Genomic DNA, 57,671 nt, shown 5'->3' with positions numbered 1-57,671 from the left:
ATCAACTCCTGGCATCGCCCCGCTACGGCGAACGCTGGGCCCGCCATTGGCTTGACATCGTGCATTACGGCGACACACATGGCTACGATAAAGACAAGCTTCGTGAAAACGCCTGGCCGTATCGAGACTATGTCATTCGTGCCCTGAACGAGGATAAACCTTACTCGGAATTTATTCAGGAACAGCTCGCCGGCGATGTCATCAAACCCTATTCGACCGACGGCATCCCCGCGACCGGCTTTGTTGTCGCCGGCCCGTTTGACTGGGTGGGACAAATTGAAATCAACGAAAAGCTGATTGAGAAAAAAATCACTCGCAATCTTGATCGCGACGACATGGTCGCAACGGTGATGAATACCACCGTCAGCCTGACAGTCCAATGCGCCCGCTGTCACAACCACAAATTCGATCCGATCGCCCAAGAAGACTATTATAGCTTACAAGCTGTTTTTGCCGGCATCGACCGAGCCGAACGGGAATACGACCCGGATCCCCAGACAGCAGACAGACGCAAGCAACTCCTGGCGGCGCAAACCACAACCCAACGCGAGTATCAAAAACTCGTCGATTTGATCAAGACACGCGGTGGAAAAACACTGACGACACTAGACACAAAGATCGCACAGGCTCTCAAAGTCAAACAGGGCCAAGGCGACAAATATGGCTATCACAGCCGAATTGAAAAAACGGACAAAACCCCGAAATGGGTGCAACTCAACTTCAAGCAGCCAGTCACCGCAGATCAGATCACGCTCTACGCCGCCTATGATGATTTTAATAACATCGGCGCGGGCTTTGGTTTTCCCAGGCGGTTCAAACTGGAAATTTCGGACACAGCAAATTTCAAAACATCCAAAACTCTCATCGCCGATCAGACACAAGCAAATTTTCCCAATCCGCTAACCCGGCTCGTCAAATTTGATCTGAAAGGCCAGAGCTTTCAATACCTGAGAATGACGGCCACAAAACTCACTCCCCGCTCGAACGATTTCATGTTTGCACTGGGCGAAATCAAAGTCCTCAATTCAGAAGGTAAGAACCTCGCTACACAAGCAACGGTTACCACCCTCGATTCCATCGAAGCACCGCCCCGATGGTCCCGTAAAAATGTCATTGACGGCGACTATTATCAAAGTCCTGATTCCAACACAGACCTCGCACAATTGCAATCGAAACGCAATCAACTGATCGCCAGCCTAACGACACCTGAAGAAAAAAACACGCTGTTGCAGCGCAGTCTCAAGTTAAAGCAGATCAAAAAGAATCTGAACCAACTTCCCGCGCGTCATAAGGTGTTCGCTGCAGCCACGCATTTTTCCCGACAGGGAAATTTCAAACCGACCGAAGGGGAACCACGGCCCGTGTTTCTGCTCAGTCGTGGCAGTGAAAAAGCCCCCATGAAAGAAGTTCAACCGGCAACCTTAAACCTGATCAAAGGGCTTCCAGGTAAATTCCAACTTGAAGACGCAAATAACGAAGGTGCCCGCAGGCTTGCATTAGCACAATGGATCACCCGCCGCGAGAATCCGCTTACCTGGCGTTCGATTGTGAACCGGGTCTGGCAATATCATTTCGGGAAAGCCATCGTTGATACACCCAACGACTTTGGGAAAATGGGCTCGCTCCCTACACATCCTGAACTGCTCGACTATCTCGCCAGCCGATTTCGTGACGAAGGACAATCGCTCAAAAAATTACACCGTATGCTGGTCTTGAGTACTGCGTATCAGCAATCATCACGCTCCCATGAACAAGGTAATCTAATCGACGGCGATAACCGCCTGCTCTGGCGAATGAACCGCCGCAAACTGGAAGCCGAGGCGATTCGCGATGCGGCCCTGCAAGTTAGCGGAAAACTGGACCTCACCATGTACGGCCCGGGAGACCGGTTGTTTGTATTGGAAAAACCACAACACTCGCCGCACTATTTATACGAAAAGTTTGATCCTGCGAAAGCCAAATCACTACGACGCTCGATCTACCGCTTTGTGGTCCGCTCGGTCCCCGACCCGTTCATGGAGTCGCTGGATTGTGCCGATCCTTCACAGATCACCCCCAAGCGTATCCCGACTCTCACTGCGCTGCAGGCACTCTCCCTGTTGAATGATCAATTCATGGTGAGCATGTCTGAGTTCTACGCGCAAAAAGTCCAGACCGAAGCAGCAGACCTGCCGGCGCAGATCAAGCTGGCTTTCGAAACCGCATTAGGCCGGACGCCGAATGCAGCAGAACTACAGATATTGCAGAGCATTGGTAAACAGCATGGCATGAAAAATGTCTGTCGCCTGATCTTCAACAGTAATGAATTTATCTTTATCGATTAATCAATACAGAAAGTGATCTCATGGATCGTCGTGAGTTTTTAATGTCGGCAGGAGGAGGACTGGGGGGGATCGCTCTGGCGTCTCTACTGGAGAACGATCAACTCCTGGCCGCTGCGCCAACCACAACACAGACACTACATCACCCGCCGCGTGCCAAACGAGTCATTCAACTTTATATGTCGGGCGCCGCCAGTCAATGTGACACATTCGACTATAAACCCGAACTGATTAAAGAGAATGGCAACGCCTGGGATCCCGGCGAACAGGTGCAGTTGTTTCAATCGTCTCCGGGTAAAACTATGCAGGCTCCCTGGAAATGGAAGCAATATGGCGAATCGGGAAAATGGCTCAACGAATGTGTCGCACCGCTGGGTGACTGCGTCGACGATATGGCATTCGTTCACAATATGGTCAGCAAGTCAAACGTGCACGGGCCCGCCACCTTTATGCAGGCCACCGGGTTCATTCTGCCCGGTTTCCCTGGCATGGGTGCCTGGATCAGCTACGGGCTCGGCAGTCTCACCGATAACTTGCCCACGTTTGTTGTGCTACCAGACCCGCGCGGCTTCGCTCCCAATGGTGCTGCCAACTGGTCGGCCGGTTTTTTACCTGCCAGCAATCAGGGAACCATGATCCGCCCGAATTCAGAGACACCCATTTCCAATTTATTCCCTCCCAAAAACGATTTCATCACCCGCCAAAGCGATCGTGACGTCCTGGCTGCCTTAAAACAGTTAAATCAACGCCACGAACAGGAACGCGCAGGAGATTCACGACTCAACGCGCGAATTCAGTCCTACGAACTGGCTGCCAAAATGCAGTTGCAGGCGCCCCAAGTACTCGACCTTTCGAATGAAACCAAAAGCACGCTGAACATGTACGGGTTGAACTCAACCGACTTTGAAGTGCAGGAAGGCATCAGTGAAGCCGCCGAAATCGCGTACTTTGGTAGAAACTGCCTGGTCGCCCGGCGTCTACTGGAACAGGGTGTGCGGTTTGTACAAATCTGGTCGGGAGCAGACAACGGCCATCCCCGCCGCAATTGGGATTCGCATGAAGATATCAAACGCGATCACTGGCCATTAGGTCGCGGCATGTCTATCGGAGCGTCTGCCTTGATTAAAGATCTCAAGCAGCGTGGCATGCTGGATGATACGATTATTTTATGGACCACGGAATTTGGCAGAATGCCCTGTAGCCAGGGCAGCAAAGGCCGCGATCATAATCCGTTTGTGTTTACCAACTGGCTGTCGGGCGGTGGTATTAAAGGGGGTACAACTTATGGCGAATCAGATCAATGGTCCTTCAAACCCGCCGATCCCGCTAATCCGACGATGTGCTATGACGTGCATGCCACGATCCTGCACCAGTTGGGAATCGATCATGAAAAACTGACCTTCCGACACAACGGCATTGATCGCCGTCTGACCGATGTGCACGGGCATGTCATCAAAGACATCATTTCATAACCAATGGCTGTTGAATGTAAACGAAAAAACGAGTGGCCGGTTTAACACCAGCCACTCGCCATTTACTTGTCTTTCAGTAGAAGTTAGACTTGGATTATTCGAAGTTGCCTTTGGTCAACTGAGCATCAAGCCAGGGGCCGGAGAAGACTTCGGAAGGACGCAGTTCCACAGTCGCATCTGTGTGACCTGATCCACCTGAAGCGGAACCTGTGAAACCTGGGTTCAGGAAGCCGTCACCATTCAGGTCAACGACAGCCTTCACGCTACCGTCAGCCATCAGGATGTTGCAAATCTTGTTACGGCCACGACCGTGCCATGCATACCAGTCGCGAGAATCCTGCAGCCACAGAATACCATCAGTTCCAGGAGTTCCAGCACGATTCGGATCTGGCAGCTCAACAGGGATCGCACCAACAACGTTGGTACCGGCAGGCATCAGATCGATGGCACCACCTGATCCAGCAGATGGATTCCAGAAAGCAGGTCCATCGTTGAAGGACTCAGCCAATCGTTCGCCAGAATCTAGAAATCCTGGAATGGAGTGAGACAAAACAGCTTCGCCCACATCACCAGGAGCACCACACCCCATGAAGGGAATAGCTGAAGAAGAAACCCGAGAAGAATCCAGACGACGAATTGTCAGAGGACCTAAGCTACCGCCAAAACCTTTTAAGCCAGATGCAGTAACACCAGCACTGGTTTTTGCACCAGAGCGAACCAGGAACCAGCTGGACGCATAGTTTGTTCCATAACCGTCTTCCAGCAGTTTCGCAACTTGTAGAATACGAGGATCTGTACCTTCTGTTCCTGAAGTCCATGTAGCACAGACACCTTCCAACAGACGAGCTGGTGGGGCATTGTCTTTATTACTGGTATTTGCCACACCGATCATGTCGTTCAGTTTTTCAGAACCCAACAGTGTGGAAGAAGGGCACAGCATCTTCTGAGGAAGACCAGCACCACTGTTCACCATGTCGGCAACCCAACCCCAAGTGTCAGGACATCCGTCACGACGGAAGTCATAAGCACCCGTGCAGTACCGTCCGCTAGGATCGGTCGCAGCGAAGGCATGCATGGAGAGACCGAACTGACGCAAGTTACTTTTGCACTGTGAAGAACGTGCTGATTCACGAGCTGCGAAGACTGCGGGAATCAATAGAGCTGCTAACAAGGCGATGATCGAAATCACTACCAAAAGTTCGATCAGCGTAAAACCTGATCGTTTGACATTACGAGAACGCGACTTTTTCATTTTGTTTCCTGTTGTTTTAAAAGAGTTTGACGGATACGCGAACAATGAAGGCTAAAAACAAATTACTTGTGTAAGAAAACAGGTCATCCCCATCAGCTTGACTTTTGATGTATGATTCTGATCTGTCCCCCCCTGAAACTCACTTCTTCTTTTCACCTCTGGATTGAATTCAATCTGTTACGTTGTCTTGAAGTTTTCGTTGCCGGCTGAAATCTTCAATTGGGAGTACGATATCGTGTGAATGTGAAGTTATTTCCGCCCGATCCATTAAGAACACATGAATAATGCGTAGCAATATTGATCAAACAGGGGCTTTTGTTATGGTTTAATAAACATACGGCAAAGATTTCGCGCAAATCTTCACAATTATGTCGCGTTATTTATTGAGCCCACGAAAGACAAAACTTGAATTTCCCATGTCGCCGCCCCTATAATAAACAAGAGACAATGCCAGGCAGCCTACCCACCTTTGCCTGGCTTAAGTCACCTGCTCAATTAGACTTACAATATGATTGAGCTACCCCACTTTGGGTAAAGTGGCGGACCGGTATTCACTCGTGTTTGGTTTTGAGATTCGTAAATCATTCCGATTAACAGAAAATCCGGGTTTGCAGTTGCTTTGATAAGACTCAATAGTCCGTCAATCACCGCCTCGTTTCTTTCTTCATCACGGTATTGATTTCCCGATCTCAGCGGTTGACCGAAAGAAGAATTATGGTCGTTCGAACGTGCTCATTTTTGTTACTCTGCCTGATCGCTTCCGCTGCGTTCCTGTTTCAAAATGCGTCTGCAGAAACAGAAAAAACAACGCAGATTGATTTTGATTTTGCAACTGATATTCGCCCACTGTTATCTGATGCCTGCTTCTCCTGTCATGGCCCCGATGAAGAACACCGCGAAGCAGAGCTGCGATTAGATTTAAAAGAAAGTGTCTTCGGTGCGCACGACGGACACGCACTGATTGTGCCGGGGAAACCAGACGAAAGTTTGATCTACCAGCGGATGATTACTGCTGATGAAGACGAGCGAATGCCCCCCGTGGATTCCGGCAAAAAACTCTCCACGTCAGACATAGAAAAAATTCGGAAGTGGATTGCCGCCGGTGCCCCCTGGGCTTCTCACTGGGCCTTTCAACCTCCCGAGAAACCAGCACTGCCTAACGTCAAACAAAAGCAGCTCGTTCAAAATCCAATCGACGCATTTGTGCTCGAAAAACTGGAACAGCAGCAGCTGACATTCTCTAAACCCGCAGATCGAATTACTCTCCTGAGGCGACTGAGTCTGGACCTGACAGGCTTGCCGCCAAGTATTCAGGAAGTCGATCAATTCCTCAACGACAAAGCGCCCAACGCTTATGAAAAGCAGGTCAAACGGCTGCTCGCTTCCCCCCATTACGGCGAACGCTGGGGACGCATCTGGCTGGACGCCGCCCGCTATGCCGATTCCAACGGCTATGAAAAAGACGCACCACGCGAAGTCTGGCTCTATCGCGATTGGGTCATTGACGCGTTCAATCAGAACATGCCTTATGACCAGTTTATACTCGAACAAATCGCCGGCGACCTGTTGCCGAACGCGACTCAAGACCAGCAAATTGCCACCGGCTTCATGCGGAATTCGATGTTGAATGAAGAAGGGGGCATCGACCCCGAAGAGTTTCGCATGACAGCCATGTTCGACCGGATGGATACCATCGGCAAAAGCGTGCTGGGGCTCACACTACAATGCGGTCAATGCCACACACACAAGTACGACCCCCTGACTCAGGAGAACTATTATCAGATCTTTGCCTGTATCAATAATTCGTATGAAGCCAGCATTCGCGGCTATACCGATGAAGAACAACACAAACGCCAGGCACTCTTGAAGAAAATCAACGCCATCGAACAGGCACTCAAAGCCAAGCTGCCCGACTGGTCTGCAAAAATGGCCGCCTGGGAACAGACAGTCCAGCACAACCAACCTGAGTGGACCGTATTGAAGCTTACGAATACCGACAGTAACTCACAGCGTTATTTCGAACAGCCCGATCATTCGATGCTGGCACAAGGTTATGCACCATCTAAATTCACGTCCAATTTTGAAGCCACCGTGGATGCTTCTGAACTCAAAGCCCTCCGCCTCGAACTTTTGAATCACCCCAACCTGCCCGCGGGCGGCCCTGGTCGATCGATTGAAGGCTTGTGTGCTTTGACCGATATCAAACTCACAGTCATCAATCCAAAAGATCCCAAGCAAACGACCAGCGTGAAATTCTCTAAAGCCACCGCTGACTTCAGCAATGAACGACAGCAGCTGCCACCAAAATACGCTGATCAAAAGGGAGTCCGCGGGTTTACGGGCCCCGTCGCTTATGCCATCGACGGCGATAATACTACTGCCTGGGGCATTGATGTCGGCCCCGGACGATTCAATCAGCCACGCGAAGCCGTCTTCCGCGCCGACAAACCTTTCGGCTATCCGGAAGGCACGAAATTAAAAATCAGTCTGGTGCAAATGCACGGCGGCTGGAACAGCGACGATAATCAGACCATGAATCTGGGACGCTTCCGAATTTCCTGCAGCAGTGCGGATAATGCCAAGGTTGATCCGGTTCCCGATCCGATCAGACAGATCCTGCAGATTCCCCACACCAAACGTACGCCAGAACAACAGAACCAACTCTTCAGCTATTGGCGAACCACAGTCCCCGAATGGAGCGCAGAAAACAACGAAATCGAAGCTCTCTGGAAACAGCACCCACAAGGGGCAACCCAGCTGGTGTACCAGGAACGTCCTGATCCACGGTCGACACATCTACTCGATCGCGGCGACTTTCTTAAAAAGAAACAAGTTGTCCAGCCGGGAGTCCCCGACTTTTTGAATCGCTTGCCCCAGGATGCTCCTGTGAACCGCCTGACGTTTGCCCGCTGGCTCGTCGATCGCAAATCACCCACCACCGCTCGCGCCATCGTAAACCGTGTCTGGCAGGCGTATTTCGGCAAAGGCATCGTCAGCACCAGCGAAGACCTCGGTTCACAAGGCGCTGCTCCTACTCACCGAAAACTGCTGGACTGGATGTCCGTCTGGTTTATGGATCAGGGTTGGGATTTGAAAAAACTACACACTCTGATCGTGACCTCGCGCACCTATCAGCAATCTTCAAAAGTCAGCCCGGAACTGTATGCGAAAGATCCGTACAACCGGTTCTTCGCACGCGGCCCCCGTTATCGTGTCGATGCAGAACTCGTCCGCGATATCGCACTGAGAGCCAGTGGCCTGCTCAATCCCAAAGTAGGAGGCCCATCCGTGTATCCGCCATCACCCGCGTTTCTATACCAGAAACCGGCCAGCTACGGGCCCAAAACCTGGATCGAAGCTGAGGATGACAATCGTTACCGCCGCGCCATTTATACGTTCCGCTTCCGCTCGGTTCCCTATCCGATGCTGCAAGCATTTGATGCCCCCAACGGCGATATTTCTACCGTCAAACGGACCCGTTCCAACACGCCCTTGCAGGCTTTGACAACACTCAATGAAACGCTGTTTATGGAATGTGCCACCGGCCTGGCGGAAACCACACTGACTCAACAGGTCGCTACAGACGAACAACGCATTGAAACCGCCTTTCGAAATTGTGTTTCCCGTTTTCCCTCCGCGTCTGAAAAACAGTTGTTGAGCCAGTTCCTGACAAAACAACGCACCTATTTTGCAGACCATCCGGAAGAAGCCAAACAGCTTGCCGCTCATAATAAAACGAAAACGAATACTACCGATTTCGCAGCCTGGGTCGCTTTGTCTCGCGTCCTACTCAATATGGATGAAACGATTACCAAAGAATAACCGCAGAAAAATCACCGGCAGAAAAAGAGAGACTGCCCTCTCAATAGCAGCCTTCTTTTTACGTCTTCGATAAAGCAGGTAAAATATCATGAATCAAGATCAACACCCGGCCCATCCCATCGCACGCCGCTGGTTTCTGCAACAATGCGGCGTTGGAGCGGGAGCGATCGCCCTACAGCAGATGTTACAGGAATCCGGATACGCGGCCCCCACAAAAACCGGCGATATCCAAGATCCCTTAGCGCCTAGAAAGCCTCACCATCCGCCCAAAGCGAAAAATATTATCTTCCTGTTTATGGGCGGGGGCCCCAGCCATCTGGAACTATTCGATAACAAACCGGTCTTAGGGAAATTTGATGGTAAATTGCCCCCCGAAGAACTTCTCAAAGGCTATCGTGCCGCGTTTATTGATCCCAACTCCAAATTCCTCGGCCCCAAATTCAAATTTGCCAAACATGGACAATGTGGTGCGGAACTCTCGGAAATCCTGCCGCATCTGTCCGAAGTCGTCGATGACATTGCCATCGTCAAAAGTATGAAAACTGACGCCTTCAATCATGCCCCCGCACAAATCCAGGCGTTAACCGGTTCACAACTCTTCGGCAAACCCAGCCTGGGTGCCTGGACCATCTATGGACTGGGCAGCGAATCGAAAAACCTGCCCGGTTTTGTCGTTTTCAGTTCGGGAAATAAAGGTCCCAGTGGCGGTAACTCCTGCTGGGGCAGCGGCTTTCTACCGACCGTACATCAGGGAGTCATGTTCCGCGGCGGACAGGAACCCGTGCTCTATCTCAAAAATCCTCCCGGCGTCTCTGAGCATTTACAGCGAGATTCGCTCGATACCTTAAAAGCGTTAAACCAGAATCGTCTTGAGCAGGTCGGCGATCCTGAAATCGCCACCCGGATCAATTCCTTCGAAATGGCTTACCGCATGCAGTCCAGCGCACCGGATGTGATGGATATTACCCAGGAAACAAAACAGACCCTCGAAATGTACGGTGCTGAGCCTGGCAAAAGTTCCTTTGCGAATAACTGCCTGCTCGCGCGCCGGCTCGTTGAACGAGGCGTACGCTGTATCCAATTATTCCATGAATCCTGGGACCAGCATGGCGGTCTTGTCGGCGGCTTGAAAAATAACTGCAAAGCCACTGACCAGGCATCAGCGGCGTTAATTAAAGACCTCAAACAGCGTGGCCTGCTCAAAGATACGCTGGTTGTATGGGGCGGCGAATTCGGACGCACGCCGATGGTGCAAGGGGGCAATGACGGCCGCGACCATCACCCCAATGCCTTTACCATGTGGCTGGCAGGCGGCGGCATCAAAGGAGGCACGACTATCGGCCGCTCGGATGATTTCGGATTTAATGTCATCGAAGACGAAGTCCCCGTTCATGACCTGCATGCGACTATTTTGCATCTACTGGGATTGAATCCCCACCGGCTCTCATTCCGTTTCCAGGGACTCGATCAACGTTTAATCGGCGTCAATCCAGCGAAAATCGTCAAGAAAATCCTGGCCTGAATACTCAGCACTCAAAAAAAACCCCTTGTGCGAACACGCAAGGGGTTTTTATTTTATGTTGGTTAATTGCTTTAAGCGGCAATTTCCTGCTCGTATTGTCGAACAGGTGCATCGTTCAGGCGATTCAGAAAACCGTTGTGCTGTTGATCAAACAGTCGTTGTAATCCATCATCCAGCATCGGCATTGAAATACTCAAGGCACGACGAATTTTGCGGGTGTGCAGCGAAGTCTCACCATTGGCAAAGCCAGTGGTGCGTTCATTCAACACGGTTGCTCGAGGCAACACGGGAACAGTCAGACCAAATGTGGTCGCCAGTCGTTGTACGAATTCCACAGGGCTAATTCGTTCGCCGCCTGCGACATGGAAGATGCCTGTCAATCGTTCCTGATAGGCATGTTCAATAATCGCAGCCAGATCCGTCGCTAACAGCGGTGTCGCATGTCGATAACAGTCGAGCTTCGAATAGCTGCCTGCTTCTAACGTTTGTACCAGATTCTCAATCTCGCCTGCCCCATAAGTCGCGGGGTTCCAGCCAAAGACATTGGTTCTGATAATCAGTGTATTGTCACACAGGCTGACTTCGCGTTCGATGGCACGAAGCAACTCTGCTTGCTCACTTTCACACTGTCCCTGGCAGTCCTCTTCATGGAACATCCAAGGGCCAGTAAAAATGGCATCAGAAGAGATGTGTGTAAATCGGGCCGAGTGCAATTCCGCTGCATTCACCCAGTTCCGAACCGCCACCACAGGATCTTTTGTGGCGAATTTTTCAGGATCGATAGACCAGGCAGAGTGAGCAGCGATGCCACAATAAACGACCCACTGTGGACGAACCAGAGACAACCAATGCTCGGCTGTCTCGACATCATCTTCCAGATAAGTATGAGTTTCGCATCCCTGGATGGAAACCGGTGTCGTTGAAGTCAATCCTACAACCCGATATCGACTGGATAAGCAGGTTGCAATATTTGCTCCGGCAACCGTATCAAGTCCAATAACCAGAACTGTTTCCACGCCGCGCCTCCATGCTATGACGTTGTTGTTATATCAGTCAGTACATTGTTCTTTCTTTGATATTCCAAACAGTATGCCTGTTTCTTTTTCAACAGGATCACGACTCGGAAATCAAACTCGCAAAACAATCCATTCGTTTCGCGAGGGGCGGATTATAGATGGCATTCCTGATTTTCACCAACCCCAATTTAAAAGAGAATTTCAAAACCTTGTTTCGGCTTGGAAATTGGATTCGATTCCGCTCGCTTCACCTATAATACTTTACCCATATCAAGCATCTGGAAAGTTGCTCCCCCGCGTTTCATCCTCAAATAATCATCCCGTAAGAATAGAAACCAGATTTTTTTTTGAAAAAACAAATGCAAATCCGAAAAAAGATTAAAGGTTTGTCGCTTTTTTTATTTCATTGCCATTCTTTCGTATTGACCTGACTTTTGAAAAGCAATATCTTCCCGCCTCACATTAGTGATCTCTGCGCCTGATCCTCAGGCCTGTCACTCACCTCCCACACTGATTACCCGTCAAACTGATTAATTCAATTTACCTTTCGTGTTGAAACAGCAGTGATTCATTTCGTACGAAACGGAATCACACACTGACACTATACCTTCTCACAAAGACTTTTCAGATAATGTCCGTTTCGCGTCATTTACCGGAATACCCAATTCTTTTAGCAGGGGTCACTACGCCTGTCTTAAAAGGATTGCGCGAAATGGGACTACCGGTCACCGAACTCCACGAAGACCTGGCCCAGCTTGCCGGCTATCAGCATTCGAACTGGAATCTGCTACTGGTGGGAGCTCAGAAAACTTTCAATACCCAGGATTTACAGTCTCTCTCTCACTCTAAGATCCCGGTCGTCGATCTCTCTGAATTCACCAGCGAAACAGCCGTCGGCCGTTTGATAAATGAACTGGAAACGAAAGCCCAAACCGGTAGCGAACAGTTCAACTCAGCCTTTGTGGTTCAACTCAAAGAACGAGTACAACAGTCGGGCGGTACCTGGATTCGATTGGCAGATTATCCTTATCCCTATCAGGGAGTCATCTGTTATGGCGAATCGGCTTTAGGAAAAGAATTCCGAGAATTCTCCAATGTCATGAGCCCGCTGCCAGTCCCTCTGGAAATGCTGCATTTGAAAGCAGAATATGACTGGCAGGGAAAATCAGATAATCACACACAACGAAAACTCCGCGTCGAACTGGTCAGCAGATACCGACAGGGACTGCCGGTTTCATTACCGTCCATTCCTTCGCGGGAAGAACTTGACTTGCTGTTCCAGAAGATCAACCTGGATCGAAAACAGACACCACTGGTCTGGGTCACTTCACTGGAAACATTTTTCCGCTGGTGGAATTTAAGGCGTCAACTCTCAGTGAGTATCAGCCACATTGACTCTGGTTGGGAAACGATCATTTCAGGAAACATCCTGGGGTTTCATCCCGGGCTTCAAATCTGGAAAGGTCGCCATTCCGCGACGGTCTCACTGGCTCCAGGCGTGAATGAAATCAGAGACGAAACAATCGCGTTTGCAGCCAATCCGGAACGACACCCCGGAGGATTTACTGCACACTGGGCTGGCGTCAATTCCAGCCTGTTACCGATCGACTTTAAGAAACTGGCAGCCTCGGTTGCTTCATAATACGACTAACTATTCCACATCACAGATTGATTCTCCGCGATTGATTTTTTCGATCGCGACTTTGTAGTAGAAAAGGATTGTTCAAATGAAACGTTTTGGTTTAATGATGCTGGGTCTCGCGTTAATTACCCTGACGACAGGATGTCAATGCGGACGAGGCACCTGCGGAAGCTGTAATTATGGTCCCACAATGGCACCGGCCCCGTTTGGTGGTGGTGGTGGATGCTCCTCTGGGAATTGTGGCGTTGGCGCTCCAACATATTCACCACAAGGAGCTTACAACACTTCCAATCCCTATCAGTCAACAGCAGGTCTACCTGTGATGCAGGGATCTGTTCCGACAACAGCCTCTGCACCACTTGATCCACTTCCCATGTATTAAACTGAATACTTGAGAAGGTATCTTTTGTTGAGTGATTGTCGTCTCGGCCTGGTTCAGGCCGATGAGGAATGCAGATCCCGTTCCGACATCAAAACGATTTGAATTCAACGAAAATACTACGAACAATAATATTGTTCGCAGACGTATGGATTGAATCTACCATTCAGCCCTGATATACAGGTAATGGTGTCATCTGTTTTCTCCCCTGCGCGAATAGTTCGGCAGGGCAGGTGCGATTATTATCTGCGAACTTTATTTGAGTATTATACCCCGCCGGGTATCCGAAATTATGGCTGCTTTACAAATCGTTAATTATCCTCATCCAGCGCTCCGCTGGAAATCCAAACCCATCAAAAGTATCTCACCGGAACTGCGTGATACGGTGAAATCCATGTTTGAGTTGATGTACGAAGCGCGGGGCATCGGCCTCGCCGCCAATCAGGTCGCGCTCCCGTATCGTCTGTTTGTGATTAATCTGGCATCAGATCCGAATGAAACGGATGAAGAATTCGTATTCATCAATCCGGAAATCACAAAACGCAAAGGGACCACGGAAGGCGAAGAAGGCTGCCTGAGCCTGCCACAGGTATATGGAGACGTGAAACGATCTGAAGAGATCACCGTCGAAGCCTATGACTTGGATGGCCAGTTGTTCGAAATCACTTTGGATGATCTGGGCGCCCGTGCTGTCCAGCACGAACATGATCACCTTGAGGGCATCATGTTTCCCGATCGAATGGTGGAAGCCAAGCGATTAGAACTGGACTCACTCATCGCTGATTTTGAATCAGAATTTCAACACAAACAGAAGTCAGGCGAGTACCCTTCTGATGACGAACTTCGCAAACAGCTGCAACAGCTTGAAGATGCGCTGGGATAAATCGAACCGCGCACTCTGACTGGTTCGCTGTTTGAGATGCCTCAATAAACGCTTCGCCCCTGCAATAGTTTGATAGAATACCCTGGTTTTCTGCGTCGAAATTGAATTGTCCATCGCCCGCCTAGAGGAGACTCCACCGTGCCTTTAAAAGTTGTCATGATGGGAACCGGCACGTTCGCCATTCCCGCATTTCAGGCGCTGATTGCTTCCGAACATCAGGTGCTTGGCTTATATACCCAGCCCGATCGCACAGGCCGTGGCCATCATCGGCACAAAAACCCGATGAAAGAACTCGCACTCGAACATGGGATTGCCGTCTTCCAACCTCCCAAAATCAATACGCCGGAGTCACTGGAAGAATTACGCCAACTCAATGCCGATGTGCTCTTAGTTGCCGCTTACGGACAGATTCTCTCGCAACAACTTCTAGACACCCCTCAATACGGGGCCTTCAATCTGCATGCCTCACTACTGCCAAAATACCGCGGGGCAGCGCCGATTCTGTATGCCATTCGTAACGGCGAAACCACGACCGGCGTCTCCCTGTTTCGCATCGAACGGGCACTCGATTCCGGTCCCGTGGCGGCGATGGTCGAAACCCCCATCGGCCCCAAAGAAACCACGGGAGAAGTCCAGGACCGACTGGCGGCACTCGCCGCCCCACTGGCAATGCAGGTGCTTGGTGAGATAGAGCAGGGGACTCTGAAAGAAACGCCACAAATACATACTGAAGCGACATTTGCGCCCACACTCGATAAACAGGAAGGCGCCATTGACTGGAACCAGAGTGCCTCTCAAATCGCGTGTCATGTCAGAGCAATGCAGCCTTGGCCGAACCCCTTCTCATTTCTTCACCAATCGGAGCAGGAACCGTTAAGATTGCTGATTCTGGATGTGGAAATACTCAACATAGAGCTAATAAGCGATCTGGATCTCGATCAGAAACTCCTGAATTCCGCCCCCGGTACCGTCATCTTCGCCAATACAAAACGAGTCATCATCAACACGGCCGAGGGAGTTCTGGAACTGAAACAGATTCAACCTCAGGGAAAACGGCCCATGCAGACGAGCCAATTTTTGTGTGGCAGGAAAATCAACCCCGGTGACCGCTTCGGAAACCCGCCCTCAAAACAAGAGTAAGTGCACACAAAGTCACCCCAAATTAACAACTTCACTCTTGCCGCATTTTCCCGTTTCTGAGATGATCCCGCCCCTGAACTAAGGCGATACAGTATTAATAACCACAAGGAAGTGAATTAGATGCGCCGAATTATCGCGGCTCTGATCTTCATGATGATTGGAGCCGGAGGCATGTATGCCGCGTTTGAATATCATGTCGTTCAATCAAAGGAAGGCTGGATTTTCATTCCCAAGTCTCAAACCGGCCTGCACGATACCTATGCCGACATCAGAACCTGGAATGCGACCACCTGGAAGAGCCACCCCAAGTTAGCACAATCACTCGTTGATAACGGCAAAGGAAAACTCATTATTCAATCGGCGTCGACTGGATTTTTCGACGGCCTGTTTCAGAGCGCCCCCAAAAAACGTTCTGCTGAAAATACCCAGACTCCAACCCGACGTAATTAAATCAAACCAAAGATTTTTGAGTTCCCTCAACGCGCAAAAAAAGTACCACCGCAAACTGTGAAACGACAAGCACCCGACAGCCCGAATCAGACTTCAGCCAGGAAGTCTCTCTCAATACTCAAAGCACTGACTTTGAGTGTTTGTCTGTTGCTGTGCCTGCTGCTGACATCAAGCTGTCGTAGTGCTGCCAAAAATCAAACAGTCCATCTGCCAGCCCGGCATAGTGTGAGTGCAGAACAGCTCATCGTGCTCAGTGACTTCAAACTCGGGCAGGACCATGAACTCTTTCAGGATCTGATCAAGCTCCGCGAAGATGTCGCTGCCACGTTAAACATTCCACTCAATAGCGAACAGGTCACCGTTTACCTCTTCACAAATCAGGAAGAATACCGCAATTATCTGGACCTGACCTATCCGGGCCTGCCTCCCCGCCGGGCCTACTTCGTGGGAACTCCTAAAGAATTAGCCGTCTATACATTTTGGGGGGAACGCATTCAGGAAGACCTGCGGCACGAATTCACGCACGGCCTGTTACACGCCAGCTTGAAAACCGTCCCCTTATGGCTCGATGAAGGATTGGCAGAATACTTTGAAGTCGCCGGCAACACACCCGGACAAGTCAATCGCGATCATGCTTCGCGGCTTTCCACCGCCCTCACTAACGGCTGGAAACCCGACATGAAGCGACTCGAACAACTCGAAAAAGTATCACAGATGCAGCGGGTCGATTATCAGGAAGCCTGGGCCTGGGTGCACTTCATGCTGAACAGCACACCGGAAACACGAGACACGCTGCTCGAATACCTGGCAGAACTGAAAACCAACAGCAAGCCTGAAGAATTAAGCGCACGCCTGCCTCGCGACATTCCGGGCGTTGATGAACGGTTTGTGAACTACGTTGCCTCGTTAAACACATTCCCCTCACGCTAAACAGCATCGATCTTTCCCGCATCGCACGAACAGTTTCGCGCCCCGCTGACTTGGGCGACGTCTGCCAATCAGCTAAGATGCACCAGTTAAATATGCCCCCGACCGGACAACGTCCCCGTGATACTGGCCGGACAACGTCCCGTGATACTGGATTGATGAGATGCTGGCCCGACTGCGCCTGTTGCTGGAACTGATTCGCTTCAGCCATACCATTTTTGCGCTCCCGTTTGCACTGCTCTCCGCAGTCCTGGCCTGGCGTGGCCAACCGGTTCGCTGGCAGGAACTGGTCGGGATCTTGCTCTGCATGTTGTTTGCCCGTTCGGCTGCGATGGCTTTTAACCGACTTGTCGATCGGGATATCGACGCCCAAAACCCCCGCACCCAAAGCCGCCATCTCCCCGCCGGACTGATCAGCGTCCGCACGGTATTTCTCTTTACCCTGCTCACATCGCTGGCATTTATCGCCTCGACTCTCTTATTTCTGCCCAATCGCTGGCCCCTGTATCTGTCCGTCCCGGTCCTGCTGTTTCTACTTGGCTACTCCTATGCAAAACGCTTCACAATCTGGTGCCACTATTGGCTTTCCGCCGCTTTGATGCTCTCTCCGCTGGCCGCCTGGATCGCCATTCGCGGCAGTCTTTCACTGGATCCAATTCTGCTGGGACTGGTTGTCTTTTTCTGGGTCGGCGGGTTCGACATTCTCTACGCGTGTCAGGATGTCCATTTCGATCAAGAAACAAAGCTCTCCAGTATCCCCTCACGCTGGGGAATCAGGAAAGCTCTCCGCTTCGCCATGCTCAGCCACGCGCTGACCATCGTCTGCCTGTTCAGCCTGTGGTACTTCGCAGCACTGGGAATTCCCTTTCTGGTTGCGGTGCTCGCTGTCGCAGGCCTGTTGATCTATGAACACCTGCTGGTCAATCCTGATGATCTGGGACGCGTCAATCTCGCGTTTTTTCACGTGAATGCCGTGATTAGTATTGGTTTGTTCTTTGTGGGATTGATCGATGTCTGGCTCGCATAAGCGGGCCTGAATCGTAATAATGAACGGTGTCTCCTGTTGCGCAATCTTTTAGACCGCAGCCAACTCATTTGAACACCGGAATTAGCAAAAAAGAATCAACAGTCAGTCTGATGAATCTGAATCAAAACGAACAACAACAGCTGGATCTCATTACCCGCAAAGTCGAAGCGGGCGAACGCATCAATTTCGATGAAGGCGTTTTTCTGGATGAGAAAGTCGATATTCTGACACTGGGCGCACTGGCCAATCAGATACGCGAACGTAAGAACGGCAACTTCGCGTTCTATAATACTAACATCCACTTGAACCCGACTAACGTCTGTGTTTATCGCTGCAAGTTCTGTGCATTCCGGGCCGACCTGAAATCGCCCCGTGCTTACACATTTACCGACGACATGATCCGCGAACGCGTTCAAGAAGCCCGGGCCACCGGCGCGACGGAAATGCACGTTGTGGGAGGCCTGCACCATCAGAAAAAATTTGATTGGTATTTGAATGTCGTTCGCGTCATTCATGAAGAATATCCCGAGTTGCACATCAAAGCCTGGACGCCCGTCGAAATTAACTGGTTCAGCTTTATGACCAAAAAACCCACTCGCTGGGTTCTGGAACAGATGATGGAAGCCGGTCTTTCCAGTATGCCCGGCGGAGGCGCTGAAATCTTTCACCCCGAAGTCCGTGAACAGATTTGCGAACACAAGGCCGACGCAGAAAGCTGGTTCGAAGTTCACAATGAAGCACACAACCTCGGCCTGCGAAGCAACGCCACGATTCTCTACGGCCATTATGAACAAGCAAAGCACCGCGTCGATCACCTCTGCCGCTTGCGAAAGTTACAAGACAAAACCGGTGGCTTCCAGACATTTATCCCCCTGGCGTTCCATCCCGAAAATACAGGCATGTCAGAAATTCAAAAAGCGTCGGGATTGATGGACCTCAAAGTCATTGCTCTGTCACGAATCATGCTCGACAACTTTGACCACATCAAAGCCTACTGGATCATGCTCGGCGAAAAGACGGCACAGACCGCCTTAAGCTTCGGAGCCGACGACCTCGACGGGACCGTGGTTCATGAACTGATCTACCACGACGCCGGGGCCAAAACGCCGGAAGGTCTGACAGTCGAACAATTACACCACCTGATCAATGAAGCCGGCCGGATTCCCGTAGAACGTGATACACTCTACCGTCACATCGTCAGAGAAGGCGCCGACTGGAGTGTCGGAGAACCAATTCTGACTTCTGCCGCTTCGTGAGTGATTGATACCCAAACAGGAGAACTTCCGCCATGACCGATTCTGCCGTTTCCGACTCCATTCAGGTACAGTCGTTTGACCACATTACACTGGTCGTGAAAGACCTGGAAGCATCCCGCCAGTTCTATGTTGATTTCCTGGGAATGGAACATGTTCCCCGACCGGGGTTCTCATTTGAAGGACACTGGTTTCAAATTGGAGACCAGCAGATCCACCTGATCCTTGAACACGATCAATCAGGAAAAGCCGGGAATCTCGACCCCGAACAGAACACACGCACCCACCATTTTGCGTTTCAGGTCAACGATGCAAAGCAGGCATATGAGAAAGCCCTCAGTCGGGAAATCCCCATCGTTTCGCCTCCCAAATCGCGCCCCGATGGTGCCACCCAAACATTTGTGAATGACCCGGATGGCCACATTATCGAACTCTGCTCACTTACTTGAGCTAGTCTTTACTACTCCGAATAGCTGCATTTTAACGATTTTTCAGGTATTCGTTCAGCAGGGAACGATTTGAGAAATCGTTATGCTGCTATAAGCAACAGAATCGACTGGAAATTCCATCGGGCGATACGGTATACTTGAAAAAAGAGCTTTGATCGGCTCTGCTTTTAAGAATTTGCAGCTCAGACTGACTTCTAACAACCATACAGCTTTAAGAACGAGTAGAGAGGGACAGGGATCGCAATGACGGATGCACCCAAAAAAATGATCATGGGCTCAATGGCCGTTTCCGGATTGGTGGCTGCGCTTGCTCTGGTGGATATCATTATTGGCATCCCGTTCCGAGGAAGCATGATGATGGATATCATGTTCCTCATCTCAGCCGGCCTGGTTCTGTTTCTTTGCTGGGATGCCTGGAAGGACCTGCGATAAGCGGGCTAAGCAGGCAGACCTTAGGCTTCCTTATCCTGCTCGCTTTGCGCGTCCTCTACCACTTCTGATCGCGCATCCGAAGACTCACCCACTGGTGTCTCAGATACCGCCTCGTTTAAAGCAAAAAACGACATTGCTTTCACATCCGGCCCAGCTTCATTGATCGCCATCTCAGTCCCGGTCACTTCAGCCAGTTGCTGTAAAAGTTCGCGAATGATCAGCTCTGCATGCACCTTTTCCTGAAGCCAGGTTTCCCGATTCTGATCCCAGGCTGCATCCCGAATCGCCATTTGTTCCGCTTCGAAACGTAACTGTTCGCTTCGCAATCGCAATTGCTCGTCGCGCTCGGCAACCCATTCCGAGAGATCCTGACGCTCTTGGCGAAATTCGTCACGGTGGCGATGGAACACTTCTTGAGTATGCTCCTGCTCCTGACGTTCTACCGACAGAGATTCACGCAACTGACGGTAATGTGAGGCAAGCGCCTCTCGGGCTTTCTCCAGTCGCGCGCGTGCTGCTGCTTCACCTTCAACCTGAGTCAATTGTGCCCAGCCTTCTTCCAGAGCCAGACGCATCTCCAATGTACCACGATGTGTCTCTTCTACTTCCGCCCGTAACGTATCCAGTCGTTCGCGGCGGCGTTCCAGATTCTCGGCATGCAACGATAGCATATCATTCTGGCGCCGCAATTCGACCTTCTGTGCATCCCGGTCCTTTTTCCAGACCTCATATTCCTGTGACATCCGCTGCGTTTGATTCAATTCATGGCGTTCCACCGAACGCCGCAGCTCGGAATGCAACGATCGCTCTCTAATCAGAGACTCTTCGCGTTGATGTAATAAATCCCGATACCGATCAAGCTGCTTCATGCGCAGCAGATGAATCCGCTCATTCTGTTCGTGCTGCTGTTGCTGGATTTGCTGCTGTCGCTGGAACTCATGTTGGTCCTGTTCGATCTGCTTCCGCAGCCGCAACAGATGATTCTCCTGAAACTTGATTCGGTTCTCGGTCAGCGTTCGTTTCTGTTCAAACTGTTCTTCCCGCGAGCTATATTCGCGCTGCAGATCCTCGCGTTGAATGGTCAGCTGGTGCTCGATCTCTTCAGAACGAATCACGAAGTCTCGTTTCTGCGATTCCAGTGATTCCAGCTCTGCCTGTTTCTTAGAGCCCCACTCTGCCTGTTGCGTTTTCAGTTCCAGCTCAAAGTTTTCTTTACGAGAAGCGAGTTCCTCTTCCACTTTTTGAATCGTGGTTTCTTGTATTTCGCGTTCTCTTTTCAGGTGACTCAACTCAGTCTGCTTTACGCCCCGCCACTCTTCCTGAGCGTGTTCCAGGTCGCGCCGCTGATCATCCAGTGAAGACAGAACATCCTCACGAATTCGGTTCCGCTCCTGATTCATATCCAGACGCTGACGCTCCAGAGCTTCCCGCTGTTGCGCAAATTCCATCAGGATCTGATCCCGCATTTCGCTGCGTTCCAGCTCCAGTGAATCCTGGGCATCGAATACTTTCTCTTGCTCGTGTTGCACGGTCTTCGCCAGCTTTTCACACTCAACCGCTTTGCGAATTAATTCCGTTTCTTTTTCACGAATACTGACTTCCCGTTCGTCATACTGCTCCTCGATCTGACCGACCCACATTCGAACTTTTCGTCGCTCATTATCGAGCTCGCTCAATTGACTGTTAAGCGTCTGCTCGCGACGGCTGATTTCGGCAAACTGCAATTTCAGAAAATTGGCAATCTCGCCCGCCTGCGACAATAACTCGGCACCCGTCAATGAAGCGCCTGCTTCGGTCGCTCCTTGCGTCTGCATCTCGGCAGCAACCGCTGCAAAAGATAGACTTTCTTCGAGTGCCGCTTGCTTCTGCGCACTGAAAGATGAGCCTGCATCCTGTGGAGCGGACTCCTGTGAGGCATGAGGCAAGTCGGCACGGCGTTCAACACCTTGCGGACTGGAAAGTGGTCGAGAGTCAGCCGCGTCACCGCTGTTTGGTTTCATACCAGCAAACGGAGAAGGGGACTCTGTTTGCTGCTCAGACTTGATTTCATCGCTCATGCTGGGATTCCTTTCCCTGAAAAGCGTCTCGCTATGTCATATGTTACAAGTACTAAGTTGAGGAATCCAATTCCTCAACGATCACTCAGCACTTACGATCACACGAACAGTTAAACGACAAAAAGGGCAGAGAAGGATTTAAAGACCATCCTCTGCCCACTATGTATTAAAACCACAATTTCAATTGCGATTATAACTGGCTATCTAGAGATGCGGAAAAACGTTCCTTGGGAGTGACACCCACAAACGTTTCAACGACTTCACCATTTTTGTAAAGCATCACTGTAGGAATAGCACTGATGTTGTTTGAGGAAGCAACGCCTGGATTTTCATCCGTGTTCAATTTTCCAACACGAACCCGGCCTGAATAATCACTGGCAATTTCTTCGATGGTCGGCATCATCATTTTACAGGGACCACACCAGGGTGCCCAGAAATCGACTAAAACAGGTTCCGACGCTTCGATTACTTCAGATTGGAAATTCGCATCAGTGAATTCCAGGACATTTTCAGCCATTACTGGTTGTCTCCGTTACAATTGGATTCGATATATTCATTAATAAAAGCAGAGAAAATCGCTGCGACTACCCTGCAATGACATCAGTTTTCGATTCCAGGATCGCGATTACCCAATGGAAATCAAGAACAAATTTGCTTCGCTTCTCATTGCAATTGTAAAGAATTATAGAGATCCTGTATATTGTGTCAATGCTCTCTATGAAGCCCCAAATGACAAAAACTCTTATCAAATAAGGGATTACGCCACGCGTCACTACACGGAACTAAAATATTTTAACTCGACAAATGGAGTCCTTCTCGACAAAATAGGGACAACACATAATTGTCATTAAGTTCTTATATTAAAGAACTTAATGACATAACCCCTGGGAGTAGATTATGCACTCGTACATCAAAACTCTGGCATTGGCCACAATCTTCTGCGCCCTCGCTCTCATCCCAACGCGCGCCGACGAGTCATCCGAAGACCCCTTTAAGCCCTTCCCAGATCAACTCGCCCCCTCACTGTTCAACGAAGTGGAGGATAAATACGAGTTTGGTATCCGAGCTGAAGAAAAAACACTCTACTACTACGTCTTGAAGCATCTTCGCGAAACCAGCCTCGAGGAGCAGAAACAGGCTGCCCAGTTCAACCTGCAACAAAGACGCTCCGAACTCAAAACGTTCAAAGAGAACCCCAAATTGAAGCTTCCGGTCTTTCCGGATATCTTCAAAAACAGCAATCGCTACAAAGGCAGACTCGTCACTTTAACCGGGCGGGTTCGCAAACTGATTCATTACCCGGCCGAAAAAAATGACTATGGTATCAAAACCCTGTATGAAGCCTGGCTGTTTACTGACGACTCGCAACAAAACCCGACCGTCGTCATCTGTACCGAAGTCCCGCCCGAGTTGAAAGACGGACTCCCCCAAGGGACTGACGTCATTGACCACGTCACCGTCACCGGTTATCTCTTCAAAATGTACGTTTATAATGCCCAGGATACCACGCGAGTCGCTCCCCTGATTTTAACCGGACAACTCGAGTGGACTCCCCAGATCGTGGATGAACGAGGCAGTCAACTCTTTTCCCAAATTCTGGCTGGCTCACTAATCATCCTCATTGTCGGCGTTGCTTTCGCCATGTGGAAAGCAAGCCAGAAAGATAAGCAGTTCCGAGAAACTCGCTTGCCAACCAGCGATGATCCAGTCAGCTTCAACCAATTGGAACAGCAACCTGCTGCCCCTCTATCAAAATCAAAGCCAGAATCAAAGACTGAACCCAAATCCGACGACAAAACGCCGGAATAAACACCCTCAATAAAAGAATATTATATCACTAGTATGAACGCGGACCTCACTCTCGCTCCTGTCCTGAATCGTCCTTTAAAACTGGCAGTTCTGATCTCCGGTGGTGGAACAACCCTCACGAACTTTCTGGAAAAACGGGCAGCCGGTGAACTCAACATTGAGGTACCACTGGTCATCGCCAGCCGCTCCGATTGTGGCGGGATTGCCAAAGCCGAAGCCGCCGGTCTGCGTTGTGAAGTCATCACGCGCCGTGGTTTTGAAAACGTTCACGACTTCAGCACCGCGATTTTTGATCTTTGTCGCGAAGCAGAAGTCGATCTGGTCACACTGGCCGGTTTTCTGTCTTTGATTCACATTCCCGACGACTTCCAGTACCGTGTGATGAATATTCATCCGGCACTAATCCCCGCCTTCTGTGGACACGGGTTTTACGGTCATAAAGTTCACGAAGCCGTCGTCGAACGCGGCGTCAAAGTCAGCGGCTGCACCGTGCACTTTGCCGACAACGAATACGACCATGGCCCGATCATCGGCCAGAGTACCGTTCCCGTCAAAGGGACCGACACCCCCGATCAGGTCGCCGCCAATGTCTTCCAGGCTGAATGCGAACTCTATCCTCACGCCATCCAACTCTTCGCCGCAGGCAAAATCAAAATCGTCGATCGCCGCGCCATCATCGAAGAGTAGCTCCGGTTGCGATGTTCCTCGACCTAAAGCGTCTGAATTCCCGGCGGCGGATTGAGAGGCGTACTCGAATTCGGCGGTATCGGATCATTCGTATGCATGACTTTGTCATACAACTCTGGTGGCAGCACACGCAGCACGGTGAATAAACCTTTCACGCCGTGATACCAGCCTTCGCGCATCCCCTGCGTTTCGCGACGGCTCGTAATTCGATGCAGCTCTTCCTTCGACCACTTCGCGCTGGACATCATCTGCGGAAAACCGGGAACCTCAAAACCGGCTTTATTTTTCTCCTGCCGGATGATCGGCCCCACCTGCGAAACCATGTGGTTCATCATATGGTGGAACATGTGACAGTGTAGCACCCAGTCACCATGATTATTCGCGATGAATTCCACATCCCGCGCTTGCGCAACACCCAGAATCACCGTGTTACCGGGAACCCACGCTGGTTCTGGAATTCGTCCCCCTTCCGTACCCGTCACCCAGTAAGTATGGCCGTGCAAATGCATCGGATGCTGGTGCAGCGTGCTGTAGTTAATAAACCGAATGCGAACCCGCTCACCCAGCTTGCAGACCAGAGGCGTCGTAAACGGACCACAACGTCCGTTCGCGGTAATAAAGTTCCAATCCATCGACTGTGTATTGGGAATGTCCGCATGGGGCATCATGGAAAACTGCTGCGTGACCAACACAAAATCGCGGTCCACCACCGGGTTGTAAGCGACCTTAGGATGAATAATAAACGGCACAACCATCCCGATCGCTTCCTGCATCGCCACATGAGAATGCAGGAAATAAGTCCCTTCCTGATGCACATCATATTCATACACAAATGTGTCACCCGGTTGGATCAGGCTTTGCGTCACACCCGGAACACCATCCATATAGACGGGCAACTCAAGACCATGCGAATGCAGCGACGTCGGCTCGGGCAATTCATTCTTGAACACAATCCGCACCCGATCTCCTTGATACAGTTCCAGTACCGGACTCGGAAACTGATCATTATAACCATAGGCATTCATCCAGATGCCCGGCAATACTTCTCGACGTACGGGAGTGGCACGAAGATGAAATTCTCTCACACCATCCACCATTTTCCCACTCGTTGTTGTGAGGTCCGGCGCAACCACGTTCACGGGTGGCAATCCGGGGTTTCGAAGTCCGGATACCAGCTTGCCACGATCTGTTGGGCTGCCAATCGGACCACCCAGACCGGGATGCATCCGCGGATAGCCATCATCTGACTGAGGCCCCGCAACATCCGCATCGGAGATCGAAGCTGTTTCAGGCTGCTGCCCCATTACCGAACCGGCAGCAAACAGACCGGCGGTCGCTGCCGCTCCTTGTACAAGAAAATTCCTGCGATCGTTGGGAGTTTCCATGGCTCGTCTTTCATCCATTTTGAGTCGTTCTTCTTTAGACACCCTGATTTCTGTCCGGTGCCATCCTTACCGTGGCTTGGGAACAGCGTCGATATGACCGCCACTCAGCGGTGCCGGAGGTTCGGTTAGCCCACCCGTTAACAACATGCCTCGAATCACAATATCCGTTTCACGGTACTCCAGTAGCGCATCGGTATAATGCTGCTGCAGCTCCAGATATCGCCGCTGCGCCATCAACACGTCAGGCCAGGCAGCCCGCCGCTTGACATAACTGGCATGCAGCATCTCATGAACCTGCTTAGCCTTGGGTAACATATCGCTCTGGTAAGCCTGAAGATGCTGCCAGGCTGTCTGGTAATCGCGGTATTGATCGGCCAGCTGCATACTCAATGTTAACTCCAGCCGCTTCACATCAGCCCGCGATCGATTAAGATCAGCCATCGCTTGATCGACGGTCCCACTGTTATTATCAAAGATCGGCAAAGGAATACCGGCGGTCACTCCTGCCACGGTATTGTCGGTTTCAAAGTTGTGACCGAAATTCACATCAACGAGAATATTGGGAATCGGCTGAACTCGTTCTCGTTCGACAGTAATTTCATCGTGGCGTATCTTTTCACCGGCTGCGACCAGCTCGGGACTGTTCTGCAATAGATGATGAAATGCAGAATCCCAATCCAATTTTTCATCCGATGGCTCAAGCGTCCCACTCAGAGTCGAACGAGTTATTTCCGGTGTCCCCACCATCGCCATCAAATTTCGCCACGCCTGCTCCAGATTGTTTTCGGACATTTTCAGATTTAACTGGTTCTGGCTTAAATCGACTTCCGACTGCAGTAAACCAGCCATATTGGTCTGCCCCAGATTGAGCATCTCTTTATGTGTCTGAACACTGTCTTGCGCGTTCGCAACAAGCTGTTTTTGAATTTCCACATGCTGCTGTGCTGACAATGTTTGATAGAAATGAATCCGGACATCATTCAGCACACGCTCATATTGAGCAGAAAGATTCGTCTCCGCGATGCAGGCCGCCTGCGACCATTTCGCACGACTGAGCTGCAGCTTTCCGCCAGTAACAAATTCCTGCGAAATAAAAGCCCCCTGCAATTCACCCGCGGTTCCAACAATTCCGATCTGATCACTGGCATATCCCACAACAGGGTTTGGATAAAGCCCCGCCTGGTAAGCGGCACCAGAAGCCGCATCCACCTGCGCCATCGCCTGGGTCAATGTGGGATTATTAGACAACGCCATTTGTTCGAGCGCTTCCAGCGACATCACGACGTGATGTTCGCTCTGCTGTTCGTTAATAACGTCATCAGGGGCTGGCAGCAGAGGGGCAGCATACTCCGCGAGCGGCAAGGCGATATCCTGCTCATGAGTAACGTGTCGCGTTGTGAACTCGGACCGATTGTGGTTCGCCAAAAAGTCATCGACTTCTTCAAGAGTGAGTCGATACGGCTTTTCTTCCAATGTCGAAACCCGCTCCACCTTCGGCGTTGTATCCTGCCGCTTCGAGACTTGACGCTCTGGCCCTGTGGCACAACCACTGACTAAGACCATCGCCGCCGAAACGGCTAGCGAATATTCCAGTTTCACCGCGACCTCCCTGTCGGCTCTTTTCATCGCGCATTTCTGATGCGCGGGTACACACTGTTCATCGACGGATCAGGTATCGCATATATCGATGTTTTGCTCAAAATCGATACACACCGCAAATCTGGACAACAAAAACCCGGCAAATCAGGAAAATCGGCATATTCCGCTCCGGCCGGATTGAAAACAAGCCGGCACCATGCGAGCTAAACTGGCCAGGTTTTACCTTCAGGAAAAGAAAAGCTGATCATCGGGGCCAGGGGAGGTAGAGAAGAGTGCCCCTTTGGTGAGATGGAAACGAATCCACGATTCCTCTCCGCAAATAGACTTCAGCAGACTCAAAACAGGAAGGCTGGAGAAACTTTACCAATTTCCGTCCTAAAGTGAATATTTCCTTTAGGTAAGATGAAGTCTTTAGGAATTTTCAAAACAACTGACAGATTTTGATTGATTTTGAAAGTTTATAGGGGTATTTTGGAAATATGAATTGAAAGTCAGCGCTTTGTAAGGCATATTCTTTAGGGAAACATATCGTCTCAGGAGGAGTTTGCATGTCAATGTTGCTTGACGAAAGACGGGAAAGCATCCTAAAAATTGTTGAAAACAAGGGATTTGTGTCTCTTGTGGATTTGATGGATTCTGTGGGTGCCTCTGAATCTACCGTTCGAAGGGATTTGGAGTATCTTGACGGAATCGGTCAAATTCGACGAACCCGTGGTGGGGCTGCTTACAGTGGAGAATCTTTAGCTACATTTGAAGACCGGTCCTTTATGTCATCCAGGCAAAAAAGGCTAGTTGCAAAGGCTGTAGCAGATATGGTCTCTCCCGGCGAAGCGGTGCTGATGGATGGAGGCACCACCACACTGGAAGTCGCCCGACAATTGGCGGGAAAACAATTGCAGGTTGTTACGAATTCACTGCCGATTGCCAATCTGCTGGTCAATCAGCCACAAATTGATTTGATGTTGATCGGGGGATTCCTGTTCCCCAAAACGGGAGTCGCATTAGGCAAGACAGCAGTGGACTCACTGAAAAGTGTCCATGTGCGACGGCTCATTATCAGCGTCGGAGGCATTACAGAGGACGGACTTTACAACAGCAACATGTTACTGGTGGAAACAGAACAGCAAATGTTTGAAGCAGCAGAAGAAGTGATTGTTGTGACAGACAGCACCAAATTTGGCCACTCGGCACTGGCCTATTTATGCCCGCTGAATACAGTCGACCACATTGTCGTTGACGATGGTATCTCGGAGAAATGGAAAACCGTGATCCAGAACGCAGGCATCGAACTGACCATTGTAGAAACATAAGCATCCATTCCGGTAGATATTACTCATTCAATTCGAAAAATTGAGATCTGATATTATGACACAACTTTCCAATTCCATCTCACACTCGCAGGTAGAACAACTGGTTCGACAGGCTTTATCACAACAACTCGGAGCAGGGGCCGCTTCCGCACCCACGACTGCCCCGAACCCACTGGTGGTAAATATTTCCGCCCGACACATCCATCTTTCACAGGAACACCTGGAAGTCCTGTTCGGCAAAGGAGCTGAACTCGAAGTACAGAAAGACCTCTACCAAGATGGCTACTTCGCGGCGACTCAGACTGTGGCCGTCGTTGGCCCTCGTCGTCGCATGATTCCTAACGTGCGTGTCTTAGGCCCCTGCCGCGGTGATACTCAGGTAGAACTTGCTTTTACCGACACCATCTCGCTGGGACTCGATGTTCCGATTCGCATCAGTGGCGACCTCAAAGGCACGCCCGGCTGTGTGTTGATGGGCCCCAAGGGTGTCGTTGAACTCGATTTCGGCGTCATCCGCGCTGCACGCCACGTGCACATGTCTCCTGCTGACTGTGCTTACTACGACTGTGCTAACGGCGACAAATTACACCTGAGAATCGAATCACAGGGTTGCACGACCGTCCTGGAAGACGTGGTGGTGCGTGAAAATCCCGAAGTCAAACTTGAAGTCCACATCGATACCGATGAAGGCAACGCAGTCGATCTGGACCATGCCTCTTCAGTCAAACTGTATGTTCCTGAAGGCTGCAAATGCAAACATAGCTGATCCCTGTGATGAGCGAATTGAATCTTGTGGCAGAATCGTATTCAAATTCTGCCTAACGTACGAACTGTTTTTTTCTTAACTATCTCTAAAAGGAGAACTGACTCATGGCGAAAGCAATGGAAGCCCTGGGAATGGTGGAAACAAAAGGGCTGATCAGCCTGATTGAAGCCGCCGATGCAATGTTGAAATCTGCCAACGTACAGATGCTTGGCTGGGAAAAAGTAGGCAGTGGCTTGGTCACCGCTTTTGTTACCGGCGATGTTGCTGCAGTCAAAGCTGCTGTCGACGCCGGTGCTGCTTCTGCCAGCAAAGTGGGTGAAGTAGTCAGCGTGCAGGTCATTCCACGTCCTCACGAAGAACTGGCGAGCGTTCTGCCAGGTAAAACTGCTGCTGCCAAGAAATAATAACGGGTTATGAACATTGACGGCTGAAATTCCTGAATCTGATCGTAACGACGATGATCATAACCAGCTGACGTTCAACTGGTATGTAACAACAGGCAGTTCAGCCCACCCTATCACAATTAAAAAGATTGAGGACAAAATGAGTTCTGAAGCTATTGGTCTTATTGAAACAAAAGGTCTGGTTGCTCAAATCGAAGCATCCGACGCCATGCTTAAAGCTGCCAACGTGACTCTGGTTGGTCAGATTCAAATTGGTGGTGCCTTCATCACAACCGTCATTCAAGGGGATATCGGCTCGGTTCGCGCAGCTGTTGATGCTGGTGCTGCTGCTGCTTCTCAAATCGGAGAACTGGTTGGCGCTCACGTGATCGCACGCCCCTCCGAAGGTCTGATGTCTAACTTTATCTAAGAGAGCGTACTGTTGGTTCTTTCCGGTCATCACATCCAGTGCTGGTCGGGGAAACGGAAGTCGAAACACCAGTCTCTAAGTCACAGAATGGATTCCTGCAATGAAAGTACTTGTCGCCAATTTAGGTTCCACCAGTTTCAAGTATCGCCTGTTCGATATGCCCGCAGAAGTGCAGCTTGCACGCGGGGGCATTGATCGGATCGGTGAAGAACAGAGCCATTGCTCTGTGGAAATTGGTGAGCATCGGGAAGAGCACGAACAAAACGTGCCCGACCATGCTGCCGCCGTCAACTTGTGTCTGTCTCAATTGACCAACCCCGAATGGGGCTGCCTCGAGTCAGCAGCTGAAGTTGCCGGAATTGGATTCAAAGCAGTCTTTGCTGGAAACTTAAGTGGCATTCGTCTGGTAGATGAAGAATTACTGACCAAGATGGAGGCGTTGGCAGATATTGCACCTGCCCACAACCCTCCGTATGCCCGGGCCATGCGACAACTGCGTCAGGCGTTTCCTGAAATCCCGCTCGTTGCCGCATTGGAAACCGCCTTCCATGAAACCATTCCAGATGAAAATCGTACCTATGCCATTCCTTTTCAATGGCAGGAAGAATACGAAGTGAAACGCTGGGGATTTCATGGTGCCAGTCACCGGTATATCGGCTCTCGTATGGCCGAACTCACCGGGAAAGACGACCTGAAGGTAATTTCCTGTCACCTCGGGGGAAGTAGCTCTTTATGTGCCATGCACGGTGGTGTCTCCAAAGCCAACAGTCTGGGAATGAGCCCCCAGACAGGATTGCCGCACAATAATCGTGTGGGTGATTTTGATCCGTTTGCTCTGCCAGTCTTGATGAAGGCCACCGGAAAATCTCTGGCGGAACTTCTGGAAGATCTGTCAAGCAAGGGAGGCCTGTTAGGTATGAGTGGATTGAGTGGCGACTGTCGCGATCTGGAAGAAGCGGCCGCCAATGGACACGAACGAGCCCAACTGGCTCTTGACGTGTTTCACTCAGCGATCCGACATTACCTGGGAGCCTATCTGACGGTACTGGGCGGCGCCGATGCGATTGTTTTCACGGGTGGAATCGGTGAAAACAGCGTAAGTTTACGAGAAAAAGTTTGCAGCAACCTGGAATGGGCGGGAATCCGTCTGGATGCAGAACGGAATCAGTCAGCCGCCGAAGAGTCACAACTCCAGGCGGACGACAGTAACGTGCAAATCTGGGTCGTACCGACCAATGAAGAAATTGTCGTCGGACGGCAAACAGTGGAAGTGATTGAAGGGCGTTCGTAACGCCCGCAGAGAATGAGTATCCTTTTCAGGATTATACAGGAGTTGGTTCGATGTTTATAGGACGTATTACCGGCAGCATTGTTTCGTCTCAAAAAGTCGAAGCGATGGTCGGCCAGAAATTGTTCATTGTCGAGCCGTTGCGAGTCAACGAAAAAGACCAGAGTGATCTGACTCCCACGGGACGATCGTTTATCGTCGTCGATACTGTGGGAGCAGGGCAGGGTGAAATCGTATTGTGTGTGCAGGGGTCATCAGCCCGCTTCACACCCGAAACGAAAACACTGCCCATTGACGCCGCCATCATCGGCATTGTCGATCAGGTTCACGTAGGGTCGAACGAAATTTTTAACTCGAAGGATTAGTCAGCGTTCTGAACCGGAAGCATACGATGTCCAATCAACTACCACAGATTACTCCAGAGCAGCGTCTGATGATGATGACCGTCATCTGGCTGGCGTTGATCATGGGTGTCGTCACATTTGGGATTGTGGTTGGAATCATTGGCCTGAAAGATGCAGCTGATGGCGGTTTACCCGTTATCACTTACATCGGAATGGGAATGGCGGCGTTAATGCTGGTACTGCGAATGATTGTTCCGAATCTGGTTGCCCGCAATCAGTTTCATCAAACAATGCAAGCAGCACAGGCAGAGGGTAATCTGGACGAAAAACAGATGCTGGGAAACTTCTATCAGATCTTCATGGTCCGAATGATTCTCGGCATGGCATTACTGGAAGGTGCTGCGATGCTCAATCTGGTGGCTGTCCTGATTGAAAACCAGATGCTGGCCTTTGTACCGGTCGGCATTTTACTGCTGGTCATGATCGCTTCGGTACCAACGAAATCAAAACTGGACGGATGGATTCGCAACCAGATGGAAAACTATAACCTGGAACACCAAAACTGAATTTTGAAAGACTGAGACTGCTGCATTGAGGAGTTGCCTCAAAGCCAGACTGCTCGGGGAGAAATAGATTATGCAGACGACAGAAGATGCCATCCGCAGTGTCGTACAGGAAGTGTTATCACAACTCAATAATCGAGGCGGTTACGGTTCCGCTTCGTCCACACCACACCGTGATGGTGACTGGGGTGTCTTCAGCTCTGTCGATCAGGCTGTCGCAGCTGCCAATGATGCACAAAAACAACTGCTCAACTCCTCGCTGGAAGACCGGGCCAAGGCGCTCGAAATCGTGCGTCAGATCTGCGACTCACAGGCTGAAGAACTGGGGCGCATGGAATTGGAAGAGACAAAAATCGGTCGTCTCGATCACAAAATTGAAAAGCTCCAGTTAATCAAAAGTATTCCTGGCATGGAATTCATGAAGACGGAAGCCGTGTCTGGAGATAATGGAATCAGCATCACCGAATACGCCCCCTTCGGCGTGATCGGGGCGATTACTCCCGTCACACACAGCCTGCCAACTTTGGCCTGTAACTTTATCAACATGGTCGCATCCGGCAATACACTAGTCGTGAACCCGCATCCCGGCGGCGCGAAAATCGCCTGCGAAGGGGTACGACGTTTCAACCAGGCCATCTATCAGGCAACTGGCTTACAGAATCTGGTCACAATTTTGGGAACTCCCACACTGGAAACGGCCGACGCCATCTTCAATCATCGGGGCGTGCCTCTGTTGTGCGTTACCGGTGGTCCGGGTGTTGCCCGCGCTGCGTTGGCTGCTAAGAAACGTGCGATTGTCGCCGGTCCTGGTAACCCACCTGTCGTCGTCGATGAAACTGCTGACATCGACAACGCTGCCAAATCGATCATCATCGGAGCCGCCTACGATAACAACCTGTTATGCATCGGCGAAAAAGAAGTCTTCGCTGTCGAAAGTATCTTCAACGAACTGATGTCCGCTATGGGACGGCATGGCGGATATCAGTTGAATTCTCAGCAGGTCGCGCAACTGACATCGCTGGCATTCTCGCCTCCCACAGAACCGGGCGGACACGCTGTGCTCAACCGGGATCTGATTGGTAAGGACGCATCTGTCCTCGCCGGCTTGATCGGCGTCAGCGTCCCCGCAGGAACACAACTGCTTTACGGCGAAACCGATACGAACAACCCGTTCGTACCTGAAGAACAGATGATGCCTTTCGTTCCGTTTATTCGCTGCCGCAACGCAGACCACGGAATTGAACTGGCCAAAGAATTTGAACACGGATTCCGACACACCAGCATGATCCACTCACGTAATATTGAAACGATCACAAAAATGGGTCGCATCATGGATACCACGCTGTTCGTGCAGAATGGTCCTTGTGGAGCTGCTCTGGGCAACGGTGGAGAAGGTTATGGATCGTTCAGCATCGCGACTCCGACCGGTGAAGGAGTTACCAATCCAATGACATTCACACGCTTCCGTCGTTCCACGACAGTGGGGCATTTCAGAGTCATTTAATACAACAGAACGTTGACGGAACCGTAGTTCTGTCAACGCAGCAGCAGATTACCGTCTCAGGAATGAAATTCAATGTTGACAGGACGAGTCATAGGACGAGCAACCGCAACGGCAAAACATCCCAGTCTTGCCGGCTGGCGTTTATTGCTGGTGCAAACGCTCGATATCCAAGGCAACGCGGACGGATTTCCTGAGCTGGTCATCGACGAACTGGGGTGCGGCAAGGGTGATATCGTCCTGCTTACTTCAGACGGTGCCGAGGTCCGGAAAATGGTCGGTGCGAATAATACCCCCATTCGCTGGGCCACCATGGGTGTCATTGATCAGTAATAATCGATTCCAGAATAAAGTGAATCACAACGTTATGCAGTTTTCTGAAGAGTTAGTCAATCAGGTTGTCGCCAACGTTTTGTCGACCCTTTCCCGACAGGGGCAGGGCGGACAAACAACGGCTAGCGTACCACCTGTGACAACGCCTAACACTTCAGTTGTCTTATCAGAGAAAGTCATCACTGCGGATCTGCTGGCAGAAAAAGCCAAAGGCCAATCGGCTGTCGGCATCGCTGCGGGATCACTGCTGACGCCTTCTGCAAAAGATTATCTGCGAGAATTTAAAATCGACGTACATCGCGCCACTTCGACTGCTGCTCCTCAAAAAGGGCAGGGGTCTCCCTGGCGGGCAATTGTACTTTCTAATTCCATTGCCGTCGAAAACGCGCTGACAACAATCGAACAACAGACCGGTGCACGCTGGTCACAGGAACTGAGTTCTTCACTGGAAGATTCCGTCAAGGAAGCGATCAGTAGTTTATGCCGTGCCGATGCAGCAGGAGTCGTTCTGTTTGCATCAGCAGCTGAGAAAGCAGCCTGCCTGGCGAATCGGAATCAAAAAGTTTGTGCCGCCGCCATTCAGGATGTGAACCATTTAAGAACCGTCGTCGCACAAATGAGCCCGAATCTGATTTGTGTGAATCCAGAACAGAAATCGTTCATGGAACTGAGAAATTTGATGAAGACCTTTGTCAACGCAGGCGTTCCCACAAAGGGAAACTAATCTGCTTTAGGAAATGAATTATGAAAATCGCAGAAGTAATCGGAAAAGTGACGCTTTCACGCAAGCATCCCAGTCTGGATGCCGCCCGATGGCTGATTGCGATTCCCTTAAAGAGTGATGAACTCAATAGCAAAAAAAAGAAGAAAACGGAACCGTTTATCATTTACGACGAGTTGGGTGCTTCACCAGGCTGCCAGATTGCAGTCAGCGAAGGAGCAGAAGCAGCCGCTCCCTTTCACCCTGATGTAAAACCGATTGACGCCTATGTGTCAGCGATTCTGGATCAGGTCGAAGTTTACTAGTCGAATCACAATAACTGAAAACACCAATTTTTTAAATTTACGTTTGGAGTCAAAACAATGTCAAATCAATGGAACAGTGGAATTCACGACCGGAATCTGAAAGAAGAGATCTGCGAAATCGGACGTCGCGTTTACAATAAAGGATTTGCAGCGGCCAACGACGGAAACATCTCGATTCGTGTCGGCGAAAACGAAGTCCTCTGCTCACCTACCATGATCTGCAAAGGCTTCATGAAACCCGAAGATATCTGTGCTGTCGACCTCGACGGAAACCAGATTGCCGGTACCCGTAAACGGACCAGCGAAATCCTGTTGCACTTGGCGATCATGAAAGAACGCCCCGATGTCAAATCCGTTGTGCATTGCCACCCGCCACACGCAACCGCCTTCGCTGTTGCCCGCGAGCCAATTCCACAGTGCGTGCTGCCTGAAGTCGAAGTCTTCATGGGTGAAGTTCCGATGGCACCCTACGAAACACCGGGCGGACAGAAGTTCGCCGACACCGTGGTACCATTCCTTAAAGGGGGCACCAACACGATTATCCTGACAGGACACGGAACCGTCACCTTCGGCAAGTCTGTCGAAGACGCTTACTGGAAAACGGAAATCCTGGATGCGTACTGCAAAATCCTGTTATTGTCTAAGCAAATGGGACGCGTCAGCTACTTCACTGAAACCGAAACACGTGAACTGCTCGACCTGAAGAAGAAGCTCGGCTTCGATGACCCTCGCTTCCACGTGGAAGACTGTGACCTGTGTGGAAACAGTGCCTTCCGCGACGGATACAAAGAAGGAATCCCACAGCAGAAATCATTTGAACCTGCTCCCAGCTATCCGGGATACCTGCAGAAACCATCGACCGAAGCGGCTCCCGCTGCCAATGGTGCTACTTCTGAGGAGTTGATCAAAGCGATCACAGCACAGGTTATGTCAGCACTGGGTAAATAATTCGCAGGTCGACTGAATTACAATTCACACACACATTACATCGTCATATAGAAAAGATTTGATCATGAATGTCAGTATTATTGGTGGAGGTGGACTCGTAGGTTCCTGTGCCGCCTTCGCATTACAGGCCGGAGGCATCGTCCGGGAAATCGCGTTGGTTGACGTCAACCAGGATCTGGTCGAAGGCCAGGCTCTGGACTTGTTGCACGGCAGCTCACTCACCGCCGACCAGAAGATTTACGCAGGCGGAACCGAACTGGTGAAAGACAGCGACGTGATCGTGATCACCGCCGGTCTGCGACGCAAACCCGAAGAAAGCCGCTTGGATTTGATCAACCGCAATGTCGAGTTGTTCAAAGGCATTCTGGCAGACGTCAAACGCGTGGGCACAAAACCAGGGGCGATTGTATTCGTCGTTTCGAATCCCGTTGACGTGTTGACTTATCTGGCCATGAAAGAACTCGGACTGCCACCACAACAGGTGATTGGTCTCGGTACCGTACTCGATACCACCCGACTCCGCAGCATGCTCGCTGCCCGTCTGGATGTGCCACCGACTCAGGTTTCAACTCTGATTCTTGGCGAACACGGTGACAGCATGGTTCCGATCTGGTCGGCCGCGCAAGTTGGTGGTCTGCCACTGGACAAGTTCCCCGGCTCCACTCCTTCTCTGATTGCCGAAGTCGAAAAGAAGACTCGTGGTAGTGGAGCGGAAGTCATCAAGAAAAAAGGGGGAGCCGGTTTCGCGGTCGGCGTCAGCATCGCGGATGTCGTGCACTGCATCGCCCTTGATCAACGTCGAATTCTGCCGGTTTCTTCTCTGCAGAATGGTGCCTTCGGTTTGCAGGATGTCTGCATCTCCGTACCAACCGTCATGGGTCGTTCTGGTGTCGTCAAACATCTGGAAATTGAACTCTGGCCGAAAGAACAACTGGCGCTGACTCAGTCAGGCAAAGTGCTCCGAGAAACTCTCGATAAAGTACTCGGCTGATCTCAAGCGGTCTACCGTCGGTAATTTTTAAGTGCGTTCAGCCTCTATTGCGTTTTGATTTGAAATGATTGTCTGATGGAAAAATCACTTGATCGAAAAATCCAATCGATCCACGCTGACCCCAGCGGCTCGAAAGAGTTTATCATCGCCGATGCCAAGGATGCCGACATGGCGTTTGGCATTGGTGCTCCCGGCTTGTCGCCCGAGCGGCACGACCAGGAACTCAAATACAAAACGCTGGCTGAATACCGAGAACAAATTCGTGAAGTCATCCAGCAGGAAGTGGTCGACATCGTTTTGATGTCTGCCAGCACCAGTGAAAAACTGACGATTGACGAACGCCTGTTCGACAATTCGCCCATCACACCCGCAGCCCGCGCCAATGATACGACTGACGTGCATATTCCTCGCGGCGGCAGAATTCATATCCCGGCGGCCAAGCCGTTTCGCTCGGCCAGCCTGGATCATATTCAATGTGGACATCTCGACTGTAAACCCGAAGAGCGGGTCTATGGGGCCGACCTCGGTTTGTATTCGGTCACGTTCAACAACAATCTCGAAGATGATCTCGAAACGTTAGAACGCTATAAAGAATTCCGGGAAGAAGCCGAACGCAAAAAGTTCCGTCACTTCCTGGAAATCTTTGATCCCAACACCAGCAACGCCGTCGCCGCGGACACCGCACCCGGATTTATTAACGACTTGATTGCCCGCACACTGGCTGGCGTCGCCTCAGCAGGACGGCCTACCTTTTTGAAGATGGTTTATCATGGACCGCGGGCGATGGAAGAACTCGTCGCCTACGATCCGCATTTGATTGTCGGAATTTTGGGTGGTTCAGCGGGAACCACACTCGATGCGTTCCAGTTAATCTACGATGCCCGAAAATATGGCGCACGCGTGGCACTGTTTGGTCGCAAGATTAATCAAGCCGAGCACCAGCTGGCGTTCATTCAATTCTTAAGGTTTCTCGTCGAAGACAAAATCCAACCAGTCGAAGCCGTCAAAGCCTATCACGGCGTGCTGCAGGAACTGGGAATCAAACCGACGCGAAGTCTGGATGTCGATCTGACTTATCAAACCGCTGTGATGAGTTATGGTGGCGAAGACGGCAAAACTTTCAGTTTCCCGCCAAAGAATGCAAATGGGAAACCGGCGGCAATAACATCCGGCAAAACAGCCTCGACCAAGCCTGCAACCACCGGAAACGGAGCGCCTGATTTTGCTTCCATGAATTCCGAACAACGACTGGCCTACCATCAGGATCGCCTGAACCGCATGTTTGGTGAATAAGTTCCGCGTCCTGTGTGTTGAGACATCAGAGCGGGCGGCTTAGAATACACGTTCTATATTCAGCCGTCTTCCATTTTGTCAGCACAAGGTCCAGTCGCTTGAGTCATCCCTCAAAGAAGAGCAAGAAGAAAACTGATTCGCGTCAGCCGGAAGTATCTCCCACCCCGAGTACATCTTTGTTCGCCGGATTGATTCTGGTCGCTGCGGTCGGCTTGACCTGGATCTTCTGGGGCGGCCTCTGGTCTGGAGGCGGTTTGATCGGCGGCGACCTTTACACCTATTTCTTTCCGCAAAAAACATTCTTTGCCGAGCGTCTGCAGGCGGGGGAATTTCCGCTCTGGAATTCCAACATCGGCCACGGTTTCCCCTTAGTCGCCGAAAGCCAAACGGGTGCCTTTTATCCGTTCAACTATTTCGCCTACCGCTTTCTCCCCGTGAATGCGGCTTATAACGTCGTCCAGGTTCTGCACTACATCATGGCGTTTGTCTTCACGGCAATGTATGTAAAGCGGCTCGGATACACGCTAATCGCGGCACTGTTTGCCGGTCTCGTTTACACCTACGGCTGGTTTCCCTCGCGAATCTGTCTGGAATGGGCCATCATCGGCGGTGCCTGGCTGCCACTGACACTCTGGTGCGTGGAATCGTTTTTTCAGACCCGGCTCTGGCGGTATCCGATTCTGCTTTGCTTCGCGCTCGCGATGCAGATCCTGCCGGGCCATTTCAATCTAGCGTTCATTACACAACTCATGTTACTCGTCTATATTCCCGCTCGCATCTGGTTCAGCCGCGATGCAGCAACCGATCAGCTCAAACCGTATCGACGGTCGACCGTTATCCTGTTACTGCTGGCTTTGAGCGCCGCCTATGGTCTCTCGGCAGTGCAATTGGGGCCGACCTGGGAATTGAAACAGTTAAGCCAACGGGCCGAAGTAGGAGAACGATCCCACCAACCCGGCTACGGTCATATTCCCGTCTGGTATCTATCACAAGTTGTTGCCCCCTGGGCCTGGTATCCATACGAAGTCAACCTTGACGCGGGCCTTGCCCCGGGCTCCGATGCCACTAATCAGGTCGAAGCACACCTTTATTTCGGCATCGCTGCTGTGCTGCTGTTAATCTTCGGCACATGGCGCAAAGCCTGGACCGGTGATCGCAGACTCGTGCTGCTGGCGGTCATCGGATTTTTGGCGTTGCTCTACACGCCCGGCTGGTTTCTGCCGCTGACAAAACATCTGCCCGGATTCAGCTTTTTCACCGGCCCCGGACGTTATGGTATTGTGACTACATTCGCCGTCGCCGTTATCGCTGGCGTCTGTCTGGAACGACTGGTCAAGAACTGGAATAAGACAATCCAACTGGTACTCGTCGCACTCGTCTGTCTGTTTACGATCGCCGATTTCTGGGTAGTCAGCCGTTATGTAACGTACGCTGCCATCGTTCCCAACCCACCCATCAATCAGGTTGATAAAAGTGCCTTAAGAAAAATTGTAAAAGAATATGGTAAACCCGTGCGACTCTTTGCCCCGGGAGCCAACCTGCCTACATTGATCGGCGTGTCGTCCACCCCCGTGTATCTGGGTATTGGCCCCGAGCAGTATTTCGATCCTAAACTAACAATGCCCCAACCGCTGCCGTTTAAAGAACCAGCAACTCCGGAACAGATTGAATGGCTTCGCAAAGCCGGGGTCACGCATATCCTCAGCCAGCACAAACTGGATCTGAATCGATGGCCCGTTAAACCGGTCTGGAGCGACTTCGACGCAGTGATCAATCCTGCCTGGGGCCGCTTTGATGAACCGCTTTACTTCTATGAGTTGGAAGGTACCCGCGGCCGGCTCGCCTGGACGCAACCAGAAACCAATCAGTCGGCAACCATCAAAGTGTACCGGGCAAATGAAATCATCATTGAAGCGGACACGCCCACCGAAGATACGTTAATCCTAACCGACTTGTATTATCCTGGCTGGAAAGTCTACGTGGATGGTCTGCCCGCAGAGAGCGAACTGATCGAAGGCATGTACCGAGGCGTTAAGATTCCCGCGGGGAAACACGAAGTGATCTGGACCTATCAGTCAGGCTGGTTTTTGATCGGCGGGATTGTCAGCTGCATAACGCTGTTGCTGCTGATGACGACGGCACACTTCCGATTCTGGAATCCAATCCTGACTCAAATGAAAAGTCGGACGGTGGAAATCAAGCCAGATTGAACGCGCTCTAGGTAGAGCTAAACTCGATGTGCGAGCCGGAGCCTTCGAAGTTATGACTGTCCGAATAATTTTCTTCGTCGTCTTCGTCTTCGGCCTGTTCCAGTTCGTCGCTGGGCAGAATTTCGTTGACGCTCACGTTTTGCCCGCTGTCTGAAATGGCAACCGGAAATTGCTGTGAAATATCAACGTCCTTCGTCGGCTTTTTGAAGTGCTGCACCGAAGGCGCTTTGGTAGGAGCATCGTCACCAGCGGGCGCGTTGTCAGCCGAGTCAGGCTTCTTCTGGGAATCAGCGCCAATATTTTGCAGATGATAGGCGACGTTGCCGATTTTCAACTCGTCATTCAGCTTCAGCCAGGCCTGCTGATCTATTTGTTTCCCATTGAGGAAAACACCATTCATACTTCCCAGATCACGGACCACCGGGCGGTCATTAACAATCGCCAGACAGCAATGTTTACGCGAAATTTTGGGGCTGTCCGTAATAACAATATCGCAGTCCGGATGGCGTCCAACAAGAATGATTGCCTTATCAAGTACGATCGGGCGACCTTGATTCACAGGGACTAAACAAACTGCCATAGAGGACTCCAGTACGAAACGGTAGCAAACTTAATGAATTTTCATTATACGGCTGGCCCTGTAGCAAGTAAAAGAAAAAAGTCAGCGGTCAGAGAAGAGTCAAAGAAATCCAAACACGAACCCGCATAGATTACGCGGTTTTTGAGTTTATGAATTCTTTATAAATATCGGTTACGACTGGATATGCACTCGATCATCTCCAGCCACTTCCCGATAATTACAGTGAGAAAACGCAAAACCCGCAAACCTGCATCACCCGATTTCGACATAGACACTATCTCCTACAACCAGTACCGTTAGCACAACCCGAACCTTAGTACATGCTCGAGCGTTGTCTTCAAGTCTCGCGCAACACTCGGCCAGTCGCTCATACTCAAAATCAGAAGGAAGAATCCGAAATGAAGTTACAACTTATCTGCGCCGCGATGATCGTATTTTCTGCCGTCAGTTTCAATTGCCAGAAGACAGCCTCTGCAAGCGAGCAGGATCAAGCAGAAGTGTGCGCAGCCGCGCAGCAATTCTACACCGCGCTTAATCAGTTGTTTACAGGCGAAGTGGCTTGCATGAAAGAAGTCTGGTCACATCAGGATGATGTCACTTTCATGGGACCAGACGGCAGCTATCTGCATGGCTGGAAACCAGTCTTAGCCGAATGGGAAAAAACTGCTGCTCTCAAACTAGGCGGTAAAGTTGAGCCGACGGAGATGCGAATCATCGCTGGAGAGGAAATTGCGGTCCTCACTAACTATGAAATCGGACAAAACATTGGACCGGATGGAAAAGTAGAAAAAGTCAAAATCCGCGCGACGAGCACCTTTCGAAAAGAAAATGGAGAATGGAAAATGATCGGACACCACACCGACCTGCTTCCCTTTCTGACAAAGTAATCGACTGACTAAAGCAGTTGCCGCGCTTTGATGTCCAGGTAGCGACTGATGAGATTTACCGACAGATTTTCCGGCAGCGTATCCAATACCAACAGGCCTGATTTTTGCAGTGACGCGATTTGCGTGGTTTGTGTCGCCACGATATCCGCGGCAGCGGCAATCTGAAAGGCCTCGCGGTCCGTCTCCGGAATCGCATTCATCCGATTCTGTAATGGCACGTTTCGCAGGAAAGCAGACAGCACCAAATGCGGCCAGCGCATCAATCGCAGTGAATCGCTGAGGTGACTCAGATGTACTTCATCCAGGGCATGCGTCAATACGACAACCAGCGAACGTTTGCGATAACGGAGCTGAAGTTGTTCGGACATCAGCCGATAATCAGAGGCTTCATAAACCGGCTCCAGATCGTAAACTTGTCGGATGAGTTTTTGAATCGAACCGGCGCCGCGAATCGGAGGCACCCAGCGTTCGACCTTGTTCGAACAGGCCATCAGAGAAACCGTATCTCCCTGCCGAAGTGCAATATAGCTAAGCAAGATTGCCGCGTTTAAGGCCCGATCAAAGTGCGTCACGCCCTCTGCCTCATTGCACATTGAGCGTCCGCAGTCGATCAGAATAATGATGTTCTGATTTTTTTCGACGACGTACTCACGACTGATTAACTCTTGATGTCGTGACGTTGCTTTCCAGTCGATACTGCGAAATTCATCACCCCGTCGATACTCCCGCAACCGGTCGAATTCCGTTCCGCGCCCTTTTAAACGTGAGAGACGGATTCCTGTCTCTGCCAGACGATTGCGGCGGGCCAATAGCTCAACGCCATGCACGGCTTTGATATCTGGATAGATGCGTACTTCCTGATGAAGATCCCGCTCATCATACACCGTCCACAGCCTCAACCTGCTCCGCATCTGCAGAAAGACTCGACGAAACCGGTTTTTCCCACGATGTAATGGTTCTACATGATAAATGCTGTAATGATGCTTATTCGGTATCAGCTCGATATCAAATGGAAGATCGGAATAATGACAGGGTAACGGCGGCTCGTCATGCACGTGAATCAGCAGTGGAACAGGACCTCGATTCGTGAACCAAAGCTTAACGCTGTTCGGCGTGCCGACACTGAGTACATCTTTCACATCACGGTGAACTTCAATCGCCAGCAGAGAAGGCGTGATCACCAGATCCACCAGCGACAGCAGAAAGACTCCCAGACAGATCAGGATACCGGCCTGACTGGCTTCAGCCCAGACGGTTCCCAACGCAAATGGAACCATGGCGGCTGCAAATAGAAACAGTAACGGAAGTCGCGGCATCATTGGCGAGGTGCCTCGACACTTTCCAGAATATCGCGAATCACATCGTCGACATTCATGCCCTCAATTTCCGCTTCGGGATGCAGGCGAATCCGATGGCGCAGAACTGGCAGCGCCAGATCTTTGACATCATCGGGGACCACAAAATCACGCCCCTGGCAGGCCGCCATCACGCGCGAACCGATCAGCAGATTCACGCTGGCACGGGGACTCGCCCCGACTTCAATCGTATGCCAGCTGCGGGTCCGTGAAACAATCGAAGTGATGTATTGAATGATCGAAGGTTCGATAATAATTTCGGTGGCTCGTTTCTGAATCCCCAGAATGATTTCCGTATTCAGGACAGGCTGCATACCAAAACTGTTCAGATCGCGGTTATCCTTGCCTGACGCGTACAAATCAAGGATCGCGTTTTCCTGATCCTGTGTCGGGTAATCCACCATCAGCTTGAACATGAATCGATCCAGTTGCGCTTCCGGCAGGGGGTATGTCCCTTCCTGTTCTAACGGATTCTGCGTGGCGATTGTGATGAAGGGACGCTGGAGTGGATAGGTTTTTCCATCGACGGAAACCTGATGTTCCTGCATCGCTTCCAGCAATGCCGACTGCGTTTTGGCGGGAGCCCGGTTCACTTCATCTGCCAGCAGCAGGTTGGTAAATAACGGCCCCTGATTAAAGGTAAACGTTTTTTCGTGCATGTCATACACGGAATGTCCGGTGATATCCGACGGCATCAGGTCGGGGGTAAATTGGATGCGACGAAACTGGCTCGACAGCACGTGGCTAAGTGCATTCACCAACAGCGTTTTCCCTAATCCGGGCACGCCTTCGATTAATACGTTCCCTTCACAGAATAAAGCAATCAAAACTCGTTCTACCAGATCTTCCTGACCCATGAGAACTTTTCCCACTTCGGTCAGCGAGCGTTGATAGTAATCTTCAATTTGAGAAACATCCATGAATGAACCGTAACCCTGACTGTCTATCTGAAAGTATGTAAATCAAACACGATCCGGAACTGATGTTCCCTGAGGCGTTTATTCTAAATCTAATCCGGTTCGAATTTCGAGCTACTCAGTCAAGAACTGGCAGGTTTTTTCAAATTGTCTGATATCAACCAGAGCCACACACAATCGGGTCGGAGCAGAGATAACTTCCCCCGGCTCCCTACCTGCGAGCATAATCGAACCTGACACGCTGCTCTGACTCCTCAAGTTCACCTGACCAGATTGAGTATTGACTGAAAATAATCCCCTTGACGCCAACCCGACGTTCGCCATGATTTACCCCGTTGTGTGTCGCGCGCGTGGGCACTACTGGTTCAGCTGAAGAACCGGAACCGCTGAAAAAAGCGGCACTACAAAACTCCCTCGTTTCAGCCAGATTTAACAAATACCTGCCTCTCAAAGTGATGCGGGTCGACACACACGGCCACACAGCCGCCCCCCTGCCAACCAGCCCCACCACAGCCCTAACACACATCTGCACTCCCTCGCCCACCAATTTGCGTCGCTCTCCCTTGACCGCCCCACGCACATCCTGAAAATAGTCCACAATCAATCGAACAGCAAACAGTCTCCAAGAAAACAAACCAACAAGCAGACTCAAAACCAATTCGGGCCGAGCACAGCCAGCAGGAATCTTCAGAGCAAACAAACAAACCAGCATCACATCATCCCTAAAAACAACATTCCATGTGGCACGGTTGGCTTGCCAACAGTGATCGAGCAACCAGTATCAACAACGAGACCAGGTGCCCCAGCAATCGAAAACCCACCCCACCATGAGCGGCACGGCGCCAGCCGCCGTTTCCATCCCACCAAGAAAAACAGACTCCCACGTAAGACAAATCCTACCAGATAGCACCTCCCCCACGCAGATGAACATCCCGCACTGAAATCCACAATCACAGGAGAAGCAGATACGCCATTTCGGGGTCTGACCGCTTTTATGATCCAAACGCTGGCCCTGCGGGCTGACACATGGATCAGCCCCTACGGCAACACACATTGGTAAGGTAATTCAGGTGTTAGATGAGCACTGTCGGACAAGCCGAACAGTAGCACACTCCAGTCGGATCTGAATTCGATATTCTGATTTTTTCTTGTATTTACTACCACGAAATTCACGAAAACACACGAAACAAGGGATAGTCCAGATGCAATCCGGGCCGAGCGCAGTGAGCAGGATATGAACCGAGCGACAAGCAAACCCAGTCCCCGATTTCCCATCAGAATAGTAGGGCGCGGCCCTATGTGGCCGCCCGCAGTATCGACGTAATTTTTGTAAGCCCCAACGAACGTTTTACTGGAAACAAAATTGGCTTTTCGTGCCCTTTCGTGTTTTTCGTGGTAGCAAAAAACAAACCAGATCACGGTAGCTTGTGGCACTGTTGGTTCGTCAACAGTGTTCAAACAATGGAAAGCCCCCCTATCAGCCGTACGGCGTTAGCCGCGGTTTTCCTCCCAGACTGAATCACAATCGCAGGTGAAGCAGAAAGACCACATCGGGGGTTTGGTTCCTTTTCTGATCTCTGCATGCTGACACATGAGCCAGCACCTGCAGCATCACACATTGGTAAAGGATTCAGGTGTTAGATGAGCACTGTCGAACAAGCCGATCAGTAGCACACGCCAGAGAAATCAAGATTCGGAATTCTGATCTTTTCATATATTTCATACCACGAAACGTACCTACCATGAGCGGATCGGCGCTAGCCGCCGGTTTCGTCCACCAGGAAAAGACAATCTCCAAAGTAAAACAAACCCTACCAGCTAACAATACAGAAACGTAATAGGAGGTCAGGTCCAGAATCATTGAGACCAGACTCCTTCCTCCATCGGGACTTGCCGCCGACAAGTCACTTCTCAGGTCGCTTTCGCTTACCGGTTGACAGTGTCAGGTCTTGCCCTTGCACGTCATGCCTGACGCACGTAAAAAAAGGCCTCCCTGTTTGGGGAGGCCTTGTGTGTATTTCGCTATAATGACGGGCTTGATTAAGCAAATTCCGGGCGGCGGCGTCCCAGTTGTTCTTTCAAACGGTTCACAATGCTGGAGTGCATCTGGCTGACGCGTGATTCCGATAAGCCCAAAGTGGTGCCGATCTCTTTCATCGTCAGTTCTTCATAATAATACAGAATGATAATCAAACGCTCGTTTCGATTTAGGCCTTTGGTTACCAGACGCATCAGATCCCGCTTCTGAATACTTTTGGTGGGATCTTCTCCCTTGGCATCTTCGAGAATATCAACTTCCCGCACATCTTTGTAGCTGTCCGTCTCGTACCATTTTTTGTTCAAACTCACCAGACCAACGGCATTGGCTTCGTTTTTGAGTTTATCAAACTCTTTTCGGGACAATTGCATTTTGCGTGCAATTTCTTCATCCGCTGGAGGACGACCGTGTTCTGCTTCCGCTGATTTTCGAGCAGCTTCGAGCTTACTGGCTTTGCTCCGAACCAGGCGCGGCACCCAGTCCATCGTACGCAATTCGTCTAACATTGCACCACGAATACGGGGAACGCAGTAAGTCTCAAATTTGACTCCCCGTTCCAGATCGAATGCATTAATCGCATCCATCAGTCCAAACACTCCGGCCGAAATCAAGTCGTTCAGATCTACCCCTTCAGGTAGTTTGGCCCACACTCGTTCTGCATTATAACGAACCAAGGGAACGTATTGCTCAATGAGCCTGTTACGCAGCGCCTGGTTGGTCTGATCCTGCTTGAATACCTTCCAGATTTCTGCGATTTCTTCACTGGCTTTGATGGCCATTTACTCCTCCGTGATCAACATACAGTCGTTTCAAATGGGTAAGAGATGAAAAGCATGACTGCTAAAACTTTATATAATTAATCAAGATTGTTTTTCCATTTTTCAAAACTCGCTCGCGCTGATTCTTCAACCAGTCGAGTGGCAACTTCTCCCAACACCAAACCGAGACCAAAAAATATGACTGCAGCAATAAGTGCGGATTGAGTCGCGCCAAAAAAATCAGAATGAGAGATAATCCCTCGTACCGATTCAGTCGCAAAAGCGATTAGCGATAATCGAAATGCATAATGCAGGGCCACAGAATATTCCTGGATAGAGTTTGAAAAATGCCCGGAATGAATTTCACTTCACTCCGAAGGGACCTTTGCTCGTCTATCTTTTTATATCGGCGTCCTACTCCAGAAAATTTAACCTTTCTCCTACAATTTAATTTATCGTTAAAATCTAACATTTCATCATTACTGCATGCGTAACGCGATCCCGGTGGTAAGGCTTTAAACTTAGCATTTACCAGTAGTTGAACCGCGACAACACAGACGAAGGTCTGCACGCCCAGTAAAAATAAGTTGTTAAGGGTTTCGTAAAGTGACGTGACTCAAGAGTTGGAAAGAACAGGAAAAGAGAGAGAAATGAGAGAGAATTTCCTGTGATTTCTTATCGTTGTTCCTGAGTGTTATGCGGCTTCACCAAGCAAGCGCTTCCAAAGCCGCGGAAAGTAAGACTCGTGTTTGTTTTGATGTTCTTTGACTTGATTCAGATCAATCAGATAATCAGCCAGTCGATAAATGGCCTCCGCTGCGGGGCAATCCGGGTGACTTAATATAAAAGGCTCCCGGTCATAAACGGACTGTACGACATGCGCGTCATGCGGTATCTGACCAGCCTGACTTAAGCCGGTATGTAAAAATAATTCTGTTGTTTTTTTGAGTTGCTGAAATACTTTTTCTCCCTGGTCAGTCGAAGTACATTGATTAACCAGTGTCTGTATTTCCAATGTCTGAATGGACGATAACGATTTAATCGTAGCGTAGGCATCGGCAATCGCCGTCGGTTCGGGAGTGGTCACAATCAGCACATCGTCGGCCGTCGTCACAAACTGACGAATACTGCGATGAATTCCAGTTCCGTTATCTAAAATCAAATAATCGTGTGTGGCCTCAAGTTCCTGCATCTGTCCTAACACATCTTTGCGAACCGCTTCCGAGCAATCGGCTAAATCCGTCAAGCCACTGGCACCGGTAACCACACTGACCCCCCAAGGCCCCTCCAGTTGAATTTCTTTTAAGGAACGGGCACCACTCACGACATGTGACAAATTCCAGTAGCCGTTCAGACGGGACAATAAATCGATGTTTCCTAACGCCAGATTGACATCCATCAGGCAAACCGATGCCCCGGATTGTGCTAGCGCCAGAGCCAGATTTAAGGAAATGACTGATTTTCCAACGCCCCCTTTTCCGCTGCAGATCGCGAGTGTTCGGCAGCGAGTCGTTTTATCTTTCTCAATGATCCCCGGCTGTCGTTGTTCCATCAATCCACGCAGAACCTTGGCCTGGTCTCCCCGCGATGCGAGAGACGGCTGCGGATTCTCAATCGGCTGGTCAGTAGAAATGACTTCTGCCTGACTCACTAAGATTTCGTTAACGACTGGAGCCATCTGGCTTCCCTTTTCTCTAAGTCTCGTCTTGAACAAAAACGCCTGTATTTACTGTCTGTATTTACTGTTGATTTCTTGAAAATAAAGGCCGATCAGTCTCGGCTTCTATTGAGTTGATCTTCTCCCAGGATCAAACGAGCCATGCGGGCGGCATTGGCCGGCTCGATATCATCGGGAACATCCTGACCGGTCGTTAGATAACGCACAGGTAGTTGCACATTCTGACCCAAGGTTAATAGACTTCCCATAACTGGCGCTTCATCCAGCTTGGTCAGAATCATTGACGTCGGTTTGGCAACCTGAAATCGTTTGGCAATCGCTTCCAGACTTTTCACACTGGAGGTCATACTCATGACCAGAGATACTTCATCAATGGGAACTTCGCGGAACAATTGCTCAAGTTCCTGAATTTTCAAATCATCGCTGGGACTGCGGCCGGCGGTATCCACTAGAATCAGATCCAGGCCCACCATTTCATCCAGAGCCTGCTGCATCTCGCGGGGTGTACTGACCACTTTCATCGGCAGATCGATAATTTCCGCATAGGTGCGTAACTGTTCGACCGCGGCAATTCGATAGGTGTCTACTGTGACCAGTCCCATTTTTACGTTATCACGCAACCGGAAGTTCGCTGCCAGTTTTGCAATTGTTGTGGTCTTCCCGACTCCCGTAGGGCCGACCAGCGCCACCACTTTTCGTTGTCCGGGAATCGCGCGAATCGGCATGGTACACGATAGCTGAGACTCGATTAACGCAGCCAGCAGTGCTTTGCTGGCAGTCACGTCTTTCAATTGTTCGGGGGTCGCATTTTCCTTGAGTTTTGTAATCAACTCATGAGCGATGTTTTCATCAACTTCAGCATCGATCAAATTCGTATAAATGTGAAACAACTCAGTCGGGACATCCGTTGATCGTTGTGAACGGGTTCGCCGATCCAGTGATTCCAGCATCTCCTGAATCGCATTTAGTTTTTCCGCGAACTCTTCAGTCGGGTCATAGGGTTTCTGTTCCTGTCGGCTCTGTCGCGAAATGTTTCCAGATGCTCTTTGATCGAAACGACTCCGAACGGGTGTGGGAGCCGATGTAGGAGCCGATGCAGGAGTCGGTGTAGGAACCGGTGTAGGAACCGGTGTAGGAACCGGTGTAGGAACCGGTGCAGCAGAATACTCAGACTGACGTTCGGATACAGCCGACCGCCGGGCAGGTGCTGCACTTCGATGAGAAGGGGCAGCAGGAGCATCCGATTCTGCATAGGCATTCACATTTGCATTCGTCGACTTCAAATTGGAAGCACGATGCCGCAGTCCGGAAGCTGACCGATTATTTTTTTGCACGGCAGAAGGAGTACGCACTTTGATGTCTAATCCGGCTGTGATTTCGAATTCTTCTTTCGGCTTTGACCAGGGCAGCAGACCTTTGCGCCCCGGAATCTGTTTCGTCTGCAGAATGACGGCATCACTGCCCATTTCCTGACGAACCAGATTCAGTGCTTCCTGCATCGATGCGGCTTTGAAAGTGCGAACATCCGACATGTTTCACGTTTCCTCTATTTCACGTTTCTGTTTGTTTCGTTGAGTCTTTAAATTTCAAGTTTTAGTCTTGAAGCGTCTTTGTCTCTTGTTTCGTATCTGGCTGACTCATGCGACTCCCGCCATTGGCTCTGGATTCAAATGACTCGCCGAGATCTGGCCAATGGCTTCCACATCGGTGTCGCGGGTAATTTCGTTTAAACTCAATACCACCAGACGCGGTAATAAGGGAGCGGTAATCTGTTTCAGGCCAGCTCTAATTTGTGGATTGCATAATACAATCGGGTGTCCGCCTGCAGCGACCAGCGGTTCAATCTGATTGGCAATCGCCTGTGTAATCATTTCGCCGGTCTGCGGTGCCAGTTTGATGACCAGTCCATGTTCGTTGTAATCAATGCCCGACATCATCACATCTTCGAGTTCGGGATCCAGGGTGACCACTCTTAACAGCCGTTTGCTGTCACGATACTGCTGGCAGATGGAACGAGCCAACCCATTACGGACGTACTCCGTTAGAATCATAGGCTCTTTGGTTCGGTCAGCATAATCGCCGAGTGACTGCAAAATTGTTTCCAGATCGCGAATCGGCACACGTTCACGCAGCAGATTCGAAAGCACGTGTTGTACCTGTGAAATTTTCAGAACATCGGGAATCAGCTCTTCGACTACTTTGGGAGATGATTCCTTGAGATTTTCGATGAGTGCGTGTACCTGCTCGCGGGTCAACAATTCGCTGCTGTGTTCGCGAACCACTTCTGTCAGATGGGTAATCACGACAGCCGACGGTTCGACAACGTTGAAGCCCATCAGCTCAGCACGTTCTTTTTGTCCCAGTTCAATCCATTTCGCAGGTCGTCCGAATGCTGGTTCCACGGTATCAATTCCAGGAATGTCACCGCTGGTGGCTCCCGTATCAATGGCCAGCAACCCATCCGGATAAATTGAGCCCCAGGCGACATCGACATCGCGGATTTTAATCTGGTAGTCGCGTTGTCCCAGCCGAATATTATCTCTGATGCGAACCTTAGGCAGAATGATACCCAGCTCTTGAGCAATTTTGTGTCTGATGCGTGTGACGCGATCCAATAAGTCGCCGCCTGTCGCCGGGTCTGCCATTCGCAGTAAGCCCACGCCCAGCTCCAGCTCCAGCGGATCAACAAACAGATGATCTTCGGGTTTGGGTTCGGGACGAGGCTGTGTCTGTTGTTGTGTTTCTTCTTTTTGTTTGACCACTTTCTCCGCCTGTTGCCCTTTTCTGCGAAGTATTCCGGTGATGACACATCCCACACCCAACGACAGCATCGGACCAGCGGGCAAGCCGGTAAATGCCAGAGCAAACAGGAAAGTCGCTGCCAGGAACAAGGCTTCTGGATGTCCGGAGAACTGCTTCACAACGTCACGCGGCAGATTACTGTCGACAGAAGTTCGTGTCACAATCAAACCGGCTGCCAGGGAGATCAAGAATCCGGGAACCTGAGTAACCAGACCATCGCCAATCGTGAGTGTGGTAAAGACGGTTGCTGCTTTGCCGACTTCCATGCCATGATCGACCATGCCTACATACAGACCACCGACTACGTTGATCAATGTAATGATAATACTGGCAATGGAATCGCCGCGGACAAACTTACTGGCACCGTCCATCGAACCGTAGAAATCGGCCTGTTCGGTGACTTCTTTACGGCGTTCTTTCGCTTCTTCCGAATTGATGATACCGGCATTCAAGTCGGCGTCGATCGCCATCTGCTTACCGGGCATACTATCCAGTGCAAAACGGGCAGCCACTTCACTGATACGGGTTGCACCTTTTGTGATTACCATAAATTGAATCGTGACCAGAATCACGAAGATAATCAGTCCCACGACCAATTGACCACCGGCTACAAACTGACCAAAGGCTTCAATCACGCCCCCGGCGGCAGCCGTCCCATCATTGGCACCACGCGTTAAAATCAAACGGGTCGAAGCCACGTTAAGCACCAGTCGCGCCAAAGTTGTACCCAGCAGAATCGCAGGAAAGACACTGAATTCCAGCGGGCGTTTAACGTAAATGGTAGTCATCAGGATGACGACGGAAACGGTAATATTGCAGGACAGCAAGAAGTCCATCACGAACGGAGGTAACGGCGCAATGATCACCAGAACTGAACTCACTATGACTAGTGGGAAAATCAGCCCGGTATGGCGCATGATCGATCCGGATAGACCGGTGTTAGACTCCGGTGGCATCCATGCCTCCGTAATAAACAGTAATTTGGATTAGTGAGTAGGAATTACAGAAATGTAATGATGGGATTCGCTAAGAATTTGAGATGAATAAGAGAGAGGCGAGTGATAATGCAATCTTCAAAATCTGTCCATAGGATTTCTTAATATTTCGTTCAAGTTTTATACAGTATCAGCCGAACCCTTTATTTTACGCCAGCATTTTCTGAACCAGATGGGCTTCTTCTACGCCCGTTAAGCGAAAATCGAGACCCTGGTAAAAATAGGAAAGCTCATGGTGATCAATACCCAACAGATGCAGCACGGTCGCATGAAAGTCACGGACATGGATCGTATCTTCAACTGAGTAATATCCCAACTCGTCAGTTTCTCCTATTATGACACCCGGTTTAGAACCACCGCCAGCAACCCACATTGTGAAAGCGTCGATATGATGATCGCGGCCGATCAGATCACGGGGCTCTCCCTGGGGAGTGCGGCCAAATTCTCCCCCCCAGATTACCAGCGTATCGTCCAACAGCCCCCGCTGTTTCAAATCTTTCACTAGCGCTGCTGATGCCTGATCGGTTTCCAGACAGCGTGCATCCAACGATTCCCCCAGGTCGGTCCCTTTGTTCCCGTGGTGGTCCCAGTCGGTGTGATACAATTGGACGAACCGGCAGCCTTTTTCGATTAACCTGCGTGATAGCAGGCAGTTACGAGCAAAAGAGGGCTTCGCGGGATCCACACCATATAGATCGAGTGTTTCTTTGGTCTCGCCGGAAAGGTCCATCAACTCGGGTGCACTGGACTGCATGCGATACGCCATTTCGTAAGCGGAAATGCGAGTCGAAATTTCAGGGTCTCTCGTTTTCTCCAATCGCAGTGTATTAAGTTGATTTACGGTATCGATAAATTCCGACTGCCGTTTCGCATCAATTCCGGCTGGATTCGACAGATTCAAAATGGGATCAGCACCATTCAGAAAGGGGACTCCCTGATAAGTCGTCGGCAGAAAGCCGCTGCCCCAAAGGGGGGCCCCGCCTCGGGGACCGCGGGGACCAGACTGCAGCACCACAAAGCCGGGCAGGTTTTGTGATTCACTGCCAATCCCATATGTTACCCAGGACCCCATACTGGGACGCCCGAACTGCTGCGTGCCCGTATTCATGAACAACTTGGCCGGTCCATGATTGAACACATCCGTTTTCATGCTCTTCAAAACAGTGATATCGTCGGCAACACTCGCCAGATGCGGAATCGCATCTGAGAGTTCCGTTCCCGAGGCACCATGCTTTTTGAATTTGCGGCGCGTCCCCAGCAACTTGGCGTCTTTTTTCAGAAACGCAAATTGCTTGCCTTCGACATAGGATTCCGGGATGACATCACCTTCCAGCTCCTGGAGTTTCGGTTTGAAGTCAAACAACTCCAGTTGGCTCGGCCCCCCCGCCATAAACAGATAGATCACATTTTTCGCTTTGGGAGGATGATGTGTTTTTCCCAGCGCGGAAGGATTGGCTTGGGCATGTTGCTCATTCTGCAGCAGCGCAGCCAAACCAATCGCACCGGCTCCCACGGCGCAATTTTCAAAAAAATGGCGTCGTGTCTGTTCGCGTAATACGAGATCGTCCAAACTCATCCGCTGACTCCTTGAATGCGATGTATGATACAAACGGCATCCAGATTGAGAAAAATATTATTCGCGTGTGATAAACTCATCCAGATTCAGCAAGACGCGGGCCACAGCCGTCCAGCTGGCGGCTTCCGCGACATCGATTGTTTCCGGTCTATTTTTCGAAGCAACCTGAGCCGCTTCTTTCGGTGATTTCTTAAAATGCGTCCGCTGTTCCTTCAGATAACGGGTCAGAACTTCCAACTCGTGATCGGCGGGAGATCGGGAGAGACAGATTTGAAAGGCCTGTCGCAATCGACCTTCATCATAATCGGGACCTTCCGTGAGAATCCGTACGGCGAAACCCTGGATCAATTCAAACAAAGAATGATCATTGGCCAGTGTTAACGCCTGCAACGGGGTATTCGAGCGGACGCGACGGGTACACGTCGTATTACTGTTCGGCGCATCGAAGGTCGGCAGCATCGGATACGGACTCGAACGCCAGAAATACGTATACATGCCACGGCGGTAACGGTCTTCGCCTTTGTCTTCCGGCCAGCTCTTTTTGTTCTGTGTCAGAACATAAATCCCCTCGGGTTGAGGCGGATAAACACTTGGGCCGCCAATTTTCCGAGTCAACAAACCACTGCTGGCCAGAAACATATCGCGGATCGACTCTGCTTCCATTCGAAAACGATTCTGTCGGGAAAGCAGTAGATTTCGCGGGTCCTGTGACTGATTGGCAGGGTTAAAGTCCGATGCCTGACGATAGGCGGCCGACATCACAATCAGCCGATGTAGTTTTTTCATATCCCAGCCAAGATGCATAAACTCCGCAGCCAGCCAGTCGAGTAGTTCAGGATTCGTCGGGTCTGTCCCCTGGGTCCCGAAATCGTTTTCTGTTTCTACAATCCCTTTACCAAAGAAGCGTTGCCAATAACGATTGACGGTGACCCGCGCCGTGAGAGGCTGCTCGGCGCTGGTCAACCAATTCGCAAAATCCAGGCGAGTCGGTGATTTCACAGCAGCGGGCATCGGCGGCAAGATGTCCGGAACTCCCGGGCTGACAGGTGCCCCCGGTGCCAGGAAATTACCCCGCAAGAGAATAAAAGATTCGCGTGGCTTGGGAAGCTCCTTCATGACCATCGTCGTCACAATGGCTTTATTCAGTTTCGTCTGTTCTGCTTTCTGCTTTGTCAGCCGCTGATTCAGTTGAGACCAGGTAGAGTCTGACTGATGAAATGCCTGTGTTACCGTCGTCTTCTGCTTTGCATCCCATTTATCTTCCGGCTGCTTCAGGATGGCAATGATCGCAGGATCGACGTTTAACACACTGGAATCCACGGTTGTCATTGATAATCGGAAACGGCCGACATTGTATTTCGCATTTTGCGTCTGTGTTAATGTAACGCGCAACTTCAATGGTTCAGCAGATTCAAGCGGCGAGTTCCACTTGATGATCGCACGACGATTGACATTCATCTGCCCTTGTTTCACGTTGATCGCCCAACCGGTTTTTAGATTATTATCCACCAGATAACTGGCCGGATAGTTCTCTTGCGAATGGTCGGCTGAGGCCTGAGCTAACTTCACCGGTTCAAACTTTGACCAGCCCATTTTTGTCTGATGAGAGACTTCAACGGCGATTTCACTGAGTACAAAGTTTCCATTGCCGGCCCAGCCCGGCCCCATTTTCGGAAGACTTTCATGCGTGAGCACTTCCAGTCGCAGACCCGTCGTTCCCGAGGGAATGGTCGTCGTTTCGACGACATACGTATCATTGTTGGGGATCGTTCCACCTACCAGCAGCGAATGATCTTCCAGAACCGTGATCGTCGCGCCGTTCTCCGATTTTGCAGTCTCTGTTTGCAGAATCGCCCACTGCTTCTCGGAATCTTTCAGACTCTGCTTCAGAGTCTGTTTCCACGACTGAAATTTTGGTTCCCGCAGTTTTTTGCGTTCTACCAGTTGTTTCTCGATCTTTGCTACATCTTGTTTGAGGTTTGTCTGTTTTGTTTTTTGTTCATCGCTTGGCAGCGCTAAGGTGGGTGGCGCGCTGTTAATATCAGCCGTACTGTTGAAGATCGCATAGAGTTGATAAAAGTCACGCTGCGTCAGGGGGTCATACTTATGTTTATGACACTGTGCACAACCCACGGTCAGACCAAGAAACGCAGCCCCCGTAGTATTCACCCGGTCCACGACCGCTTCGACACGAAACTGTTCCGGGTTCGTGCCCCCTTCCTGGTTGATCAGCGTATTTCGATGAAAGCCGGTCGCAATTAACTGCTCGGTCGTCGGGTTGGGCAGTAAGTCGCCCGCCAGTTGTTCCTTCACAAATTGATCAAAGGGCATATTCTGATTAATCGCGTTGATCACCCAGTCTCGGTATTTCCAAATCGATCGCGGGCCATCAATCGTAAAGCCGTTCGAATCAGCGTAACGAGCCACATCCAGCCAGTGCCGCGCCCAGCGCTCACCATAGTGCGGCGAAGCCAGCAGCCGATCGACGAGCCGCTCATACGCCCCCGGCCGGGTATCCGCCAGAAATTGCTGCACTTCTTCCACAGAGGGGGTCAGCCCTGTCAAATCCAGACTCAAACGTCGGATCAACGTGCTGCGTACTGCTGCTGCAGCCGGTTTCAGTTTGTTCTGTTCTAACCGACTTAAAATAAAACTATCGATTGGGTTCCTGCCCCAAGCCTTCTGTTTCACCTGGGGCAGCTTCGGTCGTTTAATCGGTTGAAACGACCAATGATTCGAAATAATTTGCGACTCTTGCAGAGTCCGTTCCGCTTCGGGAATCTGGCCACCCTGATCAATCCATTGTTGAATCAGCAATATTTCTGCTGGCTTCAACGGGCTCTGATCGTGAGGCATCTGCGGAATTTTGCCTTGCCCGGACAGACTCAGAAATAGAGGGCTCTCGGCGCTCTTCCCGGGAATCACCGCTGGACCCCGGTCTCCCCCTTTAAGAATGTTCGCGCCAAAATCCAGCCGCAGCCCCGATTCTTCGACGTCTTGAGAATGACAGTCATAACAATGCTGCTTCAGCAGAGGTCGAATTTGTTTATCAAAATCGACCTGTGATTGCTTCTTCTCAACAGCCACACCTGTCTGTACTGCGACAAGCAGGATGAATACAGCGGTTGTCACTCGTCTAAACACATTCCGCATTGGTAAACCTGAATCAAAAATG

Annotated in this window: 48 protein-coding genes (1 of these 48 cut by a window edge); 32 read left to right on the top strand and 16 right to left on the bottom strand. The window is 50.6% G+C overall.

What is annotated here, in order from left to right:
* Together AAC022_RS12445 and AAC022_RS12440 are read left to right on the top strand one after the other, a co-directional pair.
* A protein-coding gene (locus AAC022_RS12445) for a PSD1 and planctomycete cytochrome C domain-containing protein (protein ID WP_339731338.1) crosses the window boundary here: on the top strand, positions 1-2,324 show its 3' portion. Its footprint begins 637 nt before the window's first position; only the last 2,324 of its 2,961 coding nucleotides appear in the window; its start codon lies off the left edge, out of view; the stop codon is at positions 2,322-2,324.
* A 20-nt stretch (positions 2,325-2,344) separates the two neighbouring features.
* On the top strand, positions 2,345-3,793 hold the full coding sequence (locus AAC022_RS12440) for a DUF1501 domain-containing protein (protein ID WP_339731337.1): 1,449 nt from the start codon (positions 2,345-2,347) through the stop codon (positions 3,791-3,793).
* A 94-nt stretch (positions 3,794-3,887) separates the two neighbouring features.
* Here AAC022_RS12440 and AAC022_RS12435 read toward each other — a convergent pair whose 3' ends face one another.
* Complete coding sequence (locus AAC022_RS12435) at positions 3,888-5,045, bottom strand: DUF1559 domain-containing protein (protein ID WP_339731336.1); 1,158 nt, start codon at positions 5,043-5,045, stop codon at positions 3,888-3,890.
* Between the two features lie 714 nt (positions 5,046-5,759).
* Here AAC022_RS12435 and AAC022_RS12430 point away from each other — a divergent pair.
* Together AAC022_RS12430 and AAC022_RS12425 are read left to right on the top strand one after the other, a co-directional pair.
* Positions 5,760-8,867, top strand: coding sequence for a PSD1 and planctomycete cytochrome C domain-containing protein (locus AAC022_RS12430; protein ID WP_339731334.1), 3,108 nt, complete (start codon positions 5,760-5,762; stop codon positions 8,865-8,867).
* Between the two features lie 88 nt (positions 8,868-8,955).
* Positions 8,956-10,389 carry a DUF1501 domain-containing protein gene (locus AAC022_RS12425; RefSeq protein WP_339731333.1) on the top strand — a complete coding sequence of 478 codons (1,434 nt, stop codon included), beginning with the start codon at positions 8,956-8,958 and terminating at the stop codon, positions 10,387-10,389.
* 71 nt (positions 10,390-10,460) lie between these two features.
* Here the strand turns inward: AAC022_RS12425 and AAC022_RS12420 are convergent, their stop codons facing one another.
* Positions 10,461-11,405 (bottom strand): sugar nucleotide-binding protein, encoded by a 945-nt coding sequence (locus AAC022_RS12420; RefSeq protein ID WP_339731331.1) that lies wholly within the window; start codon positions 11,403-11,405, stop codon positions 10,461-10,463.
* Between the two features lie 631 nt (positions 11,406-12,036).
* On the opposite strand from AAC022_RS12420, the gene AAC022_RS12415 reads away from it, so the two are divergent.
* The 10 genes from AAC022_RS12415 to AAC022_RS12370 all read left to right on the top strand — a co-directional run bounded on the left by AAC022_RS12415 (position 12,037) and on the right by AAC022_RS12370 (position 19,987).
* Positions 12,037-13,047 carry a hypothetical protein gene (locus AAC022_RS12415; protein ID WP_339731329.1) on the top strand — a complete coding sequence of 337 codons (1,011 nt, stop codon included), beginning with the start codon at positions 12,037-12,039 and terminating at the stop codon, positions 13,045-13,047.
* A gap of 85 nt (positions 13,048-13,132) precedes the next feature.
* Positions 13,133-13,429: a hypothetical protein gene (locus tag AAC022_RS12410; RefSeq protein WP_339731327.1), complete on the top strand. Its 297-nt coding sequence runs from the start codon at positions 13,133-13,135 to the stop codon at positions 13,427-13,429.
* 289 nt (positions 13,430-13,718) lie between these two features.
* On the top strand, positions 13,719-14,309 hold the full coding sequence (gene def / locus AAC022_RS12405) for a peptide deformylase (protein WP_339731325.1): 591 nt from the start codon (positions 13,719-13,721) through the stop codon (positions 14,307-14,309).
* 138 nt (positions 14,310-14,447) lie between these two features.
* Positions 14,448-15,449 carry a methionyl-tRNA formyltransferase gene (fmt, locus tag AAC022_RS12400; RefSeq protein ID WP_339731324.1) on the top strand — a complete coding sequence of 334 codons (1,002 nt, stop codon included), beginning with the start codon at positions 14,448-14,450 and terminating at the stop codon, positions 15,447-15,449.
* 120 nt (positions 15,450-15,569) lie between these two features.
* Positions 15,570-15,899 carry a hypothetical protein gene (locus tag AAC022_RS12395; protein ID WP_339731322.1) on the top strand — a complete coding sequence of 110 codons (330 nt, stop codon included), beginning with the start codon at positions 15,570-15,572 and terminating at the stop codon, positions 15,897-15,899.
* A 57-nt stretch (positions 15,900-15,956) separates the two neighbouring features.
* Entirely contained in the window at positions 15,957-16,829 is an 873-nt protein-coding gene (locus AAC022_RS12390) for a DUF1570 domain-containing protein (protein WP_339731320.1), read from the top strand.
* 160 nt (positions 16,830-16,989) lie between these two features.
* Positions 16,990-17,853 carry a UbiA-like polyprenyltransferase gene (locus AAC022_RS12385; RefSeq protein ID WP_339731318.1) on the top strand — a complete coding sequence of 288 codons (864 nt, stop codon included), beginning with the start codon at positions 16,990-16,992 and terminating at the stop codon, positions 17,851-17,853.
* Between the two features lie 110 nt (positions 17,854-17,963).
* Positions 17,964-19,109: an aminofutalosine synthase MqnE gene (gene mqnE / locus AAC022_RS12380; RefSeq protein ID WP_339731316.1), complete on the top strand. Its 1,146-nt coding sequence runs from the start codon at positions 17,964-17,966 to the stop codon at positions 19,107-19,109.
* Between the two features lie 32 nt (positions 19,110-19,141).
* A complete protein-coding gene (locus AAC022_RS12375) occupies positions 19,142-19,555 on the top strand; it encodes a VOC family protein (protein ID WP_339731315.1) in 414 nt (137 codons plus the stop codon).
* A 243-nt stretch (positions 19,556-19,798) separates the two neighbouring features.
* Positions 19,799-19,987 carry a hypothetical protein gene (locus AAC022_RS12370; RefSeq protein WP_339731313.1) on the top strand — a complete coding sequence of 63 codons (189 nt, stop codon included), beginning with the start codon at positions 19,799-19,801 and terminating at the stop codon, positions 19,985-19,987.
* A gap of 20 nt (positions 19,988-20,007) precedes the next feature.
* Here AAC022_RS12370 and AAC022_RS12365 read toward each other — a convergent pair whose 3' ends face one another.
* The gene (locus AAC022_RS12365) at positions 20,008-22,044 is read right to left on the bottom strand and encodes a hypothetical protein (protein WP_339731311.1); all 2,037 of its coding nucleotides are present in this window, start codon (positions 22,042-22,044) and stop codon (positions 20,008-20,010) included.
* Positions 22,045-22,234: 190 nt separating this feature from the next.
* The gene (trxA, locus tag AAC022_RS12360) at positions 22,235-22,561 is read right to left on the bottom strand and encodes a thioredoxin (protein ID WP_339731310.1); all 327 of its coding nucleotides are present in this window, start codon (positions 22,559-22,561) and stop codon (positions 22,235-22,237) included.
* 380 nt (positions 22,562-22,941) lie between these two features.
* Between trxA and AAC022_RS12355 the strand changes: the two genes are divergently transcribed.
* Both AAC022_RS12355 and purN read left to right on the top strand, forming a co-directional pair.
* The gene (locus AAC022_RS12355; protein WP_339731307.1) at positions 22,942-23,853 is read left to right on the top strand and encodes a hypothetical protein; all 912 of its coding nucleotides are present in this window, start codon (positions 22,942-22,944) and stop codon (positions 23,851-23,853) included.
* A 33-nt stretch (positions 23,854-23,886) separates the two neighbouring features.
* On the top strand, positions 23,887-24,540 hold the full coding sequence (purN, locus tag AAC022_RS12350; protein ID WP_339731305.1) for a phosphoribosylglycinamide formyltransferase: 654 nt from the start codon (positions 23,887-23,889) through the stop codon (positions 24,538-24,540).
* A 23-nt stretch (positions 24,541-24,563) separates the two neighbouring features.
* Here the strand turns inward: purN and AAC022_RS12345 are convergent, their stop codons facing one another.
* Together AAC022_RS12345 and AAC022_RS12340 are read right to left on the bottom strand one after the other, a co-directional pair.
* Positions 24,564-25,967, bottom strand: coding sequence for a copper oxidase (locus AAC022_RS12345; RefSeq protein ID WP_339731303.1), 1,404 nt, complete (start codon positions 25,965-25,967; stop codon positions 24,564-24,566).
* Between the two features lie 24 nt (positions 25,968-25,991).
* Positions 25,992-27,551, bottom strand: coding sequence for a TolC family protein (locus AAC022_RS12340; RefSeq protein WP_339731301.1), 1,560 nt, complete (start codon positions 27,549-27,551; stop codon positions 25,992-25,994).
* Between the two features lie 521 nt (positions 27,552-28,072).
* On the opposite strand from AAC022_RS12340, the gene AAC022_RS12335 reads away from it, so the two are divergent.
* From AAC022_RS12335 to AAC022_RS12265, 15 genes are all read left to right on the top strand, one after another.
* On the top strand, positions 28,073-28,834 hold the full coding sequence (locus AAC022_RS12335) for a DeoR/GlpR family DNA-binding transcription regulator (protein ID WP_339731299.1): 762 nt from the start codon (positions 28,073-28,075) through the stop codon (positions 28,832-28,834).
* A 55-nt stretch (positions 28,835-28,889) separates the two neighbouring features.
* A complete protein-coding gene (gene pduL, locus AAC022_RS12330; RefSeq protein WP_339731295.1) occupies positions 28,890-29,600 on the top strand; it encodes a phosphate propanoyltransferase in 711 nt (236 codons plus the stop codon).
* A 104-nt stretch (positions 29,601-29,704) separates the two neighbouring features.
* The gene (locus tag AAC022_RS12325; protein WP_339731292.1) at positions 29,705-30,004 is read left to right on the top strand and encodes a BMC domain-containing protein; all 300 of its coding nucleotides are present in this window, start codon (positions 29,705-29,707) and stop codon (positions 30,002-30,004) included.
* A gap of 16 nt (positions 30,005-30,020) precedes the next feature.
* Entirely contained in the window at positions 30,021-30,413 is a 393-nt protein-coding gene (locus AAC022_RS12320; protein WP_339731290.1) for a BMC domain-containing protein, read from the top strand.
* A gap of 100 nt (positions 30,414-30,513) precedes the next feature.
* Complete coding sequence (locus tag AAC022_RS12315) at positions 30,514-31,704, top strand: acetate/propionate family kinase (RefSeq protein WP_339731287.1); 1,191 nt, start codon at positions 30,514-30,516, stop codon at positions 31,702-31,704.
* 50 nt (positions 31,705-31,754) lie between these two features.
* Positions 31,755-32,066 carry a EutN/CcmL family microcompartment protein gene (locus tag AAC022_RS12310; protein WP_339731285.1) on the top strand — a complete coding sequence of 104 codons (312 nt, stop codon included), beginning with the start codon at positions 31,755-31,757 and terminating at the stop codon, positions 32,064-32,066.
* Between the two features lie 26 nt (positions 32,067-32,092).
* Positions 32,093-32,611: a hypothetical protein gene (locus tag AAC022_RS12305; RefSeq protein ID WP_339731282.1), complete on the top strand. Its 519-nt coding sequence runs from the start codon at positions 32,093-32,095 to the stop codon at positions 32,609-32,611.
* 70 nt (positions 32,612-32,681) lie between these two features.
* Positions 32,682-34,112, top strand: coding sequence for an aldehyde dehydrogenase EutE (locus tag AAC022_RS12300; protein WP_339731280.1), 1,431 nt, complete (start codon positions 32,682-32,684; stop codon positions 34,110-34,112).
* 72 nt (positions 34,113-34,184) lie between these two features.
* Positions 34,185-34,442 carry a EutN/CcmL family microcompartment protein gene (locus tag AAC022_RS12295; protein ID WP_339731277.1) on the top strand — a complete coding sequence of 86 codons (258 nt, stop codon included), beginning with the start codon at positions 34,185-34,187 and terminating at the stop codon, positions 34,440-34,442.
* Positions 34,443-34,476: 34 nt separating this feature from the next.
* A complete protein-coding gene (locus AAC022_RS12290) occupies positions 34,477-35,166 on the top strand; it encodes a hypothetical protein (RefSeq protein WP_339731275.1) in 690 nt (229 codons plus the stop codon).
* 20 nt (positions 35,167-35,186) lie between these two features.
* On the top strand, positions 35,187-35,468 hold the full coding sequence (locus AAC022_RS12285; protein WP_339731273.1) for a EutN/CcmL family microcompartment protein: 282 nt from the start codon (positions 35,187-35,189) through the stop codon (positions 35,466-35,468).
* 57 nt (positions 35,469-35,525) lie between these two features.
* Positions 35,526-36,416 carry a class II aldolase/adducin family protein gene (locus AAC022_RS12280; RefSeq protein WP_339731270.1) on the top strand — a complete coding sequence of 297 codons (891 nt, stop codon included), beginning with the start codon at positions 35,526-35,528 and terminating at the stop codon, positions 36,414-36,416.
* Between the two features lie 64 nt (positions 36,417-36,480).
* Complete coding sequence (locus tag AAC022_RS12275) at positions 36,481-37,407, top strand: lactate/malate dehydrogenase family protein (RefSeq protein ID WP_339731268.1); 927 nt, start codon at positions 36,481-36,483, stop codon at positions 37,405-37,407.
* A 75-nt stretch (positions 37,408-37,482) separates the two neighbouring features.
* Positions 37,483-38,700, top strand: a complete 1,218-nt coding sequence (locus AAC022_RS12270; RefSeq protein WP_339731266.1) for a hypothetical protein — start codon at positions 37,483-37,485, stop codon at positions 38,698-38,700.
* A 98-nt stretch (positions 38,701-38,798) separates the two neighbouring features.
* The gene (locus AAC022_RS12265) at positions 38,799-40,910 is read left to right on the top strand and encodes a YfhO family protein (RefSeq protein WP_339731263.1); all 2,112 of its coding nucleotides are present in this window, start codon (positions 38,799-38,801) and stop codon (positions 40,908-40,910) included.
* A 7-nt stretch (positions 40,911-40,917) separates the two neighbouring features.
* On the opposite strand, the gene AAC022_RS12260 is transcribed toward AAC022_RS12265, so the two are convergent.
* Positions 40,918-41,490, bottom strand: coding sequence for an FHA domain-containing protein (locus tag AAC022_RS12260; RefSeq protein ID WP_339731262.1), 573 nt, complete (start codon positions 41,488-41,490; stop codon positions 40,918-40,920).
* A gap of 398 nt (positions 41,491-41,888) precedes the next feature.
* Here AAC022_RS12260 and AAC022_RS12255 point away from each other — a divergent pair, with 398 nt between their 5' ends.
* Positions 41,889-42,377 (top strand): nuclear transport factor 2 family protein, encoded by a 489-nt coding sequence (locus AAC022_RS12255; protein ID WP_339731261.1) that lies wholly within the window; start codon positions 41,889-41,891, stop codon positions 42,375-42,377.
* A gap of 8 nt (positions 42,378-42,385) precedes the next feature.
* Here the strand turns inward: AAC022_RS12255 and AAC022_RS12250 are convergent, their stop codons facing one another.
* The 9 genes from AAC022_RS12250 to AAC022_RS12210 all read right to left on the bottom strand — a co-directional run bounded on the left by AAC022_RS12250 (position 42,386) and on the right by AAC022_RS12210 (position 57,649).
* Complete coding sequence (locus tag AAC022_RS12250) at positions 42,386-43,696, bottom strand: DUF58 domain-containing protein (protein ID WP_339731259.1); 1,311 nt, start codon at positions 43,694-43,696, stop codon at positions 42,386-42,388.
* The gene (locus AAC022_RS12245) at positions 43,693-44,652 is read right to left on the bottom strand and encodes a MoxR family ATPase (RefSeq protein WP_339731257.1); all 960 of its coding nucleotides are present in this window, start codon (positions 44,650-44,652) and stop codon (positions 43,693-43,695) included. The genes AAC022_RS12250 and AAC022_RS12245 overlap by 4 nt, the downstream gene beginning before the upstream one ends.
* A gap of 2,037 nt (positions 44,653-46,689) precedes the next feature.
* Complete coding sequence (locus tag AAC022_RS12240) at positions 46,690-47,466, bottom strand: FliA/WhiG family RNA polymerase sigma factor (protein ID WP_339731255.1); 777 nt, start codon at positions 47,464-47,466, stop codon at positions 46,690-46,692.
* Between the two features lie 77 nt (positions 47,467-47,543).
* Positions 47,544-47,765 (bottom strand): hypothetical protein, encoded by a 222-nt coding sequence (locus tag AAC022_RS12235; protein ID WP_339731252.1) that lies wholly within the window; start codon positions 47,763-47,765, stop codon positions 47,544-47,546.
* Between the two features lie 374 nt (positions 47,766-48,139).
* Positions 48,140-49,123 carry a P-loop NTPase gene (locus AAC022_RS12230; RefSeq protein WP_339731250.1) on the bottom strand — a complete coding sequence of 328 codons (984 nt, stop codon included), beginning with the start codon at positions 49,121-49,123 and terminating at the stop codon, positions 48,140-48,142.
* Between the two features lie 92 nt (positions 49,124-49,215).
* On the bottom strand, positions 49,216-50,655 hold the full coding sequence (gene flhF, locus AAC022_RS12225) for a flagellar biosynthesis protein FlhF (RefSeq protein WP_339731248.1): 1,440 nt from the start codon (positions 50,653-50,655) through the stop codon (positions 49,216-49,218).
* A 105-nt stretch (positions 50,656-50,760) separates the two neighbouring features.
* Positions 50,761-52,881: a flagellar biosynthesis protein FlhA gene (gene flhA, locus AAC022_RS12220; RefSeq protein WP_339731246.1), complete on the bottom strand. Its 2,121-nt coding sequence runs from the start codon at positions 52,879-52,881 to the stop codon at positions 50,761-50,763.
* A gap of 187 nt (positions 52,882-53,068) precedes the next feature.
* Complete coding sequence (locus tag AAC022_RS12215; protein ID WP_339731245.1) at positions 53,069-54,496, bottom strand: DUF1501 domain-containing protein; 1,428 nt, start codon at positions 54,494-54,496, stop codon at positions 53,069-53,071.
* A 57-nt stretch (positions 54,497-54,553) separates the two neighbouring features.
* Positions 54,554-57,649 carry a PSD1 and planctomycete cytochrome C domain-containing protein gene (locus AAC022_RS12210; RefSeq protein ID WP_339731243.1) on the bottom strand — a complete coding sequence of 1,032 codons (3,096 nt, stop codon included), beginning with the start codon at positions 57,647-57,649 and terminating at the stop codon, positions 54,554-54,556.
* Positions 57,650-57,671: the final 22 nt, after the last annotated feature.

It is taken from the genome of uncultured Gimesia sp. (assembly GCF_963976445.1).
In the GTDB taxonomy this organism is placed as follows: domain Bacteria; phylum Planctomycetota; class Planctomycetia; order Planctomycetales; family Planctomycetaceae; genus Gimesia.
Note: the sequence above shows the minus strand (reverse complement) of the source record. Positions and strands in the feature narration are given on the sequence as shown.

Excerpts from the sequence above, each read along its gene's own strand:
- AAC022_RS12440 (WP_339731337.1), top strand. The coding sequence starts at position 2,345 with ATGGATCGTCGTGAGTTTTTAATGTCGGCAGGAGGAGGACTGGGGGGG.
- AAC022_RS12435 (WP_339731336.1), bottom strand. The coding sequence starts at position 5,045 with ATGAAAAAGTCGCGTTCTCGTAATGTCAAACGATCAGGTTTTACGCTG.
- AAC022_RS12430 (WP_339731334.1), top strand. The coding sequence starts at position 5,760 with ATGGTCGTTCGAACGTGCTCATTTTTGTTACTCTGCCTGATCGCTTCC.
- AAC022_RS12425 (WP_339731333.1), top strand. The coding sequence starts at position 8,956 with ATGAATCAAGATCAACACCCGGCCCATCCCATCGCACGCCGCTGGTTT.
- AAC022_RS12415 (WP_339731329.1), top strand. The coding sequence starts at position 12,037 with ATGTCCGTTTCGCGTCATTTACCGGAATACCCAATTCTTTTAGCAGGG.
- AAC022_RS12410 (WP_339731327.1), top strand. The coding sequence starts at position 13,133 with ATGAAACGTTTTGGTTTAATGATGCTGGGTCTCGCGTTAATTACCCTG.
- def (WP_339731325.1), top strand. The coding sequence starts at position 13,719 with ATGGCTGCTTTACAAATCGTTAATTATCCTCATCCAGCGCTCCGCTGG.
- AAC022_RS12395 (WP_339731322.1), top strand. The coding sequence starts at position 15,570 with ATGCGCCGAATTATCGCGGCTCTGATCTTCATGATGATTGGAGCCGGA.
- AAC022_RS12385 (WP_339731318.1), top strand. The coding sequence starts at position 16,990 with ATGCTGGCCCGACTGCGCCTGTTGCTGGAACTGATTCGCTTCAGCCAT.
- mqnE (WP_339731316.1), top strand. The coding sequence starts at position 17,964 with ATGAATCTGAATCAAAACGAACAACAACAGCTGGATCTCATTACCCGC.
- AAC022_RS12375 (WP_339731315.1), top strand. The coding sequence starts at position 19,142 with ATGACCGATTCTGCCGTTTCCGACTCCATTCAGGTACAGTCGTTTGAC.
- AAC022_RS12370 (WP_339731313.1), top strand. The coding sequence starts at position 19,799 with ATGACGGATGCACCCAAAAAAATGATCATGGGCTCAATGGCCGTTTCC.
- AAC022_RS12365 (WP_339731311.1), bottom strand. The coding sequence starts at position 22,044 with ATGAGCGATGAAATCAAGTCTGAGCAGCAAACAGAGTCCCCTTCTCCG.
- trxA (WP_339731310.1), bottom strand. The coding sequence starts at position 22,561 with ATGGCTGAAAATGTCCTGGAATTCACTGATGCGAATTTCCAATCTGAA.
- AAC022_RS12355 (WP_339731307.1), top strand. The coding sequence starts at position 22,942 with ATGCACTCGTACATCAAAACTCTGGCATTGGCCACAATCTTCTGCGCC.
- purN (WP_339731305.1), top strand. The coding sequence starts at position 23,887 with ATGAACGCGGACCTCACTCTCGCTCCTGTCCTGAATCGTCCTTTAAAA.
- AAC022_RS12340 (WP_339731301.1), bottom strand. The coding sequence starts at position 27,551 with ATGAAAAGAGCCGACAGGGAGGTCGCGGTGAAACTGGAATATTCGCTA.
- AAC022_RS12335 (WP_339731299.1), top strand. The coding sequence starts at position 28,073 with ATGTCAATGTTGCTTGACGAAAGACGGGAAAGCATCCTAAAAATTGTT.
- pduL (WP_339731295.1), top strand. The coding sequence starts at position 28,890 with ATGACACAACTTTCCAATTCCATCTCACACTCGCAGGTAGAACAACTG.
- AAC022_RS12325 (WP_339731292.1), top strand. The coding sequence starts at position 29,705 with ATGGCGAAAGCAATGGAAGCCCTGGGAATGGTGGAAACAAAAGGGCTG.
- AAC022_RS12315 (WP_339731287.1), top strand. The coding sequence starts at position 30,514 with ATGAAAGTACTTGTCGCCAATTTAGGTTCCACCAGTTTCAAGTATCGC.
- AAC022_RS12310 (WP_339731285.1), top strand. The coding sequence starts at position 31,755 with ATGTTTATAGGACGTATTACCGGCAGCATTGTTTCGTCTCAAAAAGTC.
- AAC022_RS12305 (WP_339731282.1), top strand. The coding sequence starts at position 32,093 with ATGTCCAATCAACTACCACAGATTACTCCAGAGCAGCGTCTGATGATG.
- AAC022_RS12300 (WP_339731280.1), top strand. The coding sequence starts at position 32,682 with ATGCAGACGACAGAAGATGCCATCCGCAGTGTCGTACAGGAAGTGTTA.
- AAC022_RS12295 (WP_339731277.1), top strand. The coding sequence starts at position 34,185 with ATGTTGACAGGACGAGTCATAGGACGAGCAACCGCAACGGCAAAACAT.
- AAC022_RS12290 (WP_339731275.1), top strand. The coding sequence starts at position 34,477 with ATGCAGTTTTCTGAAGAGTTAGTCAATCAGGTTGTCGCCAACGTTTTG.
- AAC022_RS12285 (WP_339731273.1), top strand. The coding sequence starts at position 35,187 with ATGAAAATCGCAGAAGTAATCGGAAAAGTGACGCTTTCACGCAAGCAT.
- AAC022_RS12280 (WP_339731270.1), top strand. The coding sequence starts at position 35,526 with ATGTCAAATCAATGGAACAGTGGAATTCACGACCGGAATCTGAAAGAA.
- AAC022_RS12275 (WP_339731268.1), top strand. The coding sequence starts at position 36,481 with ATGAATGTCAGTATTATTGGTGGAGGTGGACTCGTAGGTTCCTGTGCC.
- AAC022_RS12270 (WP_339731266.1), top strand. The coding sequence starts at position 37,483 with ATGGAAAAATCACTTGATCGAAAAATCCAATCGATCCACGCTGACCCC.
- AAC022_RS12260 (WP_339731262.1), bottom strand. The coding sequence starts at position 41,490 with ATGGCAGTTTGTTTAGTCCCTGTGAATCAAGGTCGCCCGATCGTACTT.
- AAC022_RS12255 (WP_339731261.1), top strand. The coding sequence starts at position 41,889 with ATGAAGTTACAACTTATCTGCGCCGCGATGATCGTATTTTCTGCCGTC.
- AAC022_RS12250 (WP_339731259.1), bottom strand. The coding sequence starts at position 43,696 with ATGATGCCGCGACTTCCGTTACTGTTTCTATTTGCAGCCGCCATGGTT.
- AAC022_RS12245 (WP_339731257.1), bottom strand. The coding sequence starts at position 44,652 with ATGGATGTTTCTCAAATTGAAGATTACTATCAACGCTCGCTGACCGAA.
- AAC022_RS12240 (WP_339731255.1), bottom strand. The coding sequence starts at position 47,466 with ATGGCCATCAAAGCCAGTGAAGAAATCGCAGAAATCTGGAAGGTATTC.
- AAC022_RS12230 (WP_339731250.1), bottom strand. The coding sequence starts at position 49,123 with ATGGCTCCAGTCGTTAACGAAATCTTAGTGAGTCAGGCAGAAGTCATT.
- flhF (WP_339731248.1), bottom strand. The coding sequence starts at position 50,655 with ATGTCGGATGTTCGCACTTTCAAAGCCGCATCGATGCAGGAAGCACTG.
- flhA (WP_339731246.1), bottom strand. The coding sequence starts at position 52,881 with ATGCCACCGGAGTCTAACACCGGTCTATCCGGATCGATCATGCGCCAT.
- AAC022_RS12215 (WP_339731245.1), bottom strand. The coding sequence starts at position 54,496 with ATGAGTTTGGACGATCTCGTATTACGCGAACAGACACGACGCCATTTT.
- AAC022_RS12210 (WP_339731243.1), bottom strand. The coding sequence starts at position 57,649 with ATGCGGAATGTGTTTAGACGAGTGACAACCGCTGTATTCATCCTGCTT.